Annotated in this window: 51 protein-coding genes and 1 tRNA gene (1 of these 52 running past the window's edge); 26 read left to right on the top strand and 26 right to left on the bottom strand. The window is 41.2% G+C overall.

Features of this window, described 5'->3' with window-relative positions:
- A protein-coding gene (locus ABD930_RS12585) for a GxGYxYP domain-containing protein (protein WP_345232081.1) crosses the window boundary here: on the top strand, positions 1 to 979 show its 3' end. 1,106 nt of this gene lie to the left of the window's left edge; the window shows 979 of its 2,085 coding nt (coding positions 1,107–2,085); its start codon lies beyond the left edge, outside the window; it ends in the stop codon at positions 977 to 979.
- Between the two features lie 51 nt (positions 980 to 1,030).
- On the opposite strand, the gene ABD930_RS12580 is transcribed toward ABD930_RS12585, so the two are convergent.
- The 9 genes from ABD930_RS12580 to ABD930_RS12540 form a co-directional block, all read right to left on the bottom strand.
- A complete protein-coding gene (locus tag ABD930_RS12580) occupies positions 1,031 to 1,201 on the bottom strand; it encodes a hypothetical protein (protein WP_345232080.1) in 171 nt (56 codons plus the stop codon).
- 229 nt (positions 1,202 to 1,430) lie between these two features.
- Positions 1,431 to 1,640 (bottom strand): helix-turn-helix transcriptional regulator, encoded by a 210-nt coding sequence (locus ABD930_RS12575; RefSeq protein ID WP_345232079.1) that lies wholly within the window; start codon positions 1,638 to 1,640, stop codon positions 1,431 to 1,433.
- Positions 1,641 to 1,649: 9 nt separating this feature from the next.
- Positions 1,650 to 2,015 carry a hypothetical protein gene (locus ABD930_RS12570; protein ID WP_345232078.1) on the bottom strand — a complete coding sequence of 122 codons (366 nt, stop codon included), beginning with the start codon at positions 2,013 to 2,015 and terminating at the stop codon, positions 1,650 to 1,652.
- 423 nt (positions 2,016 to 2,438) lie between these two features.
- Entirely contained in the window at positions 2,439 to 3,350 is a 912-nt protein-coding gene (locus ABD930_RS12565; protein WP_345232077.1) for a helix-turn-helix domain-containing protein, read from the bottom strand.
- A gap of 9 nt (positions 3,351 to 3,359) precedes the next feature.
- Positions 3,360 to 4,256 (bottom strand): NmrA family NAD(P)-binding protein, encoded by an 897-nt coding sequence (locus ABD930_RS12560; protein ID WP_345232076.1) that lies wholly within the window; start codon positions 4,254 to 4,256, stop codon positions 3,360 to 3,362.
- A 127-nt stretch (positions 4,257 to 4,383) separates the two neighbouring features.
- Entirely contained in the window at positions 4,384 to 6,765 is a 2,382-nt protein-coding gene (locus ABD930_RS12555; protein ID WP_345232075.1) for an ABC transporter permease, read from the bottom strand.
- 304 nt (positions 6,766 to 7,069) lie between these two features.
- Positions 7,070 to 7,984 (bottom strand): helix-turn-helix domain-containing protein, encoded by a 915-nt coding sequence (locus ABD930_RS12550; protein ID WP_345232074.1) that lies wholly within the window; start codon positions 7,982 to 7,984, stop codon positions 7,070 to 7,072.
- 38 nt (positions 7,985 to 8,022) lie between these two features.
- Positions 8,023 to 8,766: an SDR family oxidoreductase gene (locus ABD930_RS12545; RefSeq protein ID WP_345232073.1), complete on the bottom strand. Its 744-nt coding sequence runs from the start codon at positions 8,764 to 8,766 to the stop codon at positions 8,023 to 8,025.
- 101 nt (positions 8,767 to 8,867) lie between these two features.
- Entirely contained in the window at positions 8,868 to 8,999 is a 132-nt protein-coding gene (locus ABD930_RS12540; RefSeq protein ID WP_345232072.1) for a barstar family protein, read from the bottom strand.
- A 213-nt stretch (positions 9,000 to 9,212) separates the two neighbouring features.
- Here ABD930_RS12540 and ABD930_RS12535 point away from each other — a divergent pair, with 213 nt between their 5' ends.
- Positions 9,213 to 9,515, top strand: a complete 303-nt coding sequence (locus ABD930_RS12535) for a DUF4143 domain-containing protein (protein WP_345232071.1) — start codon at positions 9,213 to 9,215, stop codon at positions 9,513 to 9,515.
- Between the two features lie 251 nt (positions 9,516 to 9,766).
- Positions 9,767 to 10,492, top strand: coding sequence for a hypothetical protein (locus ABD930_RS12530; RefSeq protein ID WP_345232070.1), 726 nt, complete (start codon positions 9,767 to 9,769; stop codon positions 10,490 to 10,492).
- Between the two features lie 105 nt (positions 10,493 to 10,597).
- Here ABD930_RS12530 and ABD930_RS12525 read toward each other — a convergent pair whose 3' ends face one another.
- Positions 10,598 to 11,518, bottom strand: a complete 921-nt coding sequence (locus ABD930_RS12525; protein WP_345232069.1) for a helix-turn-helix domain-containing protein — start codon at positions 11,516 to 11,518, stop codon at positions 10,598 to 10,600.
- 104 nt (positions 11,519 to 11,622) lie between these two features.
- The gene (locus ABD930_RS12520; protein ID WP_345232068.1) at positions 11,623 to 12,498 is read right to left on the bottom strand and encodes an SDR family oxidoreductase; all 876 of its coding nucleotides are present in this window, start codon (positions 12,496 to 12,498) and stop codon (positions 11,623 to 11,625) included.
- Positions 12,499 to 12,876: 378 nt separating this feature from the next.
- Between ABD930_RS12520 and ABD930_RS12515 the strand changes: the two genes are divergently transcribed.
- The 6 genes from ABD930_RS12515 (at position 12,877) to ABD930_RS12490 (ending at position 18,817) form a co-directional block, all read left to right on the top strand.
- Positions 12,877 to 13,962 (top strand): c-type cytochrome, encoded by a 1,086-nt coding sequence (locus ABD930_RS12515; RefSeq protein ID WP_345232067.1) that lies wholly within the window; start codon positions 12,877 to 12,879, stop codon positions 13,960 to 13,962.
- Positions 13,963 to 13,992: 30 nt separating this feature from the next.
- Positions 13,993 to 14,457 carry a DsrE family protein gene (locus tag ABD930_RS12510; RefSeq protein WP_345232066.1) on the top strand — a complete coding sequence of 155 codons (465 nt, stop codon included), beginning with the start codon at positions 13,993 to 13,995 and terminating at the stop codon, positions 14,455 to 14,457.
- 14 nt (positions 14,458 to 14,471) lie between these two features.
- A complete protein-coding gene (locus ABD930_RS12505; protein ID WP_345232065.1) occupies positions 14,472 to 15,401 on the top strand; it encodes a molybdate ABC transporter substrate-binding protein in 930 nt (309 codons plus the stop codon).
- A 35-nt stretch (positions 15,402 to 15,436) separates the two neighbouring features.
- A complete protein-coding gene (locus ABD930_RS12500; protein ID WP_345232064.1) occupies positions 15,437 to 16,366 on the top strand; it encodes a LysR substrate-binding domain-containing protein in 930 nt (309 codons plus the stop codon).
- Between the two features lie 106 nt (positions 16,367 to 16,472).
- The gene (locus ABD930_RS12495) at positions 16,473 to 17,210 is read left to right on the top strand and encodes an HlyD family secretion protein (protein WP_345232063.1); all 738 of its coding nucleotides are present in this window, start codon (positions 16,473 to 16,475) and stop codon (positions 17,208 to 17,210) included.
- Positions 17,211 to 17,218: 8 nt separating this feature from the next.
- Positions 17,219 to 18,817, top strand: a complete 1,599-nt coding sequence (locus tag ABD930_RS12490) for an MFS transporter (RefSeq protein ID WP_345232062.1) — start codon at positions 17,219 to 17,221, stop codon at positions 18,815 to 18,817.
- On the opposite strand, the gene ABD930_RS12485 is transcribed toward ABD930_RS12490, so the two are convergent.
- Together ABD930_RS12485 and ABD930_RS12480 are read right to left on the bottom strand one after the other, a co-directional pair.
- Positions 18,814 to 19,608, bottom strand: a complete 795-nt coding sequence (locus tag ABD930_RS12485; protein WP_345232061.1) for a sulfite exporter TauE/SafE family protein — start codon at positions 19,606 to 19,608, stop codon at positions 18,814 to 18,816. The genes ABD930_RS12490 and ABD930_RS12485 overlap by 4 nt on opposite strands.
- A gap of 34 nt (positions 19,609 to 19,642) precedes the next feature.
- On the bottom strand, positions 19,643 to 20,254 hold the full coding sequence (locus ABD930_RS12480; protein WP_345232060.1) for a phosphatase PAP2 family protein: 612 nt from the start codon (positions 20,252 to 20,254) through the stop codon (positions 19,643 to 19,645).
- Between the two features lie 163 nt (positions 20,255 to 20,417).
- On the opposite strand from ABD930_RS12480, the gene ABD930_RS12475 reads away from it, so the two are divergent.
- Positions 20,418 to 22,568: a GH92 family glycosyl hydrolase gene (locus ABD930_RS12475; protein WP_345232059.1), complete on the top strand. Its 2,151-nt coding sequence runs from the start codon at positions 20,418 to 20,420 to the stop codon at positions 22,566 to 22,568.
- Between the two features lie 188 nt (positions 22,569 to 22,756).
- On the opposite strand, the gene ABD930_RS12470 is transcribed toward ABD930_RS12475, so the two are convergent.
- Positions 22,757 to 23,179, bottom strand: coding sequence for a VOC family protein (locus ABD930_RS12470; protein ID WP_345232058.1), 423 nt, complete (start codon positions 23,177 to 23,179; stop codon positions 22,757 to 22,759).
- A 163-nt stretch (positions 23,180 to 23,342) separates the two neighbouring features.
- Here ABD930_RS12470 and ABD930_RS12465 point away from each other — a divergent pair, with 163 nt between their 5' ends.
- Positions 23,343 to 24,320 (top strand): GlxA family transcriptional regulator, encoded by a 978-nt coding sequence (locus ABD930_RS12465; protein WP_345232057.1) that lies wholly within the window; start codon positions 23,343 to 23,345, stop codon positions 24,318 to 24,320.
- Positions 24,321 to 24,341: 21 nt separating this feature from the next.
- On the opposite strand, the gene ABD930_RS12460 is transcribed toward ABD930_RS12465, so the two are convergent.
- From ABD930_RS12460 to ABD930_RS12445, 4 genes are all read right to left on the bottom strand, one after another.
- The gene (locus tag ABD930_RS12460) at positions 24,342 to 25,421 is read right to left on the bottom strand and encodes an acyltransferase family protein (RefSeq protein ID WP_345232056.1); all 1,080 of its coding nucleotides are present in this window, start codon (positions 25,419 to 25,421) and stop codon (positions 24,342 to 24,344) included.
- Between the two features lie 197 nt (positions 25,422 to 25,618).
- Positions 25,619 to 26,050, bottom strand: a complete 432-nt coding sequence (locus tag ABD930_RS12455) for a DUF1810 domain-containing protein (protein WP_345232055.1) — start codon at positions 26,048 to 26,050, stop codon at positions 25,619 to 25,621.
- Positions 26,043 to 28,736 (bottom strand): DNA ligase D, encoded by a 2,694-nt coding sequence (ligD, locus tag ABD930_RS12450; RefSeq protein ID WP_345232054.1) that lies wholly within the window; start codon positions 28,734 to 28,736, stop codon positions 26,043 to 26,045. Before ligD ends, ABD930_RS12455 begins: the two co-directional genes overlap by 8 nt.
- Positions 28,737 to 28,897: 161 nt before the next feature.
- On the bottom strand, positions 28,898 to 29,245 hold the full coding sequence (locus ABD930_RS12445; protein ID WP_345232053.1) for a winged helix-turn-helix transcriptional regulator: 348 nt from the start codon (positions 29,243 to 29,245) through the stop codon (positions 28,898 to 28,900).
- A gap of 275 nt (positions 29,246 to 29,520) precedes the next feature.
- Between ABD930_RS12445 and ABD930_RS12440 the strand changes: the two genes are divergently transcribed.
- From ABD930_RS12440 to ABD930_RS12405, 8 genes are all read left to right on the top strand, one after another.
- On the top strand, positions 29,521 to 29,928 hold the full coding sequence (locus ABD930_RS12440; RefSeq protein ID WP_345232052.1) for an SDR family oxidoreductase: 408 nt from the start codon (positions 29,521 to 29,523) through the stop codon (positions 29,926 to 29,928).
- Between the two features lie 25 nt (positions 29,929 to 29,953).
- Entirely contained in the window at positions 29,954 to 30,340 is a 387-nt protein-coding gene (locus tag ABD930_RS12435; RefSeq protein WP_345232051.1) for a DoxX family protein, read from the top strand.
- 243 nt (positions 30,341 to 30,583) lie between these two features.
- Positions 30,584 to 31,705 (top strand): glycoside hydrolase family 43 protein, encoded by a 1,122-nt coding sequence (locus tag ABD930_RS12430; RefSeq protein ID WP_345232050.1) that lies wholly within the window; start codon positions 30,584 to 30,586, stop codon positions 31,703 to 31,705.
- Positions 31,706 to 31,899: 194 nt separating this feature from the next.
- Positions 31,900 to 31,974 (top strand) — tRNA-Val (locus ABD930_RS12425).
- Positions 31,975 to 32,156: 182 nt separating this feature from the next.
- Positions 32,157 to 32,621, top strand: coding sequence for a hypothetical protein (locus ABD930_RS12420; RefSeq protein WP_345232049.1), 465 nt, complete (start codon positions 32,157 to 32,159; stop codon positions 32,619 to 32,621).
- A 17-nt stretch (positions 32,622 to 32,638) separates the two neighbouring features.
- Entirely contained in the window at positions 32,639 to 33,001 is a 363-nt protein-coding gene (locus ABD930_RS12415) for a DUF4180 domain-containing protein (protein ID WP_345232048.1), read from the top strand.
- A gap of 315 nt (positions 33,002 to 33,316) precedes the next feature.
- Positions 33,317 to 34,495, top strand: a complete 1,179-nt coding sequence (gene dinB, locus ABD930_RS12410; protein ID WP_345232047.1) for a DNA polymerase IV — start codon at positions 33,317 to 33,319, stop codon at positions 34,493 to 34,495.
- Positions 34,476 to 37,412, top strand: coding sequence for a DNA polymerase III subunit alpha (locus ABD930_RS12405; protein ID WP_345232046.1), 2,937 nt, complete (start codon positions 34,476 to 34,478; stop codon positions 37,410 to 37,412). Before dinB ends, ABD930_RS12405 begins: the two co-directional genes overlap by 20 nt.
- Positions 37,413 to 37,440: 28 nt before the next feature.
- On the opposite strand, the gene ABD930_RS12400 is transcribed toward ABD930_RS12405, so the two are convergent.
- A complete protein-coding gene (locus ABD930_RS12400) occupies positions 37,441 to 38,319 on the bottom strand; it encodes an SIR2 family protein (protein WP_345232045.1) in 879 nt (292 codons plus the stop codon).
- 16 nt (positions 38,320 to 38,335) lie between these two features.
- Complete coding sequence (locus tag ABD930_RS12395) at positions 38,336 to 40,351, bottom strand: ATP-binding protein (RefSeq protein ID WP_345232044.1); 2,016 nt, start codon at positions 40,349 to 40,351, stop codon at positions 38,336 to 38,338.
- Positions 40,352 to 40,513: 162 nt separating this feature from the next.
- Here ABD930_RS12395 and ABD930_RS12390 point away from each other — a divergent pair, with 162 nt between their 5' ends.
- The 3 genes from ABD930_RS12390 (at position 40,514) to ABD930_RS12380 (ending at position 44,022) form a co-directional block, all read left to right on the top strand.
- Positions 40,514 to 42,322, top strand: a complete 1,809-nt coding sequence (locus ABD930_RS12390; protein WP_345232043.1) for a DNA topoisomerase 3 — start codon at positions 40,514 to 40,516, stop codon at positions 42,320 to 42,322.
- Positions 42,323 to 42,506: 184 nt separating this feature from the next.
- Positions 42,507 to 42,878, top strand: a complete 372-nt coding sequence (locus ABD930_RS12385) for a DoxX family membrane protein (RefSeq protein WP_345232042.1) — start codon at positions 42,507 to 42,509, stop codon at positions 42,876 to 42,878.
- 103 nt (positions 42,879 to 42,981) lie between these two features.
- Complete coding sequence (locus ABD930_RS12380; protein WP_345232041.1) at positions 42,982 to 44,022, top strand: MBL fold metallo-hydrolase; 1,041 nt, start codon at positions 42,982 to 42,984, stop codon at positions 44,020 to 44,022.
- An 8-nt stretch (positions 44,023 to 44,030) separates the two neighbouring features.
- On the opposite strand, the gene katG is transcribed toward ABD930_RS12380, so the two are convergent.
- Positions 44,031 to 46,307, bottom strand: coding sequence for a catalase/peroxidase HPI (katG, locus tag ABD930_RS12375; protein WP_345232040.1), 2,277 nt, complete (start codon positions 46,305 to 46,307; stop codon positions 44,031 to 44,033).
- A 262-nt stretch (positions 46,308 to 46,569) separates the two neighbouring features.
- Here katG and ABD930_RS12370 point away from each other — a divergent pair, with 262 nt between their 5' ends.
- The 3 genes from ABD930_RS12370 (at position 46,570) to ABD930_RS12360 (ending at position 48,337) form a co-directional block, all read left to right on the top strand.
- Positions 46,570 to 47,133 carry a Crp/Fnr family transcriptional regulator gene (locus ABD930_RS12370; RefSeq protein WP_345232039.1) on the top strand — a complete coding sequence of 188 codons (564 nt, stop codon included), beginning with the start codon at positions 46,570 to 46,572 and terminating at the stop codon, positions 47,131 to 47,133.
- A gap of 64 nt (positions 47,134 to 47,197) precedes the next feature.
- On the top strand, positions 47,198 to 47,560 hold the full coding sequence (locus tag ABD930_RS12365; protein WP_345232038.1) for a DoxX family protein: 363 nt from the start codon (positions 47,198 to 47,200) through the stop codon (positions 47,558 to 47,560).
- A 39-nt stretch (positions 47,561 to 47,599) separates the two neighbouring features.
- Positions 47,600 to 48,337, top strand: coding sequence for a rhomboid family intramembrane serine protease (locus tag ABD930_RS12360; RefSeq protein WP_345232037.1), 738 nt, complete (start codon positions 47,600 to 47,602; stop codon positions 48,335 to 48,337).
- A 151-nt stretch (positions 48,338 to 48,488) separates the two neighbouring features.
- Here the strand turns inward: ABD930_RS12360 and ABD930_RS12355 are convergent, their stop codons facing one another.
- Together ABD930_RS12355 and ABD930_RS12350 are read right to left on the bottom strand one after the other, a co-directional pair.
- Positions 48,489 to 50,387 (bottom strand): RagB/SusD family nutrient uptake outer membrane protein, encoded by a 1,899-nt coding sequence (locus ABD930_RS12355; RefSeq protein ID WP_345232036.1) that lies wholly within the window; start codon positions 50,385 to 50,387, stop codon positions 48,489 to 48,491.
- Between the two features lie 14 nt (positions 50,388 to 50,401).
- Positions 50,402 to 53,566, bottom strand: a complete 3,165-nt coding sequence (locus ABD930_RS12350; protein ID WP_345232035.1) for a SusC/RagA family TonB-linked outer membrane protein — start codon at positions 53,564 to 53,566, stop codon at positions 50,402 to 50,404.
- A 628-nt stretch (positions 53,567 to 54,194) separates the two neighbouring features.
- On the opposite strand from ABD930_RS12350, the gene ABD930_RS12345 reads away from it, so the two are divergent.
- Positions 54,195 to 54,794, top strand: coding sequence for a master DNA invertase Mpi family serine-type recombinase (locus ABD930_RS12345; protein WP_345232034.1), 600 nt, complete (start codon positions 54,195 to 54,197; stop codon positions 54,792 to 54,794).
- Here ABD930_RS12345 and ABD930_RS12340 read toward each other — a convergent pair.
- From ABD930_RS12340 to ABD930_RS12330, 3 genes are all read right to left on the bottom strand, one after another.
- On the bottom strand, positions 54,753 to 55,835 hold the full coding sequence (locus ABD930_RS12340; protein ID WP_345232033.1) for an MvdC/MvdD family ATP grasp protein: 1,083 nt from the start codon (positions 55,833 to 55,835) through the stop codon (positions 54,753 to 54,755). The two genes, ABD930_RS12345 and ABD930_RS12340, sit on opposite strands and share 42 nt — an antisense overlap.
- On the bottom strand, positions 55,828 to 56,808 hold the full coding sequence (locus ABD930_RS12335; RefSeq protein WP_345232032.1) for an MvdC/MvdD family ATP grasp protein: 981 nt from the start codon (positions 56,806 to 56,808) through the stop codon (positions 55,828 to 55,830). The genes ABD930_RS12340 and ABD930_RS12335 overlap by 8 nt, the downstream gene beginning before the upstream one ends.
- 65 nt (positions 56,809 to 56,873) lie before the next feature.
- Positions 56,874 to 57,056 carry a microviridin/marinostatin family tricyclic proteinase inhibitor gene (locus ABD930_RS12330; RefSeq protein ID WP_345232031.1) on the bottom strand — a complete coding sequence of 61 codons (183 nt, stop codon included), beginning with the start codon at positions 57,054 to 57,056 and terminating at the stop codon, positions 56,874 to 56,876.
- Between the last annotated feature and the right edge of the window lie 615 nt (positions 57,057 to 57,671).

The following is a 57,671-nucleotide window of genomic DNA, read 5'->3' as shown; positions in this document are numbered from 1 at the left end:
TGCCGATCTTTCAACAGATCCCCAAGCAAAAGGCGAATATTACCTGGCCGACTCGATCATGGCTTGTATGAAACCTTTCGCTATGGTGATGGGATGGCATAGCTATGGGAAAGATCTGGAACGGAATTACGTTACCTTAACGTCTAGTCATGGCTTAAGGGTCGAGGGCTTGAACACTTTTCCTAACTTAAGCTTTACCAGTATGACCCCGCCTTCTCCGGATTTTAAGTTTAAAAATAATCACCAGCTGGTACCGGGTAAAAAATATACGCCGGAGAAGAAGGTGTATATCACTTGTGTGCAAACCGATGGCTTGGGCTTGGGTTCGTGGAATAGTCCAAAACGGGGAAGTATTCCCTATGCTTGGGAGGTAACCATTAACTGGTATTGGTTAGCGCCTGTTTTGTTGCAATACTACTACGAAAATGCCACACCAAACGATTATTTCTTCGGATCGCTTTCTGGCCCGGGATACTTGTACCCAAAGGCTATTCCTGAAAAACTTTTTGAACCCATGATGCATATTGCGGATACGCTTTGCAAAAAATTAGATTTAAATGTCTTTGAAACAATGGATTATTCGGAAGGTAGCTCGGGGGTGGGAAATAATGATCTACCCAAAAAACTGGTAGAGAAGTATTTTAAGGCTATGCCAGATATTATTGGCATGTTGAATGGATACGCACCTTCTTACACCTTTGGAAAAGTAAGTGGTAAACCTTTTATTTCTTACGACTATTACCTCGATGAAAACATGCCGGAAGCAGATGTGATAGATGATTTAAATGAATTGATCACTTTGAATGCTACGAAACCTTATTTCCTTGCGCTGCATGTTCGGGAATGGAATGACATTGATCGGGTACAGCGCATTTTAAGCAAGCTAAAGGGCGAAACAGAAGTGGTACCCTTGGATATCTTCCTGAAGATGGCTGCTGAAAGTGATACCTACAAAACGTATTACTTGCCGGAGAAATGATCATTGAATAAGCTTTAACAGCATCAGAACGAACAATCCTTTGTAAATCGGTTAGTGGCTGGTTAAATCAGCCGCTAACTTTAATGTAGTAATTTTTCCCTCAATAGCATAATTGGGTTGCTTAGGTTCCTTTTTTACTTTAATAGAAACCCCAAGCTCTTTTAAATAAGCTTTCACTAAAGTGAGTTTACTTGCAGGGACTTTTATTTCGAGCGTTTCCATAAATACAAGAATGCGGGAATAGGTTCTGTTTTGCAATAAATTTATAGAAACGGCATTCCTTCCCCATGTTAAACCTGCGACGTATAAACCGTGCCAATGAAGGTATTAATGGTTACAAACTACGGCACGCTTGTAGACCGCCCTCAGGAGATGAGCGTTAAGAAAAATGGGTGATGGGCAAGTGCCAATTTTTTAGCGAAGATCGGGTTAAAGTAGTTAAATAGTGGAGTTACTTTTTCCAGTCGCTTGCTTCTAGTTCAAATATTTCATTGACCGTGGTATTAAAAATCTGCGCTATTTTCATAGAGAGCAGGGTGGATGGGATAAACTTTCCAATTTCGATTGAATTGATTGTTTGCCGCGATACATTCACCTGCTCGGCCAGTTCAGCTTGGGTCATATTGCGTTTTGCTCGTTCTACTTTAATGGTGTTAATCATGTACGGATTTTACTTGTAAAGGTACATTCTGAAATAATAGTTCATGAGGGCTATGAGAAATACTAAGATAATAAAATGGTTGATTTCGGTGAGTTGTAACGGAAACAGACCATGGGAATAGAGGTTGCTGCTTAATAGTTTAAAGACGTAGGCCAAGAAGAATGCCAGATAAAGACTGGAAGTTTTCAGGCTTACAGAACGTTCGTCTTCTACTTTTTCGGGTGCCGTAAATAGCATGAACAAACCAATCATTAAGGGAACACTGGCCCCGGGTTTGTGATCAAACAACAAAACCAACACGCCAAATACAGACATCACCATGCCCAAGTATTTTTGAAAGGTGAATAATTTGGTAAAACTCTTTTTTGTAACCATAATCGTCAGTTAAAATGTTTGATAAAGATAAGTAAACTTATCAAAATGTCAAGTATAGTTTACATTTTTTAAGTTTACGATAATTCAAGTTTAATGAAATACTACACAGCAAGCAGGTTACAGTCGCCACATTTCTTGTTTGTCTTTGAAGGTTTCTTCCCAAAATTCTGCCATAGTTTTAATTCTCCTCTGCCATTGAGGGCTTATTTATAGAGGAAAAATAATAAAAACTTACATGCAACACAAACAATAATAAACTACGGCACGCTTGTAGACCGGCCTAAAAAAGTGATTCTTTAGACATGAGCCGATTCGTTCGTTGTTGGTTCTCATTACCGCCATAAATCAAGGTTTTTTTACCTGTTGCGGCCCAGCTAATTCGCCGAAATAAACATGGAGTAAATTTTGAATTTACATGAAGTTTCACTTAAACGATTGCCGAAATGTTAATGGTGAAATGTCGGTCTTCTTTTTGAAGAGCTTGTTAAAAGACTGCGCATATTCAAAACCTAATTCATACGCAATCTCGCTCACGGATAAATCCGTTGTCGAGAGCCTTTCTTTCGCTTTTTCTATAATTTTATTTTGAATATGCTGTTGCGTAGACAAGCCTGTTGTGCGCTTTAACAACCCGCTTAAATAGTTAGGCGAAACATGCAATTGTGCCGCAACTTGTTGGACGGTCAAAGCTGCTCTATCCGTAATAGGCCTTTTTTCAAAATAATCGTTCAGTAACATTTCTAATTTTGTAACGAGTTTATGATGGACATGGCGGCGCGTTAAGAATTGCCTGTTGTAATATCTTGCTGAATAGGCGAGTAAAAGTTCTAACTGAGCGATCATAATTTTATGACTGAACGAATCAATCTGATGATGGTATTCTCGTTGTATGATTTTAAGGAGATCAATTATATAACATTCTTCCTTTTGAGAAAGACATAAACCCTCATGAACCGCATAATCAAAAAAAGCGTATTGCTTTATCGTGTGTGCAAGTGGTGTATTCCAAAGAAAGTCTGGATGTATCATCAATAACCAGCCGGAGGGCGGCTCGTTGTTGTAGGTTTGGATACCAAATACTTGTTCAGGGGCCATGAAAAGCATAACTCCTGCCTTGTAATCGTATTCTTGTTGCCCGTATTTAAATGCAGCGCCCGAATGGCGCCGCAATGCTAGGGTATAAAAGCCGAAGACAAGGCTTTGAGGTTCATCAGCTGTTAGCGTTATAGCAGAGAAATTAATCAGGCTGATTAAGGGATGTTCGGGCATCGGTAATCCCCTGAAACGGTGATAGTCATGGATGGTATTCAATCGTAGGGGAGCTTTCTTTGCCATTTTACGAATTTAATACTTTTTATAGGCTGCTGCGAATTCTTGAGCAAAATCCTTGAACTTAACGTTGCCCATTTGCTGAGGCTTATTTTTTTCAAAGTCTTCATGCATAAGTCCAGATTCCAGCGCCGCATACATTTCAGCAACCTCCGCTGCCATGGCTGCGCGCATTCCGGCTGATTTGAATTTATGGATGGCTTCTTCGTTACTGATCATTTGCCATTTTAAATGAGGCATGTTAATGGCTCTTCCGATAATTTCTGCTACTTCATCACCAGTCAGTTCATCGCTTGCCATATACCGAAATGCTTTAGTGGTATGCCGCTCGCTAAGTTCTTCTGCCACCGCCGCAGCAAGGTCTATTGGAGAGGTCCAGGGCATGGTTTTGCTACCAAAGCTCGCATATATCTTTCCTTCGGATTTTATGGTATGCATATAACCGTACAAATTGGTATAGAGCGAATTGGGACGTATATGGGTAACGGAAATTCCTGGGGGCAATGCATTTAAAATTTTTTCGACATAGAACGCGCCTTTTACAACGCCGTTACCGCTTGCTAAATGGGCACCCACAGAACTTAGATTGACTACACGTTTAACCTTCGCATTTGAAATGGCTTGTGCGTAATTTTCGGAAAGTCTTTTATAATGAGATACGATATCCAAATCTGGCTCCAGGTAATTAATAGGTGGATACATGGTGAAAACAGCATCGGCTCCTTCAAAACTTTCGTTCAAAAATGGCACATTGTTTAAATCGCCAATAGCAGGAATTGCGCCTAAATCCGTTATTATTTTCCTGCTTTCTGTTTTGTAATCGATACCGGTAACCCGATGTCCTTTTTCGACCAGTTTTTTGGTTAGCTGTTTGCCAATGTTCCCTACCGAACCTATTACTATAATATGCATATGTGTTGATTTATTAAAAGTTGCAATTACAAAATTAATAGGGTGCTTACTGAAATAAGTGTTCAGATTTCATTCTTTTGTAGTCAAATGCCATGTCTTGAAAACGTGGTATTTGCTCGACATTGTTTTACTCATTCCGTAGGCTTTTCACCGGATTTGTGGTTGCCGCCTTAATGGCTTGAAAGCCAACAGTGAGCAGCGTAATAACAAGCGCCAATACAGCTGCCGCGAAGAAAACAAGCCAGCTGATATGAATCCGGTAATCGTAATTGCTGAGCCACTCGCTGAGATAATACCAAGCGATGGGCACGGCAATAATGCAGGAAGTGGTTACCAATAGTATAAACTCTTTTGAAAGCAAACGCAGCAAATTAGAGACACTAGCGCCGAGCACTTTACGGATGCCGATCTCTTTGGTCCGTTGCTCGGCCACAAAACTGGCCATGCCGAAGAGCCCCAGGCAAGAGATGAATATGGCAAGGACGGCAAAATAAGACGATAGTTTTCCGATACGTTCTTCGGAATTGAACTTGCTTGCGAATAACTCATCTACAAATGAATAATCAAAAGGTACATCATTGACATATTTCTTCCAAACTTTTTCAATGGTGCGGATGGATTGACCGGCAGGCTGTTGAGGGTTCAGCTTGACAACAAGGTTCACCATATCGTTATACGAATCGAGATGATAAAGCGTGGGCCGTGCCGGAAAGTAAGGCGATTCTTGCAGGAGATCACTCACCACCCCGATAATCGTATACGATTTATCACGCTGTCGGATTATTTTCCCAACCGGGTCTTTAAGTCCCATAAACTTGACAGCTGATTCATTGATGATAAAGGCCATGGAATCCGTAGCCATCGCTCTGGAAAAATCTCGGCCCGCCTTGATCTGCCATTGCACGGTTTTGCCAAAGTCATACGATACCGAGTTGTTCGGAAAGTCGGTAGCCAGATCTGGGTCTTTACCTTCCCAATCAAATCCACCATTGGTATTCCATACACCTGTAATGGGAACACAGCCCGCCATTTCTTCAATGGCTCCAGAATTTTTTAGTTCGGTTCTGAAAGCATCGAAATGTTTTCTTAGTTCGTCTTCGAAGTTCAGGTTGATCAGGCCACTTTTGCTGTAACCAACCGGTCGGTTTTTAGCATGTTGAATTTGCTGGTAAACGATAATGGTACCGATGATCAGCATAACGGAAACTGTAAATTGTATAATGACCAATACCTTGCGGGGCAGTGAGGCAAATCTGCCGGCTTTAAAGGTTCCTTTCAGCACTTTCAATGGCTGGAAGGATGATAGGTAGAAGGCGGGATAACTGCCGGCCAGCAAACCGGTAATGAATATAAATAGCAGGTTGACGCCCCAAAATAAAGGGTTAAGCCAGGGAAGCTCGATTTTTTTGTTGGCCACTTCGTTAAAGGCGGGTAAGAACACCGCTACCAAGAGCAATGACAAGAGGAAGGCGAAAAATACGGTTACATACGAATCGGTGAAAAACCTGCCGATAAGCTGTAGGCGATGTGAACCGACCGTTTTGTGTATGCCTACTTCCTTGGCGCGCTTTTCACTTCTGGCGGTGCTCAGGTTCATGAAGTTAATGCAGGCCAGCAGCAATACGAAGCTACCAATGATCCCAAACAGGCGCACGTATTGGATGCTCCCACCGGTATTGATACCGTCACGGAATTCATTGTACAAATTCCATTTGCGCATGGGCTGTAAGAAAACAACCCACCGGGCTTGCTTTTCCTCCTTTCCTACGTTATCTGATTTTATAGTTTTGATTTTTTGGGAAATATTGTCCATATCGCCCTGTTCGGTAAGCTGCACATAGGTTTGGCTGAAGTTGCTGCCCCATGGCTTTTCCATGTCGTTGACCCAAGGGTTTTGGATGAGCCATAACGACCAGGGCAGAATCACCTTGACCTTGCTGAACGTGCTGTTGTTGGGTAAGTCTTCATAAACACCGGTTACTTTCACCTCTTGGTTGCGATCTACTGTTACGGTTTTACCCATCGGATCACTTTCCCCAAATAGGGCTTCTGCAACAGAGGCCGATAATAAAATAGCATGCGGATCGTGCAGGCCCGCCCTTGTTCCTTTCAACATGTGCAGGCTGAGCATTTCGGGGGCATCCTCTTCAAAGTAGATACCGCCTTGTGTGATCCGTTTATCGCCTACAGCGAGCAAAGGACTGTATTGCCAGGAGGCCTGTACCACATATTTGAAGTCATTTCCGTATTTGGCCCTCAATTCCGGTCCCATCAATGCCGGGTTGGCATTCTGGGTGACTATTTTGCCGTTAAAATTGGCGTGCTGCATCACTTGCGCGATGCGATCATAGTTTTTATGATAGGTGTTGAAGGTCAGCTCATCGTATACCCATAATCCAATCAGCATCGCTACAGCCATGCCCACGGTAAGCCCCCCAATATTGATAGCGCTGTATCCTTTGCTTTTAACCAGGTTGCGCCAGGTGGTTTTGAAATAGTTTTTGATCATAACGTTTATAATGCTGCGACTGAATTTTGGTGTTTAGCAAAGAATATCATCAACTACGCCAAAAATATAAAGTGCTGATTTTTTGATGTATAGGTGGTTGGTTGAATGGGTAACTGTCCGATATTGAACACTTGCTGTTCATATACGAACGAATAAGTCAGGTTGTAGTATATAACTTTCTTTGCCAATGTTCCCCGCGGTAATATGCAGCTGTGTTGATGGATTAAAATTGACAAAACAAAAGTAATAGGATGCTTACCGAAATAAGTGTTTAGATTTCACTGAAAACCTGCTGTTATGGTATTCAATTAAAAGCCATGCGAAAAGCAGACGGAGATTGGTTCGTTTTGCTTTTAAACAGTTTACTGAAGGATTGCGCATGTTCGAAACCAAGTTCGTAAGCAATTTCGGAGACGGATAAAGTGGTGCTCGAAAGCTTTTCTTTAGCTATTGCGATCAGTTTGTTTTGAATATGTTGCTGAGTGTTTTGCCTGGTATGCAAGCGCAAAAGCGTTCCCAGGTAATTTGGTGAAATATTCATTTCGGCAGCAACATAAGTTACCGTCGGAATACCTTGTTTCAAGGTTTTTCCGGTGTTAAAGTAGTCTGATAAAATCTGGTCAAATCGTTCCAGTAATTCAGAACCGGATTTTTTTCGGGTAAGAAATTGGCGTTCATAAAATCGCTCGGAATAAATCAACAGCATCTCTATTTGCGCTATGATAAGTTCCTGACTGAAGCGATCGATATTCGACCGATATTCTTTTTTAATGTTCAACAGGATATCTGCAATCACTTTTTCTTCTTTATCCGAAAGGAACAGTGCTTCGTTTGTGGCATACTGAAAAAAATCGTATGTTGTTATTTTCTTGGCTAATGCGGTGTTCCACAAAAAATCGGGATGAATGAGTAATAACCAACCGCTTGGTGCTGCTGCTATATCCGGATCGAATTCAATCTTCAAAAATTGAAGCGGTGCAATAAATGATAATATGCCGGCATCGAAATCGTAATGCTGTTGCCCGTAATTGAATTTACCATTGACATTTCGCTTTAAGCCAATGGTATAAAAGTGCTGAATCCATTTTACCTGTGCTCCCTCAAAGGGATAGGAAACCTTACTGTAATCAACCAGACTAACCAAGGGGTGTTCTGGTTTAGGAAGATCACAAAAGGCATGAAATTCAGCAATTGAGTTAAGGCGAAATGTCTGTTCCATGGTGCTAATTTATTTAAAAATCGCTAACATTTTCAGGATCAAAGTGCCTTTTGAGCTGTTGGTCTGATAACGATTTCATTGACATCCACATCTGCAGGCTGTGCTACGGCATAAGCTACCCCTCGGGCAATGGCAGCGGCGGGCAATAAATCTAAGCGGAATTTTTCAATAGCCAATTGCTTCAGGTCCGGATCGGAAATAGTTTCTGCTAGTTCAGATTCGGTGGGTCCGGGCGCAACCAATGTAACCCGGATATGGGCGCTTACTTCCTGACGTAAACCATCGGAAATGGCTCTCACAGCAAATTTTGTAGCACTGTACACGGTAGAGGTAGGTCCTACCCAGCGGTCGGCAACAGAAGTGATGTTCACGAACTGGCCACTGTCTTTGGCTTCAAAGATCGGAAGTGCTGCTGCTATGCCGTGTAATACGCCTTTGATATTAACATCGATCATACGATGCCATTCGTCAATTTTGTAACTGTTTATCATCGAGAGCGGCATCAATCCAGCATTATTGACCAATACATCCAATGTGCCGTGTTGCTCTACCGCATAATTTGCAAAAGCGACGACATCGTGGGCGTCTGTTACATCCAATCTTTTGTAAACCACTTCTCCACCTGCCGAAGAAATGGATGCTGCGATACGGGCCAGGTTATCCACCCGCCTTGCACCTAGAACTACTTTTGCGCCCAAGGCTGCCAGATGACGGGCAATTGCTTCTCCAATGCCACTGCTTGCGCCGGTTATGGCGACTACTTTTCCTTTGATACGTTCCATCTTCTTGTTATTTAATGTTTTTTGATAAAGCAAAAATAGGCCGCTATAAAGACGCTGGTGTAGCTAGATTGATGAACTATGAAGTTAAATCGTGAAATAGGTTAGGAATCATCAAGTGCATCTAAACTCTCGGAAAGCTTCCAGTCTACCTCATGCATCAATACACGATCTACTTCTTCATAAAAAGTTGGTATATCATGTATGTTATAGCCATTAAGAACAAATGTTTTCATTATCCTAAAGATTTATTGACTCTTTCCTGTTGCCAGATACTCCTTCAATTCTTCAAATTATGTCTATTAGCCCATAAGTTCTTCAAATTAAACCTGATATTATATTGAACGAGTTTAGAAAACTCCTACATAAAAATGTTGTTCATTGCAAAAAGTCGTACATAAAAGTGTGTTATACAACAAAAAGTCGTACGTGTTTTTGTATATTTGTGTATGAAAAGACAGGCGCTGACATATTTGCATGTAGCGCAGCAATTGATTACACGTGAAGATTTGAGTATTTATTACTGGTCTGCACAAAATGCCCGGGCTGAAATTGATTTTTTAGTCCAGCTTTCTGGTGAAATTATTCCAATAGAAGTGAAGGCTGAGGAAAATTTGCAGGCTAAAAGTTTACGTGTTTATTATGATAAATTCCAACCTAAAATAGCTGTTCGGACTTCCATGAGCGATTACCGTAAAGAAAGCTGGTTGGAGAATATTCCCTTATATGCCATCCTAAATTTTCATCGCTAAGTTGTAAACGAATTTGGGAAAATGGGATATCTTATTTGTTGAAAAGGATCCGTGCCATAGGATAGAAATGATGGAGTACATGCAGCAAGATGACTATCTTTACAACTGGAAAAATTTTATATCTTTGGATGGAAACATACGGAGTAAATGTTTCTGATGCGGTAAACTAATTATGACCAAGATAGCTGGAAAAACGGAATCACACGCCGCCTGAAGCAGGCACACTACTATATTTTAGATAGCATACCGTTATGATAGAGCGGAAGAAAAAAACGAATAACATAAATTCAGCGCTTTTATTAGGCGTGTTTTGCCTAGTTCTGGGGGCTTGCAACAAAGATGATCACTCTGCTGACAAGGATATCTCTTTTCCACTCGTAGTAAAAGCCACCGCGATGGAAGAGCAGGGGCCGGTAAAGTTGTATACCAAAGACGGTGAGGTAGTAGATCAGGAGGTGATCGCAAAATTTATTGCCCATCCACCCGAATCCGTTACCCTTTCATTCAATGAAGAATTTAAAGCTAGTGAATCGGATTTTATTGGGTTTACTACCGATAGCACGGCTTCATTTGGTTATTCGGCTGTGCTTTATCACGTTAAAAAAAACGAGGACGATGAAATCGCTTTTTCGACGGATTTTGTTCTAGATCCGGAAAGCACGAAACCGTATCATGAATTCTTGGATGCCTATTATATCGGCAAGTTCAACAGTCCGCTAACATCCTTTCCTGCTGGCTCTGGGCTCGGGTATAAAGGTACGTTGCTTAGCGTGGTACAGGGCAATTATCGCTCCTTCAGGTTGCCTATCCTTTTGTATTACATCAAGCGTACTTCCAAAGGCCCCGATGGGGAGCTTACAGCGGTTAGCGCTGGCTTTAATAAATTATTCAATACGTTCAATACAGATTTTATTTCGCACCTTGGTCCGCTAGATACCATAGCGGTGCAGCAGCGTTACGTGAGGTATAAGGAGTGAACATAGCTGAATCGATGGAACAAGATCACTTGTTGGCGTATACAAACACCTGACCACTTTCCATGTTCTCCCCATGAGCTACCAAGACCGGGAAACTACTTGCGGTTAATGAAACGATTGCCTAAATTCCATTGGCGATAAATCTGTCTTGGATTTGAATAGCTTGCTGAAGGATTGCGAATGTTCAAAACCGAGTGCATACGCAATTTCGGAAACCGATAAATCGGTAGTCGACAGTTTTTCTTTGGCCTTTTCGATCAGTTTGTGGTGAATATGTTGTTGGGTACTTTGTCCAGTGAGTACTTTAAGTAGTGTACTTAAATATTTTTGGGAAACATGCAGTTGATCGGCAATATCTTGTACACTGGGTAAACCGGTTGAAATTAAATCCTCCTGTTCAAAATAATGATTTAGAAGTTCTTCCAAACGATGCAGGATCTGATGATTCGTTTTTTCTCTGGTGATAAATTGGCGATGGTAGAACCTCTCGGAATAGCCCAGTAAGGTTTCAATTTGCGAAATAATGATCTGCTTGCTGAACGTGTCGATGTTCGCATGATATTCCTGCCGGATGTTGTCGATAATTCCGTTCAGCGTTGCTTCTTCTTTTTCCGACAAAAATAAGGCTTCGTTGATAGCGTAATCAAAATATTCGTATTGTTTAATGGTTTTCGCCAAAGAAGTATTCCACAGAAAATCGGGATGAACAAGCAACATCCAACCAGAGCGGTTTTGGGTAGTTGGGGCTCCATGTTCAATCCTAAAAACCTGATTCGGTGCAATAAAACCCATAACACCTTCATCAAAATCGTATGCCTGCTGTCCATATTTCATTTTGAAATCGATGCCTCGTTTTAGCGATAGCTGATAAAAATCAAATACCCAACTTTTATCGCTGATATCGGCAGAACGTGGAATGGTGCCAAAATCGATGACACTGATGAGCGGATGTTCGGGTTGTGCTAAACCACGCGATTGATGAAATTCGCTGATGGTCCTTAACCGAATGGGTGGTTTGTTTTCCATTTCAAATGTAGATAAATTGCTGTTCCATGCAAATTGGCCTTAACTTATCGTTTGTCATTGCCAGAAACCCAACAATGACAAACGTATGTTTTTGGAATTTATAATCAAAAATAATTTTCCTGCATATCTTCTAATAAACCAATATGCGTGGGCTTCCAGCCCAATTGTTCCTGCGTTTGGGCGCCAATAGCAGCACCTTCAAATGTAATGAAACGGCTCATCCAGTCAAAATGCGCTGCAATGGCTTCTCCCGAAACAGATTGAACAGGTAATTGTAATTGTTTACCGATCAACTCGGCAATGCTTTTGGTTTCAATGGCATGATCGTCTACCACATTGTAAATGGCTCCTTTTGCCGCTTTTTCTACGGCCAATCGGAAGGCTTTTGCGGCATCTAAACGATGCACGGCAGACCAATGGTTTTTGCCCTCTTCGGGATAAGCCGAAACACTATTTTTGCGCGCCTGGCCAATGATAAACGGAATAAAGCCTTTATCTCCCTTATCGTGAACAGATGGTGGTAAACGAACCACCGACGCATGAACTCCTTTTTCCGCCAGGGCCAATGCCGTAGCTTCCGACGTCCGGGGCGAATGTGCAGCCGAACTTTCTTCCGTAATAAAGCCGTCGATGGCGGGTAAACCTAACATGCCTGAAGTGACCACCATGGGTTTGTTGGTGCCTGCCAGAACTTCACCCATGGTGTTAATGGCGGTTTTATCTACTTCACCTGCTTTTTGATATTGCGTAAAGTCATGGATAAAAGCGGTGTGGATAACGCCGTCTGCCTGCGAAGCACCTTGTTTCAAAATCGCCAAATCTTCGAGCGTTCCTAGTAAAACGGCTGCGCCTGCATCACGGATAATTTTTGCCGATGCTTCCGAACGTGCCAAACCAATGACCTGATGTCCGGCATGGATCAATTCGCCGACTACCGCAGAGCCGATGAAGCCTGATGCTCCTGTTACAAATATGTTCATCTTTTAACGTTTTGTTTACTACAAAGTTCCGCTATGAACAAACAATAGATGTAGCCGAAAGTCAGATTGTTGTAGCCGAACGGGACAGCAAATCCGCCAAGGATAGCATGCGGCGCAAGCGCCTAAGCTTACGCTGTATAATTTTTCAACGGTGCATTATTGCATTAAAACCATTTCCCTGGAAAGAAATATTAAAATTACAAGCATCTCGTCTATATCTACAGGAAAACGAACCTTAAATAAGATAACTTCTAGTTATACTACATATTTGATAGTCATTTCTTGGTATATATTGTTTTTAGACTGCTATCCTAAATATTGGAATAGACATAGCTAATTTAATAGCGTTGGTTGTTGTTATTACGATAACTTTTAGTTATGGCTCATAAAAAAATGTCATTTCCCTGTCATGCCGTTTTTTCCGATGTTCGTACCATGAAACAAATCCATCATGACGACCAGGGCGTAGCAGATATAAAAGGGGTGTTGAGGTATGTGAAGATACTTGCGGTGCTTTGTGTTTTATTACTCATAATATTACCTATATTGCTGCACTTCAAGATAGGAAATACGGAAGCAAAAGAACCTAAGGAAGATATTAAAACGGGTTCTTTGACAGCAATAGCTGCCGGATTTGAAATCCCTCCATTTGACGATACAGAAGAAGGAAAAATGGCCGAATATGGCCACAAGCTCATTACCGAGACCTATGCCTTAATAGGTCCTGGAACCCAAAAAGCCATTACAGGTAACAAACTCGCCTGTTCAAGCTGCCATCTCGACGGCGGAACAAAATCTTTTGCAGCGCCTTACATCGGGCTCAGTGGTGTATTTCCGATCTACATCGGGCGCGAGGATAAAATTGAATCGCTTGAAGAGCGGATCAATGGATGTTTTGAAAGGAGTATGAACGGGAAGGCTATCGACGTCAATAGTAAAGAGATGCGTGCTATCATGAGTTACATAAAACACCTCAGCAAAGATGCACCGGTAGGAACCCGCTTAAAGGGGCAGGGTTTTGTAGATTTCAAAGCACCAGATCGCGCTGCGGATATAAAGAAAGGAGCGATAATCTATAAAAATACCTGTGCAACCTGCCATGGCCCGGATGGTGGCGGACTGAAAGGAACAAAAGGTAACCGTGAAGGTGGTTATGTGTATCCGCCCTTATGGGGGGAAGATGCTTACAATGATGGCGCGGGAATGGCCCGCTTGCTGACGGCTGCCCGCTTTATAAAAGGGAATATGCCGCTTGGCGTAACGCATGATGCACCGCTATTGAGCGACGAAGATGCCTTTGACGTAGCGGCCTATATCAATAGCCATGAAAGGCCGGTTAAAGCGAATAGGGAGTTGGATTATCCCAACTTAGCTAAAAAGCCTGTAGATTGCCCTTATCCGCCTTATCAGGATGAGATCTCGCAAGAACAACATCAATTAGGCCCATTTACATTTAAAAAATAAATTTAATACTCAACTATAATAATTACCCGTATGAAACTAAAATTAATTGCATTGACTTTTATAGCCGTATCTGCATTTGGAATACGCGCTAACGCACAACAAAGTTTAGAAAAGAACAAACAATACACGGGAGCACAAGCTACCAAAAGTGTATACAAAGCCATTTACCAAATGGATCAGGCATCGCCCGATATCATCAAGAAAACTATTCGAAATATCAATAATTTACTGCACGACCCGCGATTGGCCGGAAAATTACAGGTTGAACTGGTAGCCTTCTCTGGCGGAACGGATGCTTACCGTAAAAACAGTGAATATGAAGCGTCCATTAAGGAGCTGGTTAAGCAGGGTGTACAGGTGGTGCAATGCCTCAATACCATGAAAGAGCGTAACATCGATAAGAGCGAGCTGTACGATTTTCTAGCATATGTCCCCTCGGGAAATGGCGAATTGCTGATCAAGGCAAATGAAGGATGGACGATTATAAAACCATAATTAAAAAACAAACCATGAGCTATATACAAAAACTAAGTAGTGCAGTTTTCGTTTCGGCGATGCTGTGTACGGGTGTTCGTGCGCAGGAGGATCCACACCGCTTCGATCCACCCTGGAATACACCACCGAAATCAGCGGTAGAATTTACCATTCCGGGAATTAACAATGTGCCCGATCTTTATGGAGATATCGAAAACCCGCAGTTGGTTGTGTTCTTCGCCGGGAATCAGTTTATGTGCTTAGACGATCTGCTGGAAGGCTTTAAAAAGAAGCATCCAGAAATTAAACGTATTTTTGCAGAAACATTGCCACCGGGAATATTGGCGAAGCAGATTGAAGGTGGGTCACTCACCATAGGAAACCTGCGCATTACACATAAGCCAGATGTATATACAGCAGGTGAAGGAAGGATATCGTCTATGAAAGACCATTTTAATAGGATCGAAACTTACGCATATAATGAACTGAGCCTGATGGTACCAGAAGGGAATCCTAAAGGTATCAATGCCTTGAAAGACTTGATGCAAGCGAATGTGCGGGTGAGCATGCCTAACCCGGCTTGGGAAGGTATTGGTAGGCAGATCGAGAGTTCCTACAAGAAGGCCGGGGGAGATGCCTTGCACCAGGCCATCATGAAGAAAAAAGTGGAAGATGGCTCTACCTACCTTACTCGGATACACCATCGGGAGAGTCCGCTTAGAATCCTGTTGGGCAATAGTGATGTTGCCCCGGTTTGGACGTCGGAAGTTGTCTATCAGAAAATGATAGGCCATCCCGTTCAGCGTGTTGTAATTCCGGAGCAGGAAAATACGAGGGCCAGCTATCTTGCAGGTAAGCTTAAAAATGCGCCCCATCCGGAGGTAGCCGAGCAGTTTATGGATTACCTGACGTCTGATGAGGCCAAGGCGATTTATCGCAAGTACGGATTTGAAACCGACCAGTAACTAGCGAAGCATAAGCTAATTTTACGCAACAGATTATGATACATGCTGATTTCAAGATATTGGTGTTTATAACAGCTGCACGGCACCTTAATTTCACAAGAGCAGCGAAGGAATTGAATATTTCCCAGCCGGCCGTGAGCAAAAATATCCATGAGCTTGAAGTACAGGCAGGTCGTAATCTATTCGAGCGAAATGGGCACCGATTGGCTCTTTCAGAAACGGGGCAAATGCTGCTGAGCCATGCGCTACGGCTTATCTCGGTCTATGAGGAAATGAACACCCAATTGGAAATGCTAGATGGCGTGCTGGCTGGTGAGCTCCGCTTAGGAGCCAGCACGACGCTTTCCAATTATATTTTACCGCAAATCCTAACGGCTTTTCACCTGTCGTACCCCAAGGTTGGTTTGAAAATCTCTCATGGCAATTCCCGAGACATCGAAAACTTGCTGTCAAAGAAGATCATTGACCTGGGCATTGTAGAAGGGCTTTCTGATAATTTGTCTATGAAATATGAAACCTTTCTTAAAGATGAAGTGGTGTTGATCACGCGTAAAGGTAATCCGAAGTTAATGGGAAGAGAAATACTTTCTCCACAAGACTTATTGGATTTTGAGTATGTGCTGCGCGAACAAGGCTCGGGCACAAACGATGTGGTACGGGAGGCACTGGTAGCGATTGGGATAGACTGGCAGGATTTATACGTGAAAGTGTTTCTGGCCAGCGTAGAGATTATTAAGAGTTTTTTGCGGGAAACAGACTGTTTTTCCTTCATTTCCATACATGCTGTTGCCAACGAGCTGCAAAACGGAGAATTGGAAATTGTGGAAGTGGAAAATTTGCGCATCGATCGCGATTTCTATTTCATGCGACCGCATGGTGTAATGGGCTATCTACCCGAAACGTTTAGGCGATTCGCGCTGAAGCGATTTTCAAAAGATGGTATATTTTATCATCAAAAGGAGTAGAAGCTATCGTTAAAAAAGCGGTTATATACCATTAACCTTCACCTCACAATTTTAACTTTCAGGTATGGGCCATAACGGTATCATGACCTAAATATAATTATAAAAATTGGTCGCGGGCAAAACGATTGTCCGTTCGGATGTCGGTGTATCCGAAAATAGCACCACCATTTCTCAAGCCAATCTGGAGGAGGTGAGGGCACGTTTGCAGAACCAGGAACAGAACCTGAAGCGCTATGCCAATCTGTTGAAGGCGGATGTGATACCGCAGTTTGAATATGATCAGGTGAAAACCGAATACGATGCCATGAAAGCACGTTATGAATCTTTACTACATCAAAAGCAGTCTACACAATTGAATACCAAGGCTGTTTCCGATAAAATGGAACTTTCGGAAGCGGATATTATGCGTGCGGAGGCAGCGGTAGATCTGGCAAAGCTAAACGTTTCTTATTGTTATATAACGGCTCCATATGATGGGATAATGGGACGTAGGAAAATAGCAGAAAACCAGTTGGTGCAAGCCGGCCAAACATTGACAACCATCGTTAAGTCGGGAGATAAATGGGTAACGGCAAATTATACGGAAGCGCAGATCGGGAATATCCATTTGGGCGACCGCATGCATATCAAAGTCGACGCCTTTAAGCACCATACTTTTGTAGGCGAGGTGATTGCTATCTCCGGTGCAACGGGAAGTCGTTATTCGGCAACGCCGGTGGATAATTCTACGGGTAACTTCGTGAAAGTCCAGCAACGTATCCCCGTACGCATCAAATTCATCGACACGGGAAAAGAAATGGAAAAGATACGTGCGGGCATGAATGTGGAAGTAACCAAACGATAAGGGATAACATGAAAAACTCCATATTTCATGAACCGGTACCGAATTGGCTGGAAAAGGCCTGCATCATCCTGCTGTTGTGTTCTCAAATAATGGTGAGCGGCATTCCTACTAATGCCATAGCCCTTGTTACGTCTTTTCTGGGTGACGAAAAAGATGCTATACAATTCATCTATTATGGCGGAATTGTGGGAAGCATGAGCTTTTATCCCTTGATAGGCCGTTTTACCCGCTATTTTCGTAAGAGGCAATTGTTACTCATGGGGATTGCTCTGGAATTGGTGCTATTGATGTTATCCGTTTTCACGCAGAACGATCTGCAGCTGTTCATCTGTAATTTTCTGCTTTCTTGTGTAAAGATGCTCTGCCTGATTGTCTGCATTGGTATGTTGATGGCAAAATTTAATCTCGGCAATAGCCGAGGCTTGTTTTATGGGATATACTATGCTTTTTCATATAGTCTAAGCCAACTGTATTCTTACTTCGTTGCCATACTTTTGCAAACGTATTCGTGGAAGTATACGTTCTTGCTGAGTCTTCCGGGAATCTTTATCAGCCTGCTCATCGTGGTCTTGCTCATGCATTCCAGAAGGATGGAACGGAAATATCCATTATACCAAGTGGATTGGATCGGCTACCTGTTGTTTGTTCTTTCGAGCTTATGCCTTTCCTTTGGTTGTATTTTTGGAGAAAGGCTGGATTGGTTGAGAAGTAACCTCATCTGCTTGGTGATGGCTATGGCTGCCATTGGATACATCTTATGGACCATAAGAATGTTGACCATTCGAAGACCATATGTGAACATAAGGGTATTGGCAACATATAGTCATGTGCGATGGGGTGTCGGACTTATGGTATTCATGTTCTTCATTTACAATACGTTCAGCATATCGACAGAGTTTATGAAGGTTAACCTGGGATATGACGATTCTTACGTGGCTGCATCGAATCTTTACATGATTATTTCGTTCGCGATCTTTATTCCCCTGACAGGCATCTGGCTCCATAAAATACATCGGGCGCGGGAAAGCCTTTTCTTAGGATTTCTGCTGTTTGGGGTATATTACCTGTACACGGCACGATTTTTTTATCCGGAAGAGAATGCTCATTTCTTTTTGATCCCTATGGTTATCAGGGGCGCTGCCTACGGGATTAGCATCACCTCATTATCCTATTATGCATCGGTCAATCTACCGGCACATGCTAGCGCACATAGGGCTTTCTTTTCCATTACGTCCCGAAGCGTTTTGGCTGCGCCTATTACAAGTGCACTTTGGCTTGATCGTTTCAATTACTTCAAACAGAAACAATACGACATTATTTCCGCTCAGTACGGTATGGACGATTACCGTGTGTCTGATTTGTGGAAGGGGCTGGTATCCAGTCACCTGAAGGCAGGTAGCAGTTTAGAACAAGCAGAACAGTTGGCCCACGGAAGCATCCACGCTATGATATATAAGGAGGCCTTGATTGCAAGCGCCCAGAATATTTATTACGTGCTTGCGGCGATTAGTATTGTAATGGCTATTGCGGTACTATGTCTTAAGGTGCTAAATATCCATTATGTCTCTGAGAAGAACAAGTACCCGCTTACCTACGTGGATGTCTAAGAAGATGATGGATGAACATCGAATACAGCATTGATGATTAAAAAAGCACCTATCGCGATAAGGCCTATATAGACGTAATTAAAAAACGAGGCATCCTTGAACTTCTGGTTGAGATAGCGGCCCAGGAAGATTGCTGGAAACAGTGCAGGAAGTGAAATAAGGAAATAATGGAGCACGGTATAGTTCATTAACCCATTGATAAAATATCCAAAAGCGCCAATTAAACTGGCCGGCAAAAAATAGGCTTGAAGCGTTGCCCGGAAATAAGTGGCGGTCCATCGGCGCATATTACCATAAATAGCTAAAGGAGGACCATTAAGTCCGTAGGCGCCTCCCAATATCCCGGATAAAAAACCGCAGATAAAGAGCCACCATTTATGATCGGTTTTTAAATGAATGGTGTTTTTTCCATATAATGCGTAAGTAGCATAAGCAATAATCAATGCCCCTAGACTGATTTTTACCCAGTATGCTTGGGCATAGAGCAAGATTAGGATGCCTATTGGGATGCCTAATAAGGCAAAGAGGATGAGCCATTTAGCACTGCTCAGGTGAATTTGGCGATGATCTTGTACAACAACGACCAAAGCTACCGTAATGGAGAGCAATACCGAAAGTGGTACGGCAATTTCGAGCGGTATGAACAAAAGAAACAGGGGAACAGCAACCAATGATTCGCCAAAGCCAAACGTGGAGCGCACTAATGTGGCAATAAAACTGATGCTAAAAATATAAACAGAAGAAGGCAACGTTGTTGTGGTTATGGTACCCACACAAGCATTAATGAGCATAAAAATAAATGATTAACGGATATAGAATATAAGTTTAATCTGAGTAAATTCGTTTTTTCTTGTACCCTTTATCGAATACTTTTTGCAATTTCCAGGTGAGGTAGGCACTTCCGGCTCCTAAGATTATCCCTCCGGCAACATCACTGGGATAATGAACACCCATGTACATCCTGGAGTAAGCCGTTGTAGCTGCTAAGGCAAAGGATGGTGCAATAACGTACCATTTTGGATAGTTTAGGCTTAACGTAGTAGCCAGAGCAAAAGTAGAAGATGTATGCCCGGAAGGGAAGGAGTAACCGCTTCCACCACCTTTATAGGCAATTTTATCAGGGTAAGCCACAAATGGGCGCATGCGTTCAATGCTATTTTTTAAAGCAAAAGTCATGGCTGTTGTACCCGCCAAGGCAATGCCGGTTTGCAAAGCATTTTTTTTCAACTCCGGATCGTGGGCTAGGGTACCGGCTAAGTATAAGGCAAAAGGGGCAGCCGTAGTGGTAATGATGGCTTTGTCGGAAACGAATTTGAACACCCGGTCTGCCGAAGTTGAACTTGGATTCAATTTGGCCAACAGATTAATATCTACATTTTGTGATCGGGCAAAGCTTGGCAATAATAATAGATAAAGAAGAGCAAGCTTGATTTTCATGTGTTTGTCATTTTTACGTTAAAAATAACAAAATAAACGGATATTACAAAATGATGACGGAAAACGTCTTAGCGGTGTGGCTTATATTTCTACTGCTAAAACATTAAAGCTTGCAAATGAAAGCAACTTTGGCTATGTTTGGGGTCAACCGACAGATATAAACATGCGTAAAAAAAATCTTTTAATTGCTTTATCAGCAGTATTATGTTCAACCACCATGGTCGAAGGCCAAACGAAAACCAATTATACCAAGTACGTGAATACGTTTATTGGAACGGCACCCCTTACCGACCCGAAGATTTTGGGTTATAAGCTGCCAGACGATTGGCGTTCTTGGGCGGGGCTCACTTTCCCGGGTGCATCTTTACCCAATGCGATGGTACAATTAAGTCCGATGACCGAGTACGGTTCTGGGGCGGGCTATGAGTATGAAGACGACACCATTTACGGCTTCACCCATACCAACAAAGGGCATTGGAATTTGTGCAATATACCCATCTTACCGCTTTCTAACCCCAAGGAACATTTTGGTTCTAAATTTTCCCATAAAAAGGAAAGTGCTGCACCGGGTTTTTATCAGGTTTACTTGGATGATTATGCGGTCGACGTGAAGTTAACGACTACCTTAAGATGTGGTTACCACCAGTATGCCTATAAAAATAATACGGATAGGCAGATCTTGTTTGATCTGGCTAGGGCAAATAATCGGGTTTCCCATTGGCAGATTGAGCAAGACGGCAACCAGGCTCTTCAGGGGTATCAACAAACGGGAGAAAAAATTTATTTTTACGCGGTGTTGAGCTCGCCTATCGAGCGACTGGAGAAAAAGGAGGAGGGAACCCTTAATGGATTTGCGATTGTTCATCTAGCAGATGGCAATAAAGGTCCGGTAGAACTTAAAATAGGTTTGTCATTTGTGAGCATGGCCAATGCGAAAGAAAATTTAACGAAGGAAATAGGCAATAAATCCTTTAATGAAATCCGTAATGCGGCTACTCAGCAATGGGAAAAACTGCTTTCTGCCATAGCGGTAAAAGGTGGGACGCCAAAGCAGAAGGAAATGTTTTATTCGAGCTTGTACCGCTCTTGTTTATGGCCGGCCTTGCGCAGCGATGTGAATGGAGAATTTACGGATGCCAAAGGTAATGTCAGTAAAACAGGCTTTAATTACTATACGGAACCATCATTATGGGATACCTATCGAAATAAGGATGTGCTTTTAGGACTGGTTGCTCCGCAGGTAGCCCTAGACGTTATCCGTTCAATGAAGGATGTTGGCGATAAAACGGGATTTATTCCAACGTTTTTTCATGGCGACCATGGGGCGTCTTCGATTACGGGGGCCTACCTAAGAGGGATTACCGATTTTGATGTGAAGGGAGCGTACCAGATTTTATTGCGAAATGCAAATGTGGAGGGAGGTGCAAGACCCTATATTCGTGAATACATACAAAAAGGCTATATTGCAGATCCTGACGTTCTTAACCCTCATGTAGAAACGAAGGCAAAAGCGGGGGTATCCAAAACATTGGAATATGCTTATGATGATTATTCCCTGGCACAGCTAGCGAAGGCCTTGGGAGATTCGGCTAACTATCATACTTTAATGGAACGGTCGAAAAATTATAAAAATGTTTTTGACCCATCAACCCGATTTATGCGCGGTAGATTGGCTAATGGGGATTGGATTACACCATTTAATCCACAATATCCTTATTATGAGTATATGTATCGGGAAGCGAATGCTTGGCAAGTGTCGTTTTACGCTCCTCATGATATGCCGGGATTGATTGAATTGTATGGCGGACCTAAAAACTTTGAGTCGAAATTGGATTCGCTGTTTACCGTTCCATGGAATCCGAATTATATTGCGCGGAATGTGGAAACCATGATTGGTCAGTATTGCCATGGAAACCAACCTGATCACGAAGCACCTTTTGCTTACTATTTTATAGGAAAGCCGGAGAAATCACAAAAAATAGTTGACTATATCTTGAATAATTTATATGGTATAGGGGATGATGGCATAGCCCTTTGTGGTATGGACGATGCAGGAGAGATGTCCTCATGGTATGTATTAAGTGCACTCGGTCTATATACGTTTTCGGCTACCGACCCTCAGTATTTAGTGACAGTCCCGCTATTTGATGAAGTGAAATGGAAAACCAGTTATGGAAAAACGCTCACCATAACCAAGGTTGGCAAGGGTAGAAGCTTAACGGCCATAGAAGTAAATGGCGAAAAGAATCAAGGTTATTTTGTACCACACCATTTGTTCAAAACGGGTGGTAACATCAACATCTTCACAAAATAAGCTCTTTTTTCTGAGCGCAATCATTCGTCTGATCAGCGCTAATGGAAGTTCTTCCTTATTCGGAAATTGAATGGCAGATTTGAAAACTTTGAGCCCTTTTAAATCGGGCTCAAAGTGATGTAAACATGCATCGCTCTATGGAACTTTCACCGCTCTTTCCGCAAATAGGAAACAGGGAACGATTCTAGTTATCGCGATTGATTGCTGTGGTTGATCATCCACCGTACGCCGAATTTATCTTCAAATGAGCCAAAATAATCACCCCAGAACATATCTTCCATAGGCATCTCTATTTTACCGCCTGCAGAAAGTTCGTTAAAAAGCCGATCCGCCTCTTCACGGCTATCTGGTGTGATAGATATGTAATTGTTGTTCCCGATGTTCAGCTGGTGCCCGGCAGATTTAAGACAATCGGAAGCCATGAGAAATTGACCGTCGCCAATGGGGATAGAAACATGCATGGTTAAGTCTTTTTCTTCTTCCGGTAAGTTTTCAAAGCCAGGTGTTTCCCCCATTTTTTGGATGTACAATTCACCACCAAATACCGATTGGTAAAATTTAAATGCTTCTTCGGCATTGCCGTCAAAGTTCAGATACGGATTGAGTTTCATATGTTTTTTATTAATCTGTTAGTACTTTTTGTAAGGGGTTAACGTTTAATTGTTGTTATACAAATATAGTATACGTTATAATCGATAAGAGAGGGGCAATTTGCCTTTTTCTGGGGGGTATATGCGCCTTTTTTATTTACCTAAAAATTGCTAAAATTGATCTATGAAACTATCCATCCTGCTAACTAAACATTATCGCCTATTGAGCGTAGCTGCTATTGTGGATGTATTTGAAACAGCAAATAAATACCTGGAAGAAACGGAAAGTGAAAAACGGTTCGTGCTCCATTTTATTGGGACAGAAAGGCATTTTCAATTACCCGAACAATTTCAAAAATATGACTGTTCTTTTTTTACTGATCTAACAGAACCAATCGATTTAATTTTTATCCCCGCTTTTCAGCATACGGAGCATATGCCGCAGAATATTCAGGATAATGCGGATTGCTGTGCCTTTTTGGTTAGCCAGTATCAACAGGGCGTTTCTTTAGTTAGCCTATGTACCGGATCATTTCTTTTGGCAGCGGCTGGTTTACTGGACGGTAAGGAAGCGACTACCCACGTAGAAGCTGCGGATAAATTTGCACGTATTTTTCCGCAAGTAAAATTGCAACCGCATGCCATCGTTACGCAAAGGGAAAATATCTATACGAGTGGTGGTGCAACCAGCAGTTTTCATATGAAGCTCTTGCTTATCCAACAATATTGCGGTAGGGAGCTGGCCGTGCGCGTAGCGAAAGCTTTTGCGATTGATATGGATCGTAATAACCAATTGTACTTTGAACACTTTAAGCCGTCTTTGTCTAATGAAGATGAATTAGTACGTGCAGTACAGACAGCTATTAACCAGCGTTTCAGTGAGATAAAGAATGTCGAAGAAGCATTGGATGAAGTACCTTCCAGCCGAAGGAATATGATTCGTCGCTTCAAGCAGGCAACCGGAATGACGCCAATACGTTATTTACAAAAAACAAAAATTGAGGCCGCTAAACAACTGTTGGAAACCACCAATAGAAATATCTTAGATATTATGGTATCATCGGGTTATAACGATATGAAGAATTTTCGCCACCTTTTTAAAACGTTTACCGGACTCACCCCCAAGGGTTACCGAGATAAATATGGTATGCGTTTGGGATAATAATCGAACTCAGGTTAAGGGTCAATTCTTTTTTCGTTTATTAGTTAAATACCTGCGAATCGGAATATCATAGCCTACCATAACTAAATAAGCAAAACCGACAAGCAAAAGGGTGCCGAAGATAACCACACCGGTAAGTTCGGTGGTACCGGGATGATGAAGGGTGTAATAATTGCCAAAGATCCATATGGCAAAATAATGTGTCATGTAAAGCGGATAAGACAACTTGCCTGAAAACACACAGGTTGCTTTCCACCTGGGTGAAAGGCTTGCTCCCGCACCTAAAGATACCAGTAACGGAAAATAAATGAGTACCACCAATAATTCTGCTAGCCAGTTCCAGGAGAAGCTTGGCATCAGGAAGGCAGCTAGTAATAATATACTGAGCCCAACAAAGCCTAATCGGTTTTTAAGAATCCAGTTTGAGCGATAAATCAGCATTCCTGCAGAAAAAGAATATAAAATCCGTACGCCACCGTCCCAAAAATTAGTTCTAGTCCATCCACCTAATAGATTTCCGGCCCGATAACCGACGATACAGAGTAGTATGGCACCAATTAGGGTTAACAACATAAGATATCGTCGGTTTAACTTATATAGTATCCAGGCATATATCATATTAGCGACATATTCCCAAAATAAAGACCACGATGGGGCATTCAAACCAAAAATGTTAAAAGCACGGTCTTCCATTACCGGAAACGGGATAAGAAAAATGGAGCAGAGAAATAGGGCCAGGATGCTACCTATGCTATACGTGCTGGCTTGGTCACTAAAGGGATCGAATAAAAAACCTAATAAACCCAATAGTGCACCTAAAATAACCAAAGGGTGGAGCCGAATAAGTCTGGATTTAAAAAATTCAATCCTACCGATGTGTCGTATACGGTTATCATAGGCATAGGGGATCACGAATCCGGACAAACAGAAAAAGAAATCGACTGCCAAGAAGCCATGGCCAATAACATTTTGGCTGGGATCGGTGTAAATCCACTCCATAAAATGAAAAACGACAATAGCCAATGCGGCTACCCCTCTTAATCCATCTAAAATATCAAAATGCTGCTTGGTTTTCAGTAAATCTGGGCTTAATTTATTCATTTTACTATCTCTTTTTTGCTTTCCCTATGGATACAGGTAGATCGAGGGTATATCGTCTATAGCCTCAATATTACTGAATTATATCGATGCTACAAAAGAACAAGGCTTGACGAATGCGGTTAATGGAGATAGATTGTTGGCATAGCTAGTGACCGACAATCGGATTGATGATCGGGGGATGCTGATTTTCAACGTGTTTAAGATGTATTAGCCAGTATTTGTAAGGTGCGATCATCTTTTTTGCCCTGGAAAAATTTAGTTAATAATTTCTGGAAGATCGGATTGGTATGGGGCAATGCTTGAAATAATGTTAATGAAGATCGTAATTTCAGGTCATCAGGATAACCGAAAATGGAGCGTGCATCATGAAGGGGTAGTTTAAATAATTCATTGGAAATGTGGATGAAGCGTTCGCCTAAAATGGGATGTTCCAAATACGCTTGGGCTTCATGTAAATCATTTATAGCGTAAAATTGAGATAGCTCGCTGTAGCCCAATCCTTTAATTTGCGGAAAAATATACCACATCCAGTGGCTTTTTTTCTGGCCGTTTTTGATCTCCGTTAGCGCAATGGCGTAATCTTTGTCTTGTGCGGTTAGAAATCGTTCTAAATCATAGGATTCATTCATGGCTGCTATTCGTTAATATACCTTGGGCTGCTTGGATGGTTTTATGGAGATCGATACCACCCTTGGCCAATACCCCCTTAAATAGGTCGCCCGTTTCTTTGAGCCGGTCTACGGCATTGTGGATGGTGAAATCGCGCATCGTTAATCCCGGTTTAACCTCATCCCATAGTAAGGGCATAGATACGGTTGCACCCGGTTTCGGCCGTAACGAATATGGACCTGCTAGGGTTGCAGCAGGTCTATTTTGCAAAAAATCCAGATACATTTTCCCTTTTCGACTTTTAACTTTACGTTCCAGGCTGGTAAAATTGGGTATACGCTCATGGACCAAACTGACAATTACTTTGGCAAAGAGCTGAGATTGTTCATAGGAATATTTTGCTCCCAGTGGTATGTAAATGTGCATGCCCGTGGAGCCTGATGTTTTGGGATAACAGGGTACATGAATGCCATCTAATACGTTTTTTACCTCCTGCGCCGCCTGAATCACTTCTTCAAACGTATTTTGATCGGGATCAAGATCAATCACACAATAGTCTGGCGAATCGGGCGATTGTATCCGACTAAACCAAGGGTTCATTTCGATGCAGCCAAGGGAAGCCATCCATAACAAAGTAGCTTCATCATCGCCAACCAAATATGCTTTATGTTCGCCTTCGCTAGTGGTATAAGGATAGGTTTTGGTGACCCAATCCGGTGCTTTACCCTTAATGTCTTTTTGGTAAAAACTTGGCCCGTTGATACCGTTTGGAAATCGGTTTAAAGACATAGGTCTGTCTTTAAGATAGGGAAGGATGTAATCGGCAATCTGGTAATAAAAGTTAAACATATCCCGTTTGGTGATACCATCATCTGGCCAATATACTTTACTTAAATGGGTAAATTTGAGCTCCTTTCCATTGATCTTACGGACCTGTGTTTCTTCCTGCGGGTTGAGTAATGTTCTCCGTTCGTTTTTTGGGGCTTTAGTTAGGGAAGATGATGGCTTTTCTTCGGCTTCCGCTACGGTCGTTTCGGTATCTGAAGGTGTTTCTAGTAATACTTCCTTCGCTTTTTTATCGCTGCGCATACCTTTAAAAGAAGCTTGCCTGAACAGGCCTTCACTGGTTATTTCAGCGAAATTTACCTCACCCACGAGCATAGGCTTCAGCCATGTCGGTTTTGCGCCGAGGCGTTGCGGCCGGAATCTGGAAGGTTTATCGACGTCGGGGTCAACAGCAAACGGACTTTTAGAGGTAATTAAAGGTTTAAATTGTGCCATCATTTCCCGTTGTAGTTTGTCGGTAAAGCCTGTCCCTACTTTTCCAACATAACGCAATTGTTTTCCCTCGTACACCCCCATAATAAGAGCACTGAATGCTTTGGAAGTGCCTTCATTGCGGGTAAAGCCAGCGATAACGACTTCCTGCCGGCGTTGTACTTTAATTTTTAGCCATTCTTTTGAACGAGCATCTGGCGTATACAGGCTATCGGCTTTTTTGGCCATGATGCCTTCCAGGCCAACTTCTTCGGCAGCATCAAAAAAATCAATACCCCTAGCGGCGAATACTTTACTCTGCCGGATGCGGTCATCGTGTTTTGGTAAACAATCGGCTAAGATGGCTTGCCGTTCTACTAAAGGTAGTCCCATCAAGTTTTTCCCTTCATACCATAAGATATCAAAAATATAATAAACGAGATTCCCGTCTGCCTCACTGCGCCAGTTTTGCAGGGCGCCAAAATCTGCCAAGCCTTTATCGTTTAACACCACGAGCTCGCCGTCGATAATAGCGTTGATCTTCCATTCCTTTAGCAAATCAATAATGGGATAATATTTGTCAAACGAGATGTTGTTACGGGAGATCAATTGTACATCGTCTTTTGTCACTTTGGCTATTGCCCGATACCCATCCCATTTTACTTCATATACCCAATCGGGATCGTCAAAAGGTTCATCGATTAGAACAGCTTTCATAGGTTTTATTTTGGTCGGTGCTGGTGTTTTGGGTGCTTTTTTGAGCAATTTTGCAAGATCAGTTTTCTTTTCTCCGGTCGTTTCGGTAACCTCTTCGGTTAGCTGTTCGTCGGCAGCTTTCTTTTGCTCGTGGCCGTTTTCCCAAATTTTTTCACTACTTTTTTCCATCTTTTCTATGGTTTTACCTGAAAGTACGGATTGGTCTTTTTTGGTGATATCGCTTTTGCTTGCAAAATCATCTTGATGTTTAATGAGTAGCCAGCTGTTTTCACCCATTCCCTGTGTTTTCACTAAGGCGTATTCGCCCTTTAGCTTTTGACCATGGAGCCGGAATTTTAAGGAACCTTTAGCGAGTTGCGCGAGGAGATGTTTTTCCTGAGCTTTTTTTCCTTTTATAGCGTCGATGGGTTCATAGGTTCCCTCATCCCATACGATTACCGTACCACCGCCATACTGCCCTTTGGGAATAATGCCTTCAAATAGCCGATAATCCATCGGATGGTCTTCAACCATCATGGCTAATCTTTTTGTTTGTGGATTGGTCGATGGACCTTTAGGTACCGCCCAACTTTTTAGAACGCCTGCCATTTCCAACCGGAAATCATAATGCAGCCTGGAGGCATCATGCTTCTGTACAACAAAAGTGAGGTGTTTTTTATCGACACTTTTACCCGCTTTAGGCTCGCTGGTTTTTTTAAAGTCCCTTTTCTTCCGATATTGATCAAGTGCCATGCTACTTCGTTAGTTAAGTTTACTTTCAAGAAGGAGATTACTCCTTGATGTGAATAACAAATACCTTGCTCAGGAGTTTTTTTGATGGCACTTTCACAAAAACGTCTTAGGCTGTTGGCTTGCACCTTTTATAGGTTACATGATGATAATGCTAATATCGCTTAGTTTGCTGCTATTGCTTTCCGATGGTTTTTCCCCCATTTAATCATAGCATCAATCACTTCTTTTAGAGTGTCGGCATATTCGGTTGCACCATACGTTACGGTTATCGGTCTGGTATTTGATACAGTACGGGAAACTAATTTATTCATTTCCATTTCTTGCAGTTCTTTTGACAAAATCCGTGGACTGATGCCCGCCTTTCTGGATAATTCACCAAAACGCATTGCTCCATCGTTTACCAAAATGGATAAAATGACCAGTTTCCATTTACCACTAACCACATATAGCGTGTCCTGAATGGCTAGATGCGTGTGGCTGCAATCTTCTTGATCATGCTTGTTTTCCATATGCTTACATTTATGTAACTACTATCAATTAGGTAATTAGTTACAAATGTAAACTATTATGCTCTAACTTTGAGCAAATAATGAAAAATGATGGTTATCAGATAAATGACCCAAAACGCGTAAATAGCATCATTCAGACCGTAGTGGAGGATTCTGTTTAAAAATGAGATTCCTAGCTATGTTAAGAATGACGAATAAGGTGTTTTGCGCTCGATATGACGTAAGGGCGCATTTTGAGGTAAACTTTCCGATAGCCATTTAAAAATAATAACAATATGAACAATTTAGTAAAAGACAAAGTGGTGGTAATTACAGGAGGTAATAGCGGAATTGGCTATGCCACAGCTAAAGCATTTTCAAACCTGAATGCAAACGTATTGATTACAGGAAAAAGGGAAGAGGCGTTAAAAAAGGTATCTGAAGATACAGGTATAAAATCTATTCTTGCTAACCAGTCTGTTATGGCTGATATTGACAATTTAGCCACAGCAATGCAGTCAAAATTTGGAATAGATGAAGCAACGTTGGAGGTAATTAAGAGACAAATGATCGGTCAGGTACCCTTAGGAAAAATGGGAACACCAGAAGATGTTGCAAAACTGGTGGTCTATTTGTCTGATAATAATTCTTCGTCATTTATAACAGGAGCAGAGTTTTTTATAGATGGAGGAATGGCATTATAACAAGCAAATAATAAAAACGATAAACATGAACACAAAAAGAAAAAATATAGGTGGTTGGGTATTAAGTGGCATTATCGGATTAATGCTTTTGGCCTCTGCGTTTGACAAAATCAGGAGTAGTGAACACGCCTTACAAATGGCTTCTTCTTTTGGTATATCTGCAAAACCTTATGCCATTTTGGGTATTATAGAAGCACTTTCAGTAGTGTTGTTCCTTTTTTCAAGAACAGGCATCTTGGGGCTATTGCTCTTGACTTCTTATCTGGGAGGAGCTATCGCTACACATTTGCAACACGGACAGGATATTTTATTCCCAGCAGTTATAGAAGCACTTGTATGGATGGCAGCAGTGATCCGTTTCCCCGAATTATCGATCAGAATACTGAAAAGGAAAGAAAATAAGGAAGCTTAATTATTCGATTGGTTTTAACCGTTGGATAAATTACTCAAAGCGCATAAATACCGTTTAGCTCGACCGCAGTGGAATGACAACTCCACAGCAGTTCATTCAATATGACGTATAAAGCTTGGATTGCATGGCACGCAAACTACGTATTGATACATATTTCTGAAAAGTTGAGACAATATGTGTTTGGTGTAAAAGAAAAATATCCTTCTATTTGGGGTTTGCTAATCGATTAAATGATTCAACATAATGGACGTAAAACATATGGTAATGGCGATTTGGTTGAGTGTTCTGACCTTGGTTGTACCAACAGTTACCCATAGCCAAATAAAGAAAAAATATAAAAATCCACTTCAGGTGGCTTTTGGTGATCCGTATGTTTTATACGATGATGCTGCCAAGTGCTACTACATGTATGGCACAGGAGGAGGGGCTAAAGATGGCTTCTCAGCGTATTCTTCCAAAGATATGGTTAACTGGAAATACGAAGGGCAAGTGTATTATGGAAACCATGCAGAAGCTTGGGGTATCCATTCGTTTTGGGCTCCGGAAGTATACAAAAGGAATGGCAAGTTTTATCTTTTTTACAGTGCGCAATGGAAAGTTAATCCGCACCAAGAACAAGAAAATTTTAAGATTGGCGTAGCCGTGGCAGATAAACCGACGGGACCATTTAGGGATATCCTAGATAGACCGATATTTGACCCTGGCTATCCCATTATTGATGCTAATGTTTTGTTTGATGCAGACGGACGTATTTATCTGTATTATTCGAGGTGTTGTTATAAACATCCAGTAAAAAGTGAAGTGGCCCAATGGGCACAAGAAAAAGGCTGGTTTAACGAAATAGAGGAAAGCTGGGTGTATGGTGTAGAGTTAAAACCAGATTTTAGTGGTGTGATGGGTGAACCGCAGTTGCTTTTACGCCCACCGGTAACGATGGATGATAAACAGAGCGAATGGGAGAGTCGTTCTGTGACGGCTAAAGAGGTAAACCGACGATGGACAGAAGGATCTTTTGCGTTTAAGGTAGGTGATGTTTATTATATGATGTACTCTGCCAACCATTTTGCTGGTGCATATTATGCCGTTGGATATGCTACGGCTAAAAGTCCTTTGGGACCATTCAGGAAAGCAGATAATAATCCGGTGCTGGAAAGAAATACCGACAAAGGCGGGGACGTTAGCGGTACAGGCCATAACAGTGTGGTGTTTGCTCCTAATGGTAAGCAGTTTTGTGTATACCATGGACGTACTCAGGCCACAGGTAATGAACGTGTGGTGTTTATCGATGAGTTGCATATCGACAAGCAGGGAAAGCTTACGGTTGATGGGCCAAGCACGACACCTAAAGCGTATCCCTTACCGTGAAAAAGATGTGCGCGGTGAATTGCCGAAATGCATTCAAGGATGGACGATGGAGATCGACAGCAAGACGCTAATGAAAATAAATTATCAAAATGATTTTCCAATAACGATAAAAGATTTATTTTTGTGGCACATGAAGAGACTGTTTAAAATTCACCTATAAAAAACGTAACCATACCAATTTAAACAGCCTCTAAGGGAAATTAGCTCAGTTGGTTCAGAGCACTACCTCGACAAGGTAGGGGTCACAGGTTCGAGCCCTGTATTTCCCACTCGAAAAAAAATAGCATGTTATAAAACAAAATGTAAAAAGCTACGTTTATAGATTAAGGTTTAGGTTGATTATATAACAAAGGCCCTTGCTTCCCAAAAGCAGGGCTTTTGTTGCTTTATAGACGGTAAAATTGGATAGTTGAGGCTTTTTGGGTATTTTGGGCATCTTTATAGGGTAACTATGTATATAAAACAGATTTTTTCAGCCGCTTTGTTCATCGGATTGGCTTTGGTGAATTCATCTTGTCAGCAAGAACCGTCATCAACTGCCACTAAACAAAAAACGGATACCACGAGCTTGCCTATTGGTAATAAAGATGTAATGAACGTTGCAACTCCTGATTCCACCTATCTGCTAGGTGTGTGGTACGATGAAGAGATCAAGACACCCGATGGTGCAAAGATCGCCTATCAGGTCATTACGGATAAGAAACGGGTGGTGATACAGCCGGTTGCTTTTAAGGGCGAAAAACTACAGGTAAGTGATCAACCGGTTATTCAACCAACGGCAACCGAATTGGTGAAGCATGGCGACCGTTATATCAGTGCCGACAGTCCGGAAGACAGTTATGTCGTGGATAAAGCGGGAAACCTGCTTATCTATCATCATGACAAACTGCTCGTTACCTGCAAAAAGATTTTATAATACATTTTCCCTGTACGATGCAAACCAAAACTCACGTTATCAATGACATAAAAATTGCGGAAGTTGTTTCTCCAGAAATAATCGTTCGATCTGCCGAAGATGGACTAGACTTGTTGGGTAATTTGTATTACCAGGGCTTTGACAGTATAGCGATGTATGAAAGGAACCTAATACCTGAATTTTTTAATTTAAAGAACGGAATAGCAGGTGAAATTCTTCAAAAATTTTCAAATTACCGTGTGAGATTAGCTGTTATAGGCGACTTTTCTGCTTACTCAAACAAAAGCGTGCAGGATTTTATTTACGAAAGTAATAAATCCGGACATATTAATTTTGTGCCTTCCTTGGAAATAGCATTGGTAAGACTTTCGAACAAGTAAAAGGTTCGCTCTAGTCTATCTTTTAAATTGTTTTCACTTTCTTCCGCAGGCCACGAAGGAGCTTAAATACCTTAAAAAAGCAGAGCACCTACCTTCGGTTTTCGAAAATGCCGCCTCCAAAATTTACGAATTAGTAGTGGGATGCACTGCTGTTCTTGTAAATTTTGAAGCGGTGAGTCTTTGGTTACTTTCTTCGGAAGAAAGTGACAAGATAAAGCTAGGCAATCAATTTCAAAATATCTTTCTTGCTTTTGTGCTATAATTATTAGTATATTTGCTATTAAAATTAGTATATTATAGCGTAAGCTAATAAAAATGGAAAGGCATATTATTCATTGTGATCTGGATACTTTTTTCGTTTCTGTAGAGCGATTGCGCAACGATAAGCTAAAGGGTAAACCAATTCTAATAGGTGGAAGCTCCGACAGAGGCGTAGTGGCTTCATGCAGCTACGAAGCTAGACAGTTTGGTGTACACTCAGCAATGCCCATGAAACTTGCCCTACGCCTTTGTCCACAAGCTATTGTGGTTAAGGGCGATCATGATATGTATAGTAAGTATTCCAATGTTGTTACAGAAATTATTGAGGAAAAAGCACCGCTAGTCGAGAAATCTTCTATTGATGAACATTACCTCGATATCAGTGGAATGGATAAATTCTTTGGTTGTTGGAAATGGAGTCAGGAATTACGTCAACGGATTATAAAGGAAACGGGTTTACCTATTTCCTTTGGCCTGTCGATTAACAAAACGGTAAGTAAAATTGCCACCGGAACGGCTAAACCTTGTGGAGAACGAAAAGTAGACTTTGGCACAGAAAAAGGCTTTTTGGCCCCGCTTAGTATTCGTAAAATCCCCATGATTGGCGATAAAACCTATACCATACTACGAAATATGGGTGTCTCTAAAATCCTTACGCTACAGCAGATGGAGGTTTTTACCATGCAGCGTGTATTGGGAGAAAGTGGTGTGTCCATTTGGAAAAAAGCAAATGCGTTAGATACTACGCCGGTAGTACCCTTCCGTGAACAAAAGAGTATGAGTAAGGAAACGACCTATCAGCAAGATACCATAAATATAGACATACTTCGTGCAACGATGCTTTCGATGGTAGATGAACTTTGCTTCGATATGCGAAGGGAAGGTAAACTTACAGGCTGTATTACGCTAAAAATACGGTATTCCAATTTTGATACCCATACCATGCAAATTAAAGTTCCTTATACCTCATCTGAACGGGTCATTTCCGGAAAAGTGCTGGAGCTTTTTAATAAACTCTATAGCCGTAGAATGCTTATCCGGCTCATCGGCGTTAAATTTAGTCATCTGATTACCGGTAATTACCAAACTGACCTTTTTAACGATACGTTGGAAGATCTTAATCTTGCTCATGCCTTGGACCGGATTAGGATGCGGTTTGGTGCTACATCCATTGTACGGGGATTTTCTGGAAAGGATTATCAAGTAGAAGATCATGTTGCTAAATGTCCATAGTTATTTTAGTCTGCGTTATGGTACGCTAAGCTTGGAGCAGCTTATAGAGCGTATTCGCGCTAATGGATACGATACGGCCGTCCTTACCGATATTAACAACAGTTCGGGTGTACTGGATTTTATTCGGCTTTGTCGGGAAGCCGGTATTAATGGCTTTGCGGGAATGGAATTTCGAAACGGAAACGACTTGCTTTACATCGGGATTGCCCGGAATGAGTTGGGATTTCAAGAACTCAATGCATGGATAACCAAAGCAAATCGGGAAAAAACAACGCTCCCTGAGATAGCTCCTGCATTTGACAACGCCTATATCGTTTATCCGTTTGGCGGAAACCTACCCCAGTTGCTGCGCGAAAATGAATATATTGGCGTGCGTCCATCAGATTTGAATCGCATGGCATTTAATAGGCTATTTGGTAAAAAAAAATATGTGGTGCTCCAAACCGTCTCTTATGAAAAAACGGATTATAAACTACATACCCAACTACGTGCGATAGACCATAATGTATTGATTTCACAGCTAGAACACCGGCAAGTGGGGAGACCGGATGAGGTATTGTTGACCAAAACGGAATTACTTAACCGATACAGTCGATTTCCAGAATTGATACATAACACTTGCCGCCTCCTGGAAAGTTGTTCTTTTAATTTTGATTTCAAAAAGGTAAAAAACAAGGCCACTTTTACCGCTAGTAACGGTGAAGATCAGCAACTGCTATACCAATATACAATGGATGGTTTTATCCAGCGGTACCAACACACGGATGGGGAGGCTAAAATGCGTGTGTTAAAAGAATTGGATATTATTCGTAACCTGAATTTTTCCAGTTATTTTCTCATAACGGATGATATATGTCGATATGCCAGAAGCCGTTCTTTTCATTATGTTGGGCGTGGGAGCGGAGCAAATTCTGTAGTTGCCTATTGCTTAGGTATTACCGATGTGGATCCTATAGCGCTCGATCTATATTTTGAACGTTTTCTCAATCCGAAACGTAAATCACCACCAGATTTTGATATTGATTTTAGTTGGAATGAGCGTGACGATATATACCGTTATATTTTTGAGAACTATCCAGATGGTCATGTTGCATTAATGGGCGCAATGAGTACTTTCCGTAGCCGATCAATTATCCGAGAGTTAGGCAAAGTGTACGGATTACCTAAAAGAGAAATTGATCGACTGGTAAACGAGCCGCAGCATATGCTTAATAAAAATGAAGTTACCGATATGATTCTTTCGGTGTCTAAACAAATGGAAGATTTCCCTAATCAGCGTACCATTCATGCGTCTGGCGTACTGATTGCTGAAGAACCGCTTACCCGTTATGTTGCGCTCGATTATCCACCGAAAGGTTTACCTACAGTACAATTTGACATGTACGTTGCCGAAGATATTGGCTTTGAGAAATTCGATATCCTCTCTCAAAGAGGTATAGGACATATAAAAGATTGTCGGGAAATTGTTAAGGAAAATAAGGGGGAAGTTATTGCTACAGATAACCCCAACCGATTTTTTAATGATCCTAACATTGCAGCGCAGCTACAATCGGCCAATACCGTTGGTTGTTTTTATATTGAGAGTCCGGCTATGCGGCAGCTGTTGACGAAATTGTGTTGCGACAATTATTTAACCTTAGTGGCGGCTTCTTCCATTATCCGTCCAGGTGTAGCGAGCAGTGGGATGATGAAGGCTTATATTGAGCGCCATCATGATCCCTCAAAGGTAGTGTACCCGCATCCGACATTTAAAGAGCAATTGAAGGAAACGTATGGCGTTATGGTATACCAGGAAGATGTCATGAAAATAGGACACTATTTTGGCGGACTGGATTTGGCAGATGCGGATGTGCTGCGTAGAATGATGAGTGGCAAATACCGGCATGTTGACCACCTGTTGGAAATTAAGGATAAGTTCTTTAATCATTGTACAGCGATGCACTATCCGGAAGAGGTATCGATGGAAGTATGGAGGCAAATGGCATCTTTTGCGGGCTACAGTTTCAATAAGGCGCATAGCGCAAGCTTTGCCGTAGAAAGCTATCAGAGCTTGTACCTAAAAACTTATTACCCATTAGAGTTTATGGTAGCAGTGCTCAATAATTACGGTGGCTTTTATAACCGGAAGGTATATGTAATGGAGGCCAAGAAGGCCGGAGGAAATGTTTGCCTGCCCTGTGTGAATAAAAGTGCGATGAATACGACAATTGATGGAAAGGATATCTATTTGGGGTTTGACTGCTTATTAAACTTGGAGCAGGAATTAGCCGAACGTATACCCCTAGCGCGTGCGCAATATGGCGATTATACTAGTTTAGAAAACTTTGTACTACGTACTGGGGCAGGGTTGGAACAACTTCTTGTCCTGATACGATGTGGTGCTTTTCGCTTTACGGGAATGGGCAAAAAGGAATTGTTGTGGGAAGCACATCTGTTACATGCTAGCCGTAAATGGTCTATGAATAAGGCTTCACTATTTGAAAACCAGTCAAGGAAACCGATATTGCCAAAACTGGATTCGTCGGTGCTCGAGGATATCTATGACGAGTTAGAGTTGATTGGCTTTCCGGTTTCGGCTAGCCTTTTTGATCTTGCACGGGCTACTTATCGAGGGGATGTGCAAGCGGCAGATATGTTGGCTAATGAAGGAAAAAACGTCCGTATGGTGGGTGATTTTGTATGCGATAAAGATGCGCGGACAAAAAATAGGCAGCGGATGAAATTTGGAACTTTTTTTGACTGCCACGGGAACTTTTTTGACACGGTGCACTTTCCTCAATCGTTAAGTCAATATCCCTTATTAGGTAATGGCTTGTATTTATTGGAAGGCAAGATCGTGTCAGATTTTGGTTGCCCAATACTCGAGGTTATACGATGTGCAAAAATGCCCTTAAAAAATGATCCCCGAAGTGAATAGCCATCGTTATCTTAGTATTCGTATACACTTAGCGTCCGTCTTGCCTGATCTTCTCTAATATTTCCTGATAATAGTGCCTTTTAGATGGCTGATCTATCACATGGACATGAACATCGTTCGCCTTTAAAAGCGCCAGCTTTCCGGCAGCTTTTTCTGTATAGGTTTTTGGAATAAAATAGTGGATTCGATTCCTTATAAATCCACTTTTCCGGTAAAATTTATTGCGCGCCCTATAGGTAAGCAACCACCACAAATCTGATTCGACATAGTCTAAGGATAACCCCAAGATGTATATATCCTGAGTGAAAAAAAGATCTATCCATGATTGATTGTTTAACGGTTTTTTTTGAGCAAGCCGTCTAATAAGGGATGTTTTTAGGACTTCGGTTGAACTATAGTTGGTGCCAGAAACGGTATAGCTTCGCATTCCTTGAAGTTGGCCGCAATAATGCTCATAACCCAAGTTAATGGAGTTTGGATGCTTGCAATCGCCGTGAATATGCCAGAATGTTTTGTGATGAAGCTCATACCTCCGAAAGATGCTATACGTGGTTTCTTTGATGATACCGTTATTGATTTTCGGAACCGCGCCCTCTATAGAAAATTCATAATTGGTGGTCATAATATGCGAAACAGGAAGCTCCCGAATGGCCTCATGAATTTCATTGCTTATAATACGAGATACCCGCTCGGCAATGAAAGCTTTTAACGTAATCTCCTTTACAATCGAACCATTGGCTATGGCCCCTAGAAATATTTCTTCATATAACATCGGAAAAGGCTTGTCTTCATTTTGGATGGACGCTACACGAAAATGTGCTTTTATATCCGCTAAAAGCGCTTTCCAACTCCTGCCAGGAGATAGGTTGTTAATGTCATTTCCTATTAAAAGGGCGTATCTGGACATATATTAATTGGCCTGTTTAAATAGTCATCGTTTGGCTAGCTACCTTATCTGAAGAAGACCGATCTAATGTAATGTTTTTGAGTTGTAATTCTTCTTGGATAGCGTTTTTGTCGAATTCCAGTTTATCTAATAAATAATTGTGTTTGATTTCGAAAGTCCGGAAAAGGTCGTCCCATGTCAATGCAAAAATCTCGTATCTGCCCGACTGGTGGACAAGAAATTTTTTGCCCTTATCCTTAAATGCAGCATATTGCTTTTCCATATACGCATCAATCTTGTTGCTAACGAGATAAAACTTCCATGTCCGTGTTTGGCTATTAAACTGATCTTCTTTCATAAGTAGGTCTAAATAATCATCTACCTGACGAAGCTGTTCCTTTCCCAAAGTAACGGTAGGACGTTTCAGTTCAACCATAATATTTTCCTCCAATTGGTATTCGTTATCCACGCGGTCTGGAACAGTGTTTTTTCTACACAGAAAGATATCAGGCCTTCTTTTCCAATGGTAATTGATGCGTTGTTTTGTTTCTATGCCATCGATAATAAAAAGGTAGGCCGAAAGCAAGTACTCGAAATGCTTATCGGCAGAAGCGAGATGATATTGTTCGCCAAAAAGCCAATAGTTCTCTTCAATGACGCGCTGGATATGGTCTCTTTCTGTCGTAAATCTTTTGAGATCAAACACCAATGTTCGGAGCAGTTCAATAACTTTAAAGCGATTTTCTATCAATTTTATGGTCTCAACGATTCTGGAAAAGTTGGTTTTTTTGAGTACAAGGCACAGTTCTTCCCGCTCGGTTGTACTGAGACGGGTTACCTGTTCTACAATGGTCAAGATATTTTCCCGTTCATCGGTGTCCAATAATAAATTCAAAAAACCAATGAATGTTTTTTCCTGCTCTTGCTTTAACCCTTTAAGGATTTTAGGTTGAACACAATAAAGCTCTTTCACCACCAATAACAAGTCCTTTTTACGTTCTTGATCATACCTGTTGTTGGAAAAGTGGGGGAGTGAGCCATTCTTTTCAATGGTTAACAGATGTTCATCAGCAGCTCTTTCTTTGATGTATTTTTTTTGTTTTCGATGAAGTAGTTGTTTTAATTCTGTGTTGAGCTTTTTAAAAATTAGATGATGACTGAGTTGACTAAAAAGATTGTCGTGTATACCATCATCCACCGTTCCTTGATCAAATGCGTCAAAGAAAGACGATTCAACGTAAACACTGTGGTGAAAATCGATGGCATTGTTGTTATAACTTGTCAAGTCTTTTGCTACCTCTATTTTATCACTATTTAAGTAGTAGTAATAATACTTGTCGCCAATATGATCACTCCAGCGTAGGTAGGTTACCTTAAAGGTGTAGGTGTTTCCTGCTCTTCCTGATATGGACCATTGTACCATATCCTTTTCCAAGATCAGATGGCTATAATCAAGCGGTTTTTCCTGAAGTGATAAGGTATAACCGTTGTCTTTATTCAGAAAAAGAAACCAGCCAAATTCTGCCGCTAGGTAATCAAAAAAAGTTTGATGGGTTAAAGAAGAAGCTGTAATGCCAAAAATTCCTGCTAAGGTTACCGATGTGCCTGTGCTGTTCTTTTTCGAGATTTTTTTAGCAGTGTCTTCATATTCATCTTTTCTATCGCGCTCCATCATTACCTGATAAGCCAACAGCTTGTTGTCATGTCGGTAAACTGTTCTCCAAGTAGCCCGTGTTGCAAACAAGGAAAAGGAAAAACGCCCCTTTCCCTTTTTCCCCTTCGTGTATGACGAACGTTGGAATGTTCTTTTTTTCAACGAATCAAGAAAATTACCAAATGATGCATGAAGCGTCTCATAAGGAATGCCTTCGCCATTATCTTCGATGGTTATTTGGTCGAGATAGCCTAATTTATTGGCTTTAAAGTGAATACGTACGCTTGAGGCTTTTGCGTCAAAACCGTTCCAGATATACTCGGCAATAGCCTGTTTATAATCTTTTGGTAAACCTGCTGATTCAATGCTTGCGTTGGTTACGTTAGCTTTGTTTATCATTCCTACCTTCGTTTAGTTGCCCGCTGGTTACGGGCAAATGGCCCTTGTATTGCTAATAATTTTATAACAAAGCTAATAAAATTAGCGGAGATTAACATGGTTTTTTTCTTTCATGGTAATGACATTTTTCCGAAATTCGCCAGCCCAGAATAGGGTGCCCGTATGAAAGTTTGTATAGCAGAGAAACCGAGTGTAGCCAAAGATATTGCCCAGGTAATTGGCGCGACTGTTCGTAAGGATGGCTATTACGAAGGGAATGGTTATCAGGTGACATGGACTTTCGGACATCTTTGCACCTTGAAAGAACCGCACGACTATGCAGCCGAATGGAAATCTTGGCGTCTGGAGCTCTTGCCCATTATTCCACCTACCTTTGGCATAAAGCTAATTGAAAATAAAGGCATAGAAAAGCAATTCAAGGTTATCGAACGTTTAGTTGCCACCTGCGAAGAAGTGATTAATTGTGGTGATGCGGGGCAGGAGGGGGAACTTATTCAGCGATGGGTATTACTTAAAGCCCGTTGTCAGGTACCGATGAAAAGGCTATGGATTTCATCGCTGACAGAGACAGCCATTCGGGAAGGTTTTAATAACCTTAAATCGGCCGAAGATTATGAGCGACTTTATGCTGCTGGTAGCGCTAGAGCTATTGGCGATTGGTTGCTGGGAATTAATGCTACCCGCTTATTTACCACCAAATACGGTGCGTATAAAACCGTTTTGTCTATTGGACGGGTACAAACCCCCACATTGGCGATGTTGGTTGAGCGACAAAAAGAAATTAACGCCTTTAAAGCTACAGACTATTGGGAATTAAAAACCACGTATCGGGAAACCATTTTTACCGCTCAAATAGAACGACTGAAGTCGGCAGAGCGGGCGGATAAGGGACTGGCTTATCTCCAACAGCACCTTTTCGAAATCCTATCGGCCGAAACGAAAGAAGGTAGAGAAAAAAATCCGCGCCTCTATGATCTAACCTCCTTGCAGGTAGACGCTAATAAAAAATATGGATTTTCTGCGGATGAAACCCTTACCAATATTCAAAGCCTGTACGAGAAAAAATGGGTTACTTATCCTCGGGTAGATACCACCTATTTATCGGAAGATATTTTTCCGCAAGTGCCGCATATATTAGCTAGCATGAAGCACTATGCTTCCTATACGGCGGTAATTTTAGAAAATCCCATCGATAAAAATAAATCCATTTTTGACAATGCCAAGGTGAGCGACCACCATGCCATTATTCCCACGGAAATATGCCCAGACAGCTTGCCACTAACAGAAAAACGCATATACGATTTAGTTGCCCGACGTTTTATTGCGGCATTTTATCCGGAATGCAAAATATCCAATACAACGATAGAAGGCAAGGTGGGCACCATCCCATTCCGTGTCACAGGTAAGCAGATTCTTGAACCAGGTTGGCGTGCGCTTTATCCGAAAGAGAAAAAGGGAGATAAAGCCGATAAAGAAGAACAGGAAATTCCGCTATTTGAAGCGGGGGAGTCTGGGCCGCACGAGCCATTTATCCACAAGGGTAGAACGACAGCTCCAAAAGCATATACCGAAGCCACCCTTTTACGGGCGATGGAGACCGCCGGAAAACAAGTGGATGATGAGGAAATGCGCGAGTTACTTAAAGAAAACGGTATCGGACGGCCATCTACACGGGCGAATATCATTGAAACACTATTTAGACGTAAGTATATTGAAAAGAAGGGACGAAAATTGATTGCCACGCAAACAGGCATGGAATTAATTGATACCATAAAAAACGAATTGTTAAAGAGTCCGGAACTTACCGGTGTTTGGGAAAGAAAGTTGCGCTTGGTAGAAAAGGGAACCTATGATGCAACCGTATTTAAGCAAGAGCTGGTTGAATTGGTGATTCAGCTTGTCAACGAAGTAAGAAGCAGTCAGTATAAAACAATTACCGTGCAAGCGGAAGCTGTACGCCCAAAAAAATGATGCGATAATTGTTCTTCATTCATTAAATCTTGTCACAACTTCCCCCTGTTTTTGCCATTTTTCTCATCTATTTGCAAAAAATAATTTACTACTTTTGTTACCATCTATCATATCAACGGAAGTTGATTAAAATTGAAAAATTTAACCGATTGTAACTCGTTAACCTTTTAATAAATCAATAAACATGAAAATCATAAAAACAATCCTCTGCGTATTATTTGGCTTGATGTTTATGAACGCTGGCTTAGATAAATTTTTTCATTATATGCCTGTTCCACCGATGGAAGGTGAAATAGCGAAGGTAGGCGAAGCCATGATGCAGATAAAGTGGCTGCTACCGCTGGTCGGTGCTATTGAGGCTGTCGGCGGCTTGTTATTCATACTTCCTAAAACCAGGGCATTGGGCGCTATTGTCATCCTACCGGTGATGGTGGGCATTGTTTTGCATAATGCGATTTATATGCCGTCTGGATTGATAATTGCCGGTATCCTGTTTTTGATCAATTTATTGGTAATAGGCGATCATTGGAAGAAATATCAGCATCTCATTAGCTAATCCTGCATGCACCTGAAAGTACGGATCTCTTCTCTGCCATCATGAGCTTGTTTTTATAAAGGAAATTTAACTAAGTTTGAAGGGAGAAAGATACTTTTGAATAATGGGGTTAAACAAAAAATATGGTCAGTCACCTGATTCTTATCGGAAAGCATATTTTAACACGCTTTCCAATTATAAAAATGGACAATTTCAAAATCTGATTACGACGCCTGCATTACTAGAAGGCGAAAGTATGCTAAAAGTACTCTGGAATTTCTTTGGCAAGCATGCTGATACGGAGCCTAAGCATTCCATTCCGGCTGTATATACAGATTTAAAGAACTTAAAATCGAACGAAGATGTATTAGTTTGGTTTGGCCATAGTTCTTATTTCATTCAAGTAGATGGTTGGAAATTTTTGATAGATCCCGTATTTAGTGGAAATGCGTCGCCACTAAAGAGTGCTGTAAAAGCCTTTTCCGGTTCAAATCGTTATCGAGCGGATGATATGCCACAGATAGACGTTTTATTGATATCGCATGACCATTGGGATCATTTAGATTATCCAACCATACAACAACTGAAACCTAAGGTTCACAAGGTGATTTGCGGCTTGGGTGTAGCTCAGCATTTTGAATATTGGGGCTGGGATAAAACGAAGCTCATCGAGAAAAACTGGTACGAAAATGTCGAATTAGAAGATGGCTTAAAGGTTACGTTAACTCCTGCCAGGCATTTTTCCGGTCGACTTTTCGCTAGAAATATTTCCCTTTGGACATCTTTTGTCTTGCAAACGTCCACCAAAAGTATATTTCTTGGAGGTGATAGTGGTCATGGACCTCATTTTAAAGCGATTGGCGACCAATTCGGCCCTTTTGACTGGGCTATCTTAGAATGTGGTCAATACAATGAAAAATGGCCCTATATCCATTCGCTACCTAATGAAGTCATTGAAGAAGTGCAGGAATTAAAAGCTAGAAACTTTATTCCTGTACATCATTCTAAATTTAAATTAGCACAACATCCTTGGTATGAACCGCTTCAGCAAGTATCCTTACTTGCCGAAGCGGCCGATATTCCCATAACAACACCAAAAATCGGAGAAAAAGTAAACCTAAATGATACGAATAACGTTTGGGAAAAATGGTGGGAGAAACGATGAATAACGATCTACGTCAGATCAAATCTATCTAAATTCATTACTTTAACCCAAGCGGCTACAAAGTCTCTAACAAATTGATCGGCTGCATCGGCACTTCCATACACTTCTGCTAGCGCTCTCAACTCTGCGTTAGAACCAAACACCAAATCCGCGCGCGTAGCGGTCCATTTGGGTTGGCCGGTAGCGCGGTCATTGCCTATATAAAGTTCTCTATCCTCTGAAGCAGCTTTCCACGCAGTACGCATATCGAGTAAATGGATAAAGAAGTCATTGGTTAAGTGGCCTGGACGTTGTGTAAAAACACCATGTTTCGAACCATCGAAGTTGGTGTCTAACACGCGCATACCACCAATCAACACCGTTAGTTCAGGTGCTGTAAGCGTCAATAGCTGCGCTTTATCGATTAGTAGCTCTTCCGTAGATACCGTATACCTCGCTTTGCGATAGTTTCGGAAACCGTCAGCTGCTGGTTCTAGAAAACCCATAGATTCTACATCGGTTTGCTCCTGCGACGCATCCATACGACCTGGGGTGAATGGAACGGTAAGGGTATGCCCAGCATGCTGTGCTGCTTTTTCAATAGCGGCGCTGCCAGCTAGCACGATGAGATCAGCCAACGATACCTTTTTATCGCCCACTTGTGCTGCATTAAATTCTCTCTGAATATTTTCTAGTGTTTGCAACACCTTAGCAAGCTGGTTGGGATTGTTTACTGGCCAATCTTTTTGTGGGGCTAAACGGATACGAGCCCCATTGGCGCCACCACGCTTATCGGATCCGCGGAATGTAGAAGCTGAAGCCCAAGCGGTAGCCACTAATTCGGATATGCTTAATCCGGAAGCTAATAGTTGTGCTTTTAAGTTAGCTATATCGTCGGCATCAATTAACGTATGGTTAAGTGCGGGAATGGGATCTTGCCAAAGCAGTTCTTCTTCTGGAACATCAGGCCCTAAATAACGGGCACGCGGTCCCATATCACGATGGGTTAATTTAAACCATGCGCGAGCGAAGGCATCTGCAAATGCTTGGGGATTTTCTAAAAAGTGTCTGGATATTTTTTCGTAGATAGGGTCAAATCTTAGCGATAGGTCGGTTGTTAGCATGGTAGGCGCATGTCGTTTTGAAGCATCAAAAGCATCAGGGATCATATTCCCCGCATTTTTTGCTACCCACTGATGTGCGCCTGCAGGACTCTTCGTTAATTCCCACTCGAAACCAAACAGGTTTTCGAAAAAGTTATTGCTCCATTGGGTTGGGGTTTTCGTCCAAGTAACTTCCAAGCCACTGGTAATGGTATCTGCACCTTTGCCAGCACCGTAGCTATTATGCCAACCAAGTCCCTGCATTTCTAAATCGGCTGCTTCGGGTTCTTTCCCTACATGGGTTGCTGGTGCGGCGCCATGTGTCTTACCAAAGCTATGTCCACCGGCTATTAATGCTACGGTCTCTTCATCATTCATAGCCATACGGCCAAAGGTGTCTCGAATGTCTTTAGCAGCAATAAGGGGATCAGGATTACCATCTGGGCCTTCTGGATTTACATAGATGAGTCCCATCTGTACCGCCGCTAATGGTTTTTCCAGATCGCGGGAATGTATCTTTCCATCGGCATCATCATCAGATACGAGTACGCCGTGGTTTTCTTTTACCCCTTCTGAACCGCGTGCATAACGTACATCGCCGCCCAGCCACGTAGTTTCAGAACCCCAGTAGACATCTTCTTCAGGTTCCCAGGTATCTTCACGCCCGCCGGCAAACCCAAATGTTTTGAAACCCATTGATTCGAGTGCTACATTGCCGGTAAGGATTAATAGATCGGCCCAAGATATTTTACGGCCATATTTTTGTTTGATCGGCCAAAGTAATCGCCGTGCTTTATCCAAGCTCACATTGTCTGGCCAGCTATTTAGTGGTGCAAAGCGCTGTTGACCTCCTCCGGCACCACCACGGCCGTCGCCTACACGATACGTGCCTGCGCTGTGCCAAGCCATACGGATAAACAAGGGACCATAGTGCCCAAAATCTGCTGGCCACCAATCCTGAGAGTCCGTCATCAGTGCATGAAGGTCTCTTTTGACGGCTTCTAAATCGAGACTTTTAAAGGCCTCCGCATAGTTGAATGCCGCATCCATTGGATTTGATAAAGACGAATGCTGGTGCAAAATAGTTAATTTCAGTTGATTTGGCCACCAGTCACGGTTCCTTGTACCGCCACCACCAACATTATGTTTTAGACTGCCGTTGTGAAAGGGGCATTTACCGATGTCATTTGCGTTGTTTTCCATGTTTTTTAAAATTTGTGGTAAGATTTAATCTTGGCGATCTATGATCTTCCTTGTTTAGGATAAATGTAGGCTGTTTCTCAATCAATTACCAATCAAATAATTTTATACTCCATAGATGAAATCTATTATGCCATTGCTTTATATTTCTGCTACGTATAAAAGAGTTCTTGATAGACCAGGGCAATTTATCTAAGTTTGATTGATCGCTTCTTATATTAAGATACTTGATATAATATTACAATAATGCATCAATTGGGATTTTATGGATAATTTTTTTTCGACAGTCGCACAATACACGAAGTTGTCTATGGAGAGCAAGGCGGCGCTTACTTCCCGTCTAAAAGAATTAATCATCCCAAAGGGCCATATACTGGTAAAGCAAGACACTGTTTGCAATTTTCTTTATTTTATTGATCAAGGCTTAACAAGAACATATTATCTAAAGGATGGTAAGGAGGTTACTGATTGGATCAGTGATGAACGTTCCTTTGCTTGCTCCATTATTAGTTTCATTAACCGAAAGCCAGATAGACGCATTATTGAAACGTTGGAACCATCCGTTCTTTTTTCCATTCATCATGATGATTTGGAGATATTGTGCTATCGTCATCACGATATTGAAAACTTTGTACGGCAGTTGGTGAGCTTTGGCTTAATACAGTTACAGCAAAAATTTGATGATTTACATTTTGCAACGGCGCTGCAACGTTACCAAACACTCATGGCGACGCACCCAACGTTTATTCAGCGGGTTCCCTTAGGAATGATTGCTTCTTATCTCGGTGTTACACCGGAAACCTTGAGCCGTATTCGTTCACAGATTTGATTTTTTGATAAATATCAAAGGAAATGGTATAGCGTATCCCGTTCTTTGCATAAAGAATAGTTGTATGAACGGAATACTTTGGATACTTCAATTTATCGTTGCCATTACCTTTTTGTATTCAGGAATAAATAAATCTATTTATTCAGAAAGAAAGCTTGTTGAACGCGGGCAAACAGGTGTAGAAGGATTACCGCTTACACTGATTCGCTTTATCGGACGATCAGAAATTTTAGGAAGCATGGGGCTTATTCTTCCATCTTTGTTGCATCTATTTCCTGTGTTGACCGTAATTTCCGCAATTTGCTTAGCTATCATTATGATTCCAGCGGCACTTATTCATTATCGGAGAAACGAGCCTAAAAATATACTTACCAATGCCATTCTCTTTTTGATGTGTGTCTTCATTGCCTATGGCAGAAGTATTTAGGATAAAAAAGGTATATTCGTCCGACTAATATACTATTGTATGCTGTTACCTATTGGAGACGATAATCGTGATAGACGTTCATTCCCTTTCATTAATTATATATTAATTGTAACCAATATTGTGGTTTTTGTTTTTCTGCAAAAGCTTGGCTACAATGTTCATTTTACGTTCTCTTATGCCATTATTCCAGCAGAGATAATCAGTGGGCACGATATCGTTACGGATAATCAAGCGATAGTGGATCCGCTTTCAGGGCAATCATTCGAAATGCCAGGCTTACAACCCACACCCATTCCTGTTTTACTGACCTTGATAACGGGTATGTTCATGCACGGAGGTTTAGTGCATTTAGGTGGGAATATGCTCTATCTATGGATTTTTGGTGATAATGTAGAAGATCGTTTAGGCCATTTTAACTACCTTCTTTTTTACCTATTATGTGGAGTATTGAGCGGGTTAAGTCATGTTTTTAGTACGCTTTTTTTCGGTCAGAATTTATTGACCCCTTGCTTGGGAGCTTCTGGTGCTATTTCAGCTGTCTTGGCGGGCTATATGGTGCTCTTTCCGCATAAGCGCATTTTTATCTGGATGTTGCTTTTTGTGTTTTCGGTACCAGCTTTCGTGGCTATTGGCTTATGGTTCCTGTTTCAATTAAGTAATGGTTTGGGCACACTAGGAGGGGAGCAGGCGGGAGGTGTAGCTTATGCCGCCCATATCGGCGGATTTATCGCCGGTTTATTGTTGATTAATCGTTTCGCAAAGAGATACCATCGGTAAATCACTTCTCGGGATAGTCGGGATATCTTCTAATAAGAATAGGATTCATTTCTTCTCAGGTGCTCAAAATCGGAATGACAAAATGAAAGTGTTTTCTATGTTTGTTCAAGACAAATGTAGAAGACACTTTCATTTACTTAACTAAATTATCTTACTGGGGTCCCAATACCGTTCCTTCCTCAGGAACAATAAGCGGTGCAACATTTCTTTCCGCCCCAGGGTAACCAACATTTTGATTAATGACCCCTTTAATGTTGGTGTTAATAGCATTTGCGGGTACGGGCCACAACATATGATGAACACTTATTTTATATTCAGCCCATTTATGTTTTACGCCTTTATTATAAAAGTTGCTACGTGCATTTACCCGATCATACCAAAAGTTAATACCTTCTTGTTTAACATTTGAGTTGGTACCTCCTGGGCCGCAGATATTTTCAAGGTGATAAACCCGACCTCCAAATAGCTCGCAGGGTTTGCCTGTTTTCGCGTAGGTATACGCAATCCGAACCAGCTCGACATGTCTGTTTTCTTCGTAATAAAGTTCACGGGCTCGTTCATCCAATATTTCGCCAATGTTAATGTCACCTGCGTTTAATGGGGTTGCTCCAGCACGGGTACGAACTTCGTTCATAGCCTCAGCTGCCAGTTGTGGCTGATCCTTCCAATAATAAGATTCTGCAAGTAAAAGATACACCTCAGCAGATCGGTAAATATACCACGGTGTTTCACCTCCTGCCCAAGTGGTTTGTAAAGGATCTGGAACAAATAATTTATAATGAGGCCAAGAATACCAAAGCCGAATGGTATCTTCCACCGTCATAGAAGAGCTTTTAACCAAGTTTTTACCATACCAAGGATTCCCTTTCTTTTTCAAATCTGGATTATTATAACGAAGGTCTTCCATTCTTCGCCAACTATCCCTATTGAGGATGCCGCGCATATCATTCGCTTCTTTGTCCTTCCGCCATATTTCATTGGTGTAATACCAAGTAGGTCTTAACCGGCCAATTCCTCGGCCATAGGTTTTATTTAAATCCATGGTTTGATCGGTTTCATCACTCGCAATGGTAAGGCTGGTGCCGGTTTCTCCATCGGGTGTTTTAATATTTCCGGTATTCCAAAAAGGTACCCCATTTCGCATGGTCTGAATGCGGTCTGATCCTTCTGCTTCCGGATAAGCTACTACATACATGAGTCCTTCGGTATTAGACATGTCTAATTTAGCTTCAACGCTATGGAGGTCAAACATCAAATTGGTATTTGCCTTGCCCTGATTAGAGGTGAAACGGTTTTTCATCAATGGGTGAATAGCGACAATCTCTTTTCCAATTTGTATGGCCCGATCAAAGTCGGCCAACGCCATGCAGATTTTCATTAACAGCACACCGCAAGCAGATTTTGACGTACGACCTCTATCAACCGACTCTGGAACCCATTGATAGGCAAATTCCATTTCCGATTTCATTTTATTGAGAATGCTCCACCGATCATAGGAATAGAAGTCATATTTTGGTTCGCTTATTTCCCAATCGAGGTAAGGAACATCACCAAACTGATGTACTAATTTGTAATAACGGTAAGCACGTTGGAAATACGCAGCGCCTAATACAGCATTTTTTTCCGCTTCACTTGTAAAAGTAGCATCGTTAATACGGGAAATAACCACATTTGCATATTTGATAGCTTTGTACCCTTCGTACCAATACCAGCCTACTTTGGTTGTATTTTCACTATTCAAATTCGCATCCGGCATGAGGGAAATATCCATATTCATTTGTGGACCCGCCTTATCGGTAGTTCCTTCAACGGCTACTTCAGATTGAATGATTTCAGTCAGTATTGGTGCGCCATCTCCAAAATATTCATGGCGCATATTCCGTTCACAAGCGGTAAGAGCCGAATACATGCCTTCCGCATTAGATAAGGCAACGCCAGGTTCGTAAAAAGATAGCGGTTTTGGTTTTAACCAATCTTTGCTGCAAGCGCAAAATAAGGATAGCGTTACGGCTACTGCTACAATTTTTTTATAATTTCTTTTATGTCTCATCTTCATGTCAATTATTATAGAGAGAAATTGATACTTAAGTTATAGGTTCTGGGGGTTGGCATTCCACCTAAATCGTTATTATCATAGGATTCTGGATCGCCAAAATTCCAGTGAGGTGCCCAAACAGCGACATTTCGTACGGCAAAGGAAATACGAACGTTCTGTATTTCTGCTTTGCTGAGTAACCGTTGTGGTATGTTGTAAGCAACCGAAAGATTATCCAAACGAATAAATGAACGGTCTACATAGTTGTTTCCGATATTTTTTGAACCGATACGAGCATAGTCATTGATAGGGTTCTCTGGGGTCCATCGAGGCATTTGATAATCAGTAGCCCTATCCGGAAAGCTGCTATTGTTGGCAGCCCGATTATAGGTATCGTATTGGCCCCAATTGGAGTAAATAAGACATGAGATATCAAAATTTTGGAAAATTCTAAAATTATTTCTCAGCGACCAACGGAACCGAGGTGTTGTATAATGCTGAAATACTTTATCATCATCAGTCATTACACCATCACCGTTCTGATCAAGGTATTTGAAATCACCGGGTTGTAATCCATATTTATCCGCTGCTTCTTCTTCACCAATTTGCCAGACGCCGGCACGTTCATAATCCCAAACCCTATCAGGATCTTCTCCAATAAACCATTTATTTTTGATATCATCAGCTTCCCTTTGCCCGATAATATTTCCTTGGTCATCTTTGATATCAACCATATCTCCGTAGAGCTTTTTGATTTTTCGTCTATTGAGCGCAAAATTGAAGGTTGCATTCCATTCAAAATTTTCCTTTCGTAGGATATTACTATTCAAACTGATTTCGATACCTTTATTTTCCAATTCTCCAAGATTCGCTGCAACGCTATTGAATCCAATAATTTCAGGTAGCGCACGGTCTACCAGTAAATCTTTTGTTGTTGCAGTATAGACATCAATGCTACCACCGATAATGCTATTGAATAAAGAGAAATCAAGCCCTAGGTTATACGAAGATTTAGTCTCCCACTTAAGTCCTAAATTGGCCATACGATTAACATATAATTGGGAAGAAAGGTAGATATTGCCGCTCTGATCGATATAGGGATGAAGACCTGAAGTCATATCCGACAAAGCATCATATTGACCTATATCCCTGTTTCCATTTTTTCCCCAGGATAACCTTAACTTACCATAGTCTAGCCAATCAGATGTATTACGCATAAAATTTTCGGAGGAGAAATTCCAACCAAAAGCTAGTGCCGGAAAAGTTGCTCTTGGGTTTTGTGTGCCAAAAGCAGAATAGCCGTCGCGTCTAACGGAAGCTGTAAGCATATAGCGGTCATATAAAGAATAGAACAACCGGGCCATTAACGCATCTCCTGTTTTGTATGTATCGTTACTTTCGTTTAACGGCACGGTACCCGCTTGAATCCGGTGATAGCCTAAAATGTCGCTTGGACTATAGTTTGTGGCTGTGGCTTTTGTTCTCCAGAATTGCCCTTTTTCTGCATTTTGCAATAACGTAACTTCGAAATGATGTATATCGAAGTCTTTCTTCCACCGAAGAACATTATCTACCTGCCAATTATATGTCTTTTCGTTTGTCCGCTCAGAACTTCCTCCTTTTGCAGCCCATTCTGGATTTTCCGATGAATCGTGGTTATAATATTCACGCCAGGTATAGGAGGGAGTAAAGTTTACTTGGTATTCAAAACCGAAAGGTAGCGTAACAATACCATACATACTGGCGTTAAGGGTATTATAGGAATCCTTTCGATCTCTGTACATATTGTCGAAAAACGGGTTCACAGGAGTGACATCTCCTGTGGGAAGCCGCTGGTAATTACTGGTAGGATCACCAATATTATTAGAGCCGTAGGGAGAAATGACTGCCGATTGATGCCAGTCGGCTTCCAAAAAGCCTTCCTCGCGTGAAGCAAAATTAGCATTTACCCCAACTTTTAGGTAGGATGTGATTTTTGATTCTAAGTTCAAGCGAGACCGATAGTTCTTAAATTGGTTTCCGACAATAATTCCTTCACGGTTAACGTGGTTTATAGACCAGTAATACGTTAAATTGTCTGTCCTGTTTGAAATGCTGGCCGTGTAATCTTGTTGTAGCCCTCTTTGAAAAACCAAATCCTGCCAATTGGTTAAATTATTCGCTAAGTAATTTTCTACCTCAGGACTTTTTAATTCTAATCTCGAAAGCCAAGCACGAACGAGTTGTTCATCAGTTACCGAGGTCACCGGATTTTGTTGGTCATAATTATACCAATCAAGTTGACTGACTCCATTTAATTGCCTGGGGTCAATAAACATTTGCGGATGTTCGTTTAAGTAGGCATCGGTGCGTCTACCTACTTCATAGTCATAGCGATAGGCCAGAAATTCGTCGCCGGTCATTACCCTTGGCATATTTGCATTTTCGACAAAACCAACATTGGCATTGAAGGTAATGCGTGGTTTTCCACTCGTTCCGCGTTTTGTGGTAATTAAAACGACTCCATTTGCTGCTTTAGCGCCGTACACAGCGGTTGCACTCGCATCTTTTAAGATATCTATTGATTCAATATCGTTCGGATTTAAGTCGGCAAATGTTCCATCAAAGATAACACCATCTACCACATTCAATGGGCTTGCTCCGGCTTTTAAAGTTCCTTTACCTCGGATAAGCAAGCTCGCATCACCTTTGGCTTTGTTACCTTGGCCAATGATCATACCTGCCGCATTAGCCCGCAATAAATCCTGAACGGATCGTGGTGCTTGGGCTTCTAGTTTTTCTGCCTTTACGGTAGCTACCGCACCCGTTAAATCTTTTCGTTTGGCAGTTCCATAACCAATTACGACAACTTCGTCCAAGCTTTGTTCATCTTCTTGTAGGATGATATCGATAACTTTTCGACCGGCAATAGAAACATCTTGTGCTATATAACCGGTAAACGAGAAGGTTAAGGTCACATTTTCTTCCGAAATGGCTAGCTGGTATGTCCCGTTTTCATTAGTTGTTGTACCGATTTTTGTTCCTTTTTCCAGGATACTAACACCTACTAGTGGTTCGCCGGTGGCATTTCTAACCGTTCCTGAAACGGTATTAACATTCGTTTGCGCGTAAATAATTGTTATTGGTGCAAATAGAAGAAAAGCACTTAAATAAACAAAAATCGCTAATTTGGTTTTGTTAGGGGTTTTCATCATACGGTTTTAGATTAATGAAAAGGTTAAACAATCATCTGCCGATTGAATAGGTATTATCCTTATCTCCCTTTAACCTAAAGGTGTCTCGTAGGTGTCAATATTAAATGGAGGTTTATTATCGACAATGAATAGATTGGATGTGCTATTTGCTAAATGATTACGTGTTTGCTCGTTGCACCTATAGCAACAGGCTGTTATATTGCTTCCTATAGGGCACTACATCGTTTTCGTAAATAATCATGGTGCAAAAGAAAAATCTGCTTAAAAATTTACTTAACATTGCATAACCGATTGCTATAGTGTAAAAAAAACCTCCTGTTTGCCAAAAAGGACTGGAAAGGCAACTATATTTTGTATGATATTGTCTTTTTGATAGATATGTATATAATGTTGTGTTATACCCCCCTATTTGTTTAGACAATTTTTATACCCTTGCTTCAGTGATCCTCCAAGGGAATAAGTCAATTAGAACGTTCTGATAAATTTATTTCAAGTCGGTACACAAACCATGAAAAAACGCGATATATGTCGAAATTAGCCGGTATCCAAGTAAAATTTGGTAAACTTACAGGTGTTAATTTTAAGATACTTTTGAATTTTTCCCCATTCCTTAATTAAATAGCTAAAAATGATTTACGGATACATTAGAGTAAGTACGGATAAGCAAACAGTAGAAAACCAACGTTTCGAAATCAACCAATTCTGCGATAGACAGGAAATGATTGTCAATAAGTGGATCGAGGAAACAATTTCCGGAATTAAAAATGTAGAAGATCGGAAATTAGGTAGGTTACTTAAAAAAATGAAAAAAGGAGATGTTCTTATATGTTCAGAACTTTCGCGATTGGGAAGGAATTTATTGATGATTATGGGCGTTTTGAATGAATGTATGCGTCGGGATATACAAGTGTGGACCATCAAAGATAATTATCGTTTAGGTAGTGATATTAACTCTAAAGTTTTGGCGTTTGCTTTCGGTTTATCTGCTGAAATCGAACGCAACCTGATATCCCAGCGGACGAAAGAGGCCTTAGCGCGAAAGCGAGCAGAAGGTGCTGTGTTAGGTAGGCCGAAAGGAAGCAAATCATTTAAAACCAAACTTACTGGGCAAGAAAAACAAATTCAAGAATTATTAGATAAGAATGTTTCGTATTCGGCCATAGGCCGTATTCTGGGGGTTCATCGGTTAACGGTTTCCTCCTTTGTGCAAAACCGGCAGATGAGATGATTGGTCATTTTGATTCATTGCTTTGCATCTGCGGTTATTCGGTATTGGGCTTACATTCCTTCGGAATGTATGCCCGAGAAGCACGGCTGCAATTTGTTTTGAAATGGCGTGCTCACATAATTTATCTAACCAAAAATATTCGCCAGCAGGATTAATCTCTAAAAAATAATACTGATTGTCGGGTGTCAGAATGAGATCAACTGCGCCGTAATTTAGTTTATAATAATCCATCAAGGCGCTTAACCGACGTTCGATTTCGGGGGGTAGTGGATAGGGCTGCCATGCATTTATTAGTTTGAGGCCATCCCGTCTCCAGTCTATCTGTGCATCAATTGTTTGCTGGGAATTGACGCTAAAGGCAAAGCATTGATTACCCACTATAGTAACGCGGAGTTCCAATTGTTTCTCCAGCTTTTGCTGAAACATCATGGGACAGTATTGTAAGGTGTCCAGCTGATCCAAATCAGCTTCACTGACTTGGTTGGTAAATACTACTTGTTCGATTCCTTCTTGTCTAATGGAAAAAGAGCTTTGCATTTTGGTAATTACCTCGCCATTGTTGTTGATGAAATTTTTGACCTCTTCAGGAGAATTGCTGATGCATGTTGCCGGAATTTGCAGCCCACAACTTGCAGCAACTTTAAGTTGTTCTTCTTTACTATCCAATCGACGATAGGTGCTATAGCGCTCCATTTGGAAGCAGGGGAGTGCTTCGACCATACCATATAGCGTTCGTTTAATTTCTCCCGTTGCTGCTGCATAATAAGCTTCGGCTAATAGTTCCTTAACATTGCCACCTATGTGATGACTTCTTCGGTACCATACGCTGGCTATATCTGTTAAGGAGTGACTTTCTTCATCTTTTAGTATAATCTGCCATTTGCCATTGGCATAACAACTCGTCAGATCAATTGCTGTTGGATAACGATCTACATTGAAACGTATGGCATCTCCGCCCAAGGCATTTATATGGTCAATAACGTTCGATACGCAATCGTTATCTCTGGTATGTGTGATGATTAATACTTTTTTTCTAGCCATTATCTTTGATGCTTGCTACCAATTTCTCGGCAATTGTTTCCCCAATTGGATAAGCTAAATGTTGCTGTAACATTCCCCATTCGCCTTGCGGGTTTACCTCTAAAAAAATGTACTCACCTTTTATGTTTCGGATCAAATCAATAGCTCCGAAATGAAGTCCATAACCAACCATCAGTTCTTGTATTTTTTGTTTTATGTGTTGCGGTAATTCATATTGTTCCCAATTTAGTGCTTGTCCGGTTGATATTCTCCAATCCGTTTTTTCATCGTCATTTGGTATTTTTCCAGTAAAGAACACACCGTCTATATAAATTACCCGCAATTCGTATGCTTTCGAAATATATTCCTGAAAAATCATAGGGCAATAAGCTAGTGCGTCTAGATCTTTCAAGTCAGCTTCGTCAACTTTAGTGGTGGGGAAAAATGGTGTATCACCATGCATGCTTTTTGAGAGCGCATTGTGCAGTTTCATGATAATATTCCCTTTGCAATGTTTAAAGAAATCGCGGATAGCAGCTGCATCATTACTGATGATGGTTTTTGGAACGGATAAGCCTATTCTGTGAGCACGGTATAACTGCTGCATTTTATCGGCGCCAACGGCATGGTCGCTCTTCATTACATTCATCCAAGGAATATCTTCTATGCTATTAAAAAAAAGCTGGAGAGCAGTTTGGTACTCTCGAACGAAGATAGGTATAAAGTCTGGATCGAGCTCCTCTGGTATGGTAAGGTCCCATAATTTGCGATACCAAACCGCTTGTATTTTGGAGGAGTCTATGCTTTGTAAAGCATTGCGCAGATAATAATGTTGATAATGGTGATGTTGGCTCGAATGCTTATATTCTATTTTGTATTGTGTGGCAAATGTATCGCTGTTAAAGCGAAAAGTTGAAAAGCCCAACTCCTGAAGACGATTCTGTACAATATCTATGGTATAAAAATCGTTCGTATGAGTAATACAAAAAATCATAAACTTACAAAAACAAGAGGTCGCATGCCACCTCTTGTCTATACTAAAACTTAACGTGAATAAGACTAAAGTCCTTCATCACTGTCAGAAGGGAATTTTAATGTAACAGCACCTCCATCTCCAATAACCTGAGGAGTTGATGTTGAGGATTGTTGCGTACCATCCTGATTCTTTTTAGTATCTGCTTTGATTTGGCCTTCTAAGAACTTTGCAAAGAAGGGTTGCTTCATTTGATTGTTAGTTTCCATAACTGTTAGTATTTAATGATTTAAAAAAAAGTAATACGCATTACTTATTATAACACGGAACCAAAACCAATAGCGCTACATTAAAATTTCATTTGTTTGAAAATGATAATATTTATCTGCTAAATGAGCCATTTGCGGAAGTATAGTTGATCTTTTTTTCAGGTATTGGTTTTAATTTATAGTAGAAAGAGCGTTGCTCAGATAGGATGAATTATAAGTTTTTTAATCAATACAATCTGTCCTAGATGGTAGTAACCGTGTTCAATGACACCTTCGATATTGCGTAAATAGGTCCCATATTGCTCATCTATAAATATTTCATCAAATTTCGAATCTGTCATTTGTTCTACTATAGAGGCAAAATCCAGCTATTGGTACCGCCAATTTCATTAATATATTGCTATCAATAAAGTACGATAAATATACGGCATTGGGAATTTAGGCTTACAGTGGAACATCCGATTCCTGCAAAATAACGGAATTTTAAAATTATTAAACCGTTTTAGTAATTTTTTCACTAGTGTCCGGGAAAAATAAAAAGGAGCAGTAGAAATTAATCGAACTGCTCCGAGATTTATACTTTTGAGTTACGACACAAAAAAGTATGAACAAAAG

It is taken from the genome of Olivibacter ginsenosidimutans, assembly GCF_039542865.1.
Lineage (GTDB): Bacteria > Bacteroidota > Bacteroidia > Sphingobacteriales > Sphingobacteriaceae > Olivibacter > Olivibacter ginsenosidimutans.
The sequence above is the reverse complement of the archived record's forward strand: the minus strand, read 5'-3'. Positions and strand labels throughout refer to the sequence as shown.

Excerpts from the sequence above, each read along its gene's own strand:
- ABD930_RS12580 (WP_345232080.1), bottom strand. The coding sequence starts at position 1,201 with ATGGAAACGCTCGAAATAAAAGTCCCTGCAAGTAAACTCACTTTAGTG.
- ABD930_RS12575 (WP_345232079.1), bottom strand. The coding sequence starts at position 1,640 with ATGATTAACACCATTAAAGTAGAACGAGCAAAACGCAATATGACCCAA.
- ABD930_RS12570 (WP_345232078.1), bottom strand. The coding sequence starts at position 2,015 with ATGGTTACAAAAAAGAGTTTTACCAAATTATTCACCTTTCAAAAATAC.
- ABD930_RS12565 (WP_345232077.1), bottom strand. The coding sequence starts at position 3,350 with ATGGCAAAGAAAGCTCCCCTACGATTGAATACCATCCATGACTATCAC.
- ABD930_RS12560 (WP_345232076.1), bottom strand. The coding sequence starts at position 4,256 with ATGCATATTATAGTAATAGGTTCGGTAGGGAACATTGGCAAACAGCTA.
- ABD930_RS12555 (WP_345232075.1), bottom strand. The coding sequence starts at position 6,765 with ATGATCAAAAACTATTTCAAAACCACCTGGCGCAACCTGGTTAAAAGC.
- ABD930_RS12550 (WP_345232074.1), bottom strand. The coding sequence starts at position 7,984 with ATGGAACAGACATTTCGCCTTAACTCAATTGCTGAATTTCATGCCTTT.
- ABD930_RS12545 (WP_345232073.1), bottom strand. The coding sequence starts at position 8,766 with ATGGAACGTATCAAAGGAAAAGTAGTCGCCATAACCGGCGCAAGCAGT.
- ABD930_RS12540 (WP_345232072.1), bottom strand. The coding sequence starts at position 8,999 with ATGAAAACATTTGTTCTTAATGGCTATAACATACATGATATACCAACT.
- ABD930_RS12535 (WP_345232071.1), top strand. The coding sequence starts at position 9,213 with ATGAAAAGACAGGCGCTGACATATTTGCATGTAGCGCAGCAATTGATT.
- ABD930_RS12530 (WP_345232070.1), top strand. The coding sequence starts at position 9,767 with ATGATAGAGCGGAAGAAAAAAACGAATAACATAAATTCAGCGCTTTTA.
- ABD930_RS12525 (WP_345232069.1), bottom strand. The coding sequence starts at position 11,518 with ATGGAAAACAAACCACCCATTCGGTTAAGGACCATCAGCGAATTTCAT.
- ABD930_RS12520 (WP_345232068.1), bottom strand. The coding sequence starts at position 12,498 with ATGAACATATTTGTAACAGGAGCATCAGGCTTCATCGGCTCTGCGGTA.
- ABD930_RS12515 (WP_345232067.1), top strand. The coding sequence starts at position 12,877 with ATGGCTCATAAAAAAATGTCATTTCCCTGTCATGCCGTTTTTTCCGAT.
- ABD930_RS12510 (WP_345232066.1), top strand. The coding sequence starts at position 13,993 with ATGAAACTAAAATTAATTGCATTGACTTTTATAGCCGTATCTGCATTT.
- ABD930_RS12505 (WP_345232065.1), top strand. The coding sequence starts at position 14,472 with ATGAGCTATATACAAAAACTAAGTAGTGCAGTTTTCGTTTCGGCGATG.
- ABD930_RS12500 (WP_345232064.1), top strand. The coding sequence starts at position 15,437 with ATGATACATGCTGATTTCAAGATATTGGTGTTTATAACAGCTGCACGG.
- ABD930_RS12490 (WP_345232062.1), top strand. The coding sequence starts at position 17,219 with ATGAAAAACTCCATATTTCATGAACCGGTACCGAATTGGCTGGAAAAG.
- ABD930_RS12485 (WP_345232061.1), bottom strand. The coding sequence starts at position 19,608 with ATGCTCATTAATGCTTGTGTGGGTACCATAACCACAACAACGTTGCCT.
- ABD930_RS12480 (WP_345232060.1), bottom strand. The coding sequence starts at position 20,254 with ATGAAAATCAAGCTTGCTCTTCTTTATCTATTATTATTGCCAAGCTTT.
- ABD930_RS12475 (WP_345232059.1), top strand. The coding sequence starts at position 20,418 with ATGCGTAAAAAAAATCTTTTAATTGCTTTATCAGCAGTATTATGTTCA.
- ABD930_RS12470 (WP_345232058.1), bottom strand. The coding sequence starts at position 23,179 with ATGAAACTCAATCCGTATCTGAACTTTGACGGCAATGCCGAAGAAGCA.
- ABD930_RS12465 (WP_345232057.1), top strand. The coding sequence starts at position 23,343 with ATGAAACTATCCATCCTGCTAACTAAACATTATCGCCTATTGAGCGTA.
- ABD930_RS12460 (WP_345232056.1), bottom strand. The coding sequence starts at position 25,421 with ATGAATAAATTAAGCCCAGATTTACTGAAAACCAAGCAGCATTTTGAT.
- ABD930_RS12455 (WP_345232055.1), bottom strand. The coding sequence starts at position 26,050 with ATGAATGAATCCTATGATTTAGAACGATTTCTAACCGCACAAGACAAA.
- ligD (WP_345232054.1), bottom strand. The coding sequence starts at position 28,736 with ATGGCACTTGATCAATATCGGAAGAAAAGGGACTTTAAAAAAACCAGC.
- ABD930_RS12445 (WP_345232053.1), bottom strand. The coding sequence starts at position 29,245 with ATGGAAAACAAGCATGATCAAGAAGATTGCAGCCACACGCATCTAGCC.
- ABD930_RS12440 (WP_345232052.1), top strand. The coding sequence starts at position 29,521 with ATGAACAATTTAGTAAAAGACAAAGTGGTGGTAATTACAGGAGGTAAT.
- ABD930_RS12435 (WP_345232051.1), top strand. The coding sequence starts at position 29,954 with ATGAACACAAAAAGAAAAAATATAGGTGGTTGGGTATTAAGTGGCATT.
- ABD930_RS12430 (WP_345232050.1), top strand. The coding sequence starts at position 30,584 with ATGGACGTAAAACATATGGTAATGGCGATTTGGTTGAGTGTTCTGACC.
- ABD930_RS12420 (WP_345232049.1), top strand. The coding sequence starts at position 32,157 with ATGTATATAAAACAGATTTTTTCAGCCGCTTTGTTCATCGGATTGGCT.
- ABD930_RS12415 (WP_345232048.1), top strand. The coding sequence starts at position 32,639 with ATGCAAACCAAAACTCACGTTATCAATGACATAAAAATTGCGGAAGTT.
- dinB (WP_345232047.1), top strand. The coding sequence starts at position 33,317 with ATGGAAAGGCATATTATTCATTGTGATCTGGATACTTTTTTCGTTTCT.
- ABD930_RS12405 (WP_345232046.1), top strand. The coding sequence starts at position 34,476 with ATGTTGCTAAATGTCCATAGTTATTTTAGTCTGCGTTATGGTACGCTA.
- ABD930_RS12400 (WP_345232045.1), bottom strand. The coding sequence starts at position 38,319 with ATGTCCAGATACGCCCTTTTAATAGGAAATGACATTAACAACCTATCT.
- ABD930_RS12395 (WP_345232044.1), bottom strand. The coding sequence starts at position 40,351 with ATGATAAACAAAGCTAACGTAACCAACGCAAGCATTGAATCAGCAGGT.
- ABD930_RS12390 (WP_345232043.1), top strand. The coding sequence starts at position 40,514 with ATGAAAGTTTGTATAGCAGAGAAACCGAGTGTAGCCAAAGATATTGCC.
- ABD930_RS12385 (WP_345232042.1), top strand. The coding sequence starts at position 42,507 with ATGAAAATCATAAAAACAATCCTCTGCGTATTATTTGGCTTGATGTTT.
- ABD930_RS12380 (WP_345232041.1), top strand. The coding sequence starts at position 42,982 with ATGGGGTTAAACAAAAAATATGGTCAGTCACCTGATTCTTATCGGAAA.
- katG (WP_345232040.1), bottom strand. The coding sequence starts at position 46,307 with ATGGAAAACAACGCAAATGACATCGGTAAATGCCCCTTTCACAACGGC.
- ABD930_RS12370 (WP_345232039.1), top strand. The coding sequence starts at position 46,570 with ATGGATAATTTTTTTTCGACAGTCGCACAATACACGAAGTTGTCTATG.
- ABD930_RS12365 (WP_345232038.1), top strand. The coding sequence starts at position 47,198 with ATGAACGGAATACTTTGGATACTTCAATTTATCGTTGCCATTACCTTT.
- ABD930_RS12360 (WP_345232037.1), top strand. The coding sequence starts at position 47,600 with ATGCTGTTACCTATTGGAGACGATAATCGTGATAGACGTTCATTCCCT.
- ABD930_RS12355 (WP_345232036.1), bottom strand. The coding sequence starts at position 50,387 with ATGAGACATAAAAGAAATTATAAAAAAATTGTAGCAGTAGCCGTAACG.
- ABD930_RS12350 (WP_345232035.1), bottom strand. The coding sequence starts at position 53,566 with ATGATGAAAACCCCTAACAAAACCAAATTAGCGATTTTTGTTTATTTA.
- ABD930_RS12345 (WP_345232034.1), top strand. The coding sequence starts at position 54,195 with ATGATTTACGGATACATTAGAGTAAGTACGGATAAGCAAACAGTAGAA.
- ABD930_RS12340 (WP_345232033.1), bottom strand. The coding sequence starts at position 55,835 with ATGGCTAGAAAAAAAGTATTAATCATCACACATACCAGAGATAACGAT.
- ABD930_RS12335 (WP_345232032.1), bottom strand. The coding sequence starts at position 56,808 with ATGATTTTTTGTATTACTCATACGAACGATTTTTATACCATAGATATT.
- ABD930_RS12330 (WP_345232031.1), bottom strand. The coding sequence starts at position 57,056 with ATGGAAACTAACAATCAAATGAAGCAACCCTTCTTTGCAAAGTTCTTA.